At 72.1% G+C, this 40,590-nt stretch carries 30 protein-coding genes, 2 pseudogenes and 3 riboswitches; of the genes and pseudogenes, 15 read left to right on the forward strand and 17 right to left on the reverse strand.

Annotation, left to right across the window (positions count from 1 at the left end; genetic code table 11):
- Window positions 1–158: 158 nt before the first annotated feature.
- The 10 genes and pseudogenes from CCN72_RS18580 to CCN72_RS18625 all read left to right on the forward strand — a co-directional run bounded on the left by CCN72_RS18580 (window position 159) and on the right by CCN72_RS18625 (window position 11,057).
- Entirely contained in the window at window positions 159–1,319 is a 1,161-nt protein-coding gene (locus CCN72_RS18580) for a CbiQ family ECF transporter T component (protein ID WP_086808490.1), read from the forward strand.
- Window positions 1,316–2,956 (forward strand): ABC transporter ATP-binding protein, encoded by a 1,641-nt coding sequence (locus tag CCN72_RS18585; RefSeq protein WP_086808491.1) that lies wholly within the window; start codon window positions 1,316–1,318, stop codon window positions 2,954–2,956. Before CCN72_RS18580 ends, CCN72_RS18585 begins: the two co-directional genes overlap by 4 nt.
- Window positions 2,953–3,798, forward strand: coding sequence for an ECF transporter S component (locus CCN72_RS18590; protein ID WP_086808492.1), 846 nt, complete (start codon window positions 2,953–2,955; stop codon window positions 3,796–3,798). Before CCN72_RS18585 ends, CCN72_RS18590 begins: the two co-directional genes overlap by 4 nt.
- Window positions 3,799–3,852: 54 nt before the next feature.
- A riboswitch (cobalamin riboswitch) is annotated at window positions 3,853–4,026 on the forward strand.
- 232 nt (window positions 4,027–4,258) lie between these two features.
- Window positions 4,259–5,782 (forward strand): CoA-acylating methylmalonate-semialdehyde dehydrogenase, encoded by a 1,524-nt coding sequence (locus CCN72_RS18595; protein ID WP_086808493.1) that lies wholly within the window; start codon window positions 4,259–4,261, stop codon window positions 5,780–5,782.
- A gap of 7 nt (window positions 5,783–5,789) precedes the next feature.
- Window positions 5,790–6,938, forward strand: a complete 1,149-nt coding sequence (locus tag CCN72_RS18600; protein ID WP_086808494.1) for an acyl-CoA dehydrogenase family protein — start codon at window positions 5,790–5,792, stop codon at window positions 6,936–6,938.
- Window positions 6,935–8,002: pseudogene (locus CCN72_RS18605) on the forward strand (enoyl-CoA hydratase/isomerase family protein); the annotation flags it as partial. The gene CCN72_RS18600 and the pseudogene CCN72_RS18605, both read left to right, overlap by 4 nt.
- Window positions 7,894–8,925 (forward strand): 3-hydroxyisobutyrate dehydrogenase, encoded by a 1,032-nt coding sequence (mmsB, locus tag CCN72_RS18610; protein WP_086808515.1) that lies wholly within the window; start codon window positions 7,894–7,896, stop codon window positions 8,923–8,925. The pseudogene CCN72_RS18605 and the gene mmsB, both read left to right, overlap by 109 nt.
- On the forward strand, window positions 8,922–9,701 hold the full coding sequence (locus tag CCN72_RS18615) for an enoyl-CoA hydratase (RefSeq protein WP_086808516.1): 780 nt from the start codon (window positions 8,922–8,924) through the stop codon (window positions 9,699–9,701). Before mmsB ends, CCN72_RS18615 begins: the two co-directional genes overlap by 4 nt.
- Before the next feature lie 242 nt (window positions 9,702–9,943).
- Window positions 9,944–10,159: a CbtB domain-containing protein gene (locus CCN72_RS18620; RefSeq protein WP_085567776.1), complete on the forward strand. Its 216-nt coding sequence runs from the start codon at window positions 9,944–9,946 to the stop codon at window positions 10,157–10,159.
- A 25-nt stretch (window positions 10,160–10,184) separates the two neighbouring features.
- Entirely contained in the window at window positions 10,185–11,057 is an 873-nt protein-coding gene (locus CCN72_RS18625; protein ID WP_086808495.1) for a CbtA family protein, read from the forward strand.
- Window positions 11,058–11,173: 116 nt separating this feature from the next.
- Here the strand turns inward: CCN72_RS18625 and CCN72_RS18630 are convergent, their stop codons facing one another.
- Window positions 11,174–11,749, reverse strand: coding sequence for a histidine phosphatase family protein (locus tag CCN72_RS18630; RefSeq protein WP_086808496.1), 576 nt, complete (start codon window positions 11,747–11,749; stop codon window positions 11,174–11,176).
- 22 nt (window positions 11,750–11,771) lie between these two features.
- Window positions 11,772–13,217, reverse strand: coding sequence for a short-chain fatty acyl-CoA regulator family protein (locus CCN72_RS18635; RefSeq protein WP_086808497.1), 1,446 nt, complete (start codon window positions 13,215–13,217; stop codon window positions 11,772–11,774).
- 236 nt (window positions 13,218–13,453) lie between these two features.
- Here CCN72_RS18635 and CCN72_RS18640 point away from each other — a divergent pair, with 236 nt between their 5' ends.
- From CCN72_RS18640 to CCN72_RS18650, 3 genes are read left to right on the forward strand one after another with little or no spacing between them, the layout of a single operon-like run.
- Window positions 13,454–14,959 carry an MmgE/PrpD family protein gene (locus tag CCN72_RS18640; RefSeq protein WP_086808498.1) on the forward strand — a complete coding sequence of 502 codons (1,506 nt, stop codon included), beginning with the start codon at window positions 13,454–13,456 and terminating at the stop codon, window positions 14,957–14,959.
- The gene (gene prpB, locus CCN72_RS18645) at window positions 14,959–15,864 is read left to right on the forward strand and encodes a methylisocitrate lyase (RefSeq protein ID WP_086808499.1); all 906 of its coding nucleotides are present in this window, start codon (window positions 14,959–14,961) and stop codon (window positions 15,862–15,864) included. Before CCN72_RS18640 ends, prpB begins: the two co-directional genes overlap by 1 nt.
- Window positions 15,865–15,883: 19 nt before the next feature.
- Entirely contained in the window at window positions 15,884–17,023 is a 1,140-nt protein-coding gene (locus CCN72_RS18650; protein ID WP_086808500.1) for a bifunctional 2-methylcitrate synthase/citrate synthase, read from the forward strand.
- On the opposite strand, the gene CCN72_RS18655 is transcribed toward CCN72_RS18650, so the two are convergent.
- The 10 genes and pseudogenes from CCN72_RS18655 to aceA form a co-directional block, all read right to left on the reverse strand.
- Entirely contained in the window at window positions 16,963–17,913 is a 951-nt protein-coding gene (locus tag CCN72_RS18655) for an SDR family NAD(P)-dependent oxidoreductase (protein WP_086808501.1), read from the reverse strand. The genes CCN72_RS18650 and CCN72_RS18655 overlap by 61 nt on opposite strands.
- Window positions 17,914–18,031: 118 nt before the next feature.
- A complete protein-coding gene (thiI, locus tag CCN72_RS18660) occupies window positions 18,032–19,312 on the reverse strand; it encodes a tRNA uracil 4-sulfurtransferase ThiI (protein WP_086808502.1) in 1,281 nt (426 codons plus the stop codon).
- A gap of 3 nt (window positions 19,313–19,315) precedes the next feature.
- A complete protein-coding gene (gene nrdF / locus CCN72_RS18665; protein WP_086808503.1) occupies window positions 19,316–20,338 on the reverse strand; it encodes a class 1b ribonucleoside-diphosphate reductase subunit beta in 1,023 nt (340 codons plus the stop codon).
- Between the two features lie 56 nt (window positions 20,339–20,394).
- A complete protein-coding gene (gene nrdE, locus CCN72_RS18670; protein WP_086808517.1) occupies window positions 20,395–22,530 on the reverse strand; it encodes a class 1b ribonucleoside-diphosphate reductase subunit alpha in 2,136 nt (711 codons plus the stop codon).
- Window positions 22,527–22,958 (reverse strand): class Ib ribonucleoside-diphosphate reductase assembly flavoprotein NrdI, encoded by a 432-nt coding sequence (gene nrdI / locus CCN72_RS18675; protein ID WP_086808504.1) that lies wholly within the window; start codon window positions 22,956–22,958, stop codon window positions 22,527–22,529. The genes nrdE and nrdI overlap by 4 nt, the downstream gene beginning before the upstream one ends.
- Window positions 22,959–23,130: 172 nt before the next feature.
- A riboswitch (cobalamin riboswitch) is annotated at window positions 23,131–23,353 on the reverse strand.
- A 123-nt stretch (window positions 23,354–23,476) separates the two neighbouring features.
- The gene (metE, locus tag CCN72_RS18680; protein WP_086808505.1) at window positions 23,477–25,795 is read right to left on the reverse strand and encodes a 5-methyltetrahydropteroyltriglutamate--homocysteine S-methyltransferase; all 2,319 of its coding nucleotides are present in this window, start codon (window positions 25,793–25,795) and stop codon (window positions 23,477–23,479) included.
- A gap of 155 nt (window positions 25,796–25,950) precedes the next feature.
- A riboswitch (cobalamin riboswitch) is annotated at window positions 25,951–26,173 on the reverse strand.
- A 72-nt stretch (window positions 26,174–26,245) separates the two neighbouring features.
- Window positions 26,246–26,749: pseudogene (locus CCN72_RS18685) on the reverse strand (GNAT family N-acetyltransferase); the annotation flags it as partial.
- Window positions 26,750–26,901: 152 nt separating this feature from the next.
- Window positions 26,902–27,771 (reverse strand): 3-hydroxybutyryl-CoA dehydrogenase, encoded by an 870-nt coding sequence (locus CCN72_RS18690; protein ID WP_086808506.1) that lies wholly within the window; start codon window positions 27,769–27,771, stop codon window positions 26,902–26,904.
- Window positions 27,768–29,351, reverse strand: a complete 1,584-nt coding sequence (gene aceB, locus CCN72_RS18695; protein ID WP_086808507.1) for a malate synthase A — start codon at window positions 29,349–29,351, stop codon at window positions 27,768–27,770. The genes CCN72_RS18690 and aceB overlap by 4 nt, the downstream gene beginning before the upstream one ends.
- Window positions 29,352–29,390: 39 nt before the next feature.
- Complete coding sequence (gene aceA, locus CCN72_RS18700; RefSeq protein ID WP_086808508.1) at window positions 29,391–30,677, reverse strand: isocitrate lyase; 1,287 nt, start codon at window positions 30,675–30,677, stop codon at window positions 29,391–29,393.
- A 375-nt stretch (window positions 30,678–31,052) separates the two neighbouring features.
- On the opposite strand from aceA, the gene CCN72_RS18705 reads away from it, so the two are divergent.
- On the forward strand, window positions 31,053–32,459 hold the full coding sequence (locus tag CCN72_RS18705) for a short-chain fatty acyl-CoA regulator family protein (protein ID WP_086808509.1): 1,407 nt from the start codon (window positions 31,053–31,055) through the stop codon (window positions 32,457–32,459).
- 151 nt (window positions 32,460–32,610) lie between these two features.
- Window positions 32,611–33,651, forward strand: coding sequence for an alpha/beta fold hydrolase (locus CCN72_RS18710; protein WP_086808510.1), 1,041 nt, complete (start codon window positions 32,611–32,613; stop codon window positions 33,649–33,651).
- Window positions 33,652–33,731: 80 nt separating this feature from the next.
- On the opposite strand, the gene CCN72_RS18715 is transcribed toward CCN72_RS18710, so the two are convergent.
- From CCN72_RS18715 to CCN72_RS18735, 5 genes are all read right to left on the reverse strand, one after another.
- The gene (locus CCN72_RS18715) at window positions 33,732–34,427 is read right to left on the reverse strand and encodes a formyltransferase family protein (protein ID WP_086808511.1); all 696 of its coding nucleotides are present in this window, start codon (window positions 34,425–34,427) and stop codon (window positions 33,732–33,734) included.
- Window positions 34,424–35,671 carry a cytochrome P450 gene (locus tag CCN72_RS18720; RefSeq protein WP_086808512.1) on the reverse strand — a complete coding sequence of 416 codons (1,248 nt, stop codon included), beginning with the start codon at window positions 35,669–35,671 and terminating at the stop codon, window positions 34,424–34,426. The genes CCN72_RS18715 and CCN72_RS18720 overlap by 4 nt, the downstream gene beginning before the upstream one ends.
- Window positions 35,665–37,452: a beta-ketoacyl synthase N-terminal-like domain-containing protein gene (locus CCN72_RS18725; RefSeq protein ID WP_086808513.1), complete on the reverse strand. Its 1,788-nt coding sequence runs from the start codon at window positions 37,450–37,452 to the stop codon at window positions 35,665–35,667. Before CCN72_RS18725 ends, CCN72_RS18720 begins: the two co-directional genes overlap by 7 nt.
- A gap of 34 nt (window positions 37,453–37,486) precedes the next feature.
- On the reverse strand, window positions 37,487–39,301 hold the full coding sequence (locus CCN72_RS18730; protein WP_086808514.1) for a non-ribosomal peptide synthetase: 1,815 nt from the start codon (window positions 39,299–39,301) through the stop codon (window positions 37,487–37,489).
- Window positions 39,298–40,590 (reverse strand): condensation domain-containing protein (locus CCN72_RS18735; protein WP_244174313.1); only part of this gene is annotated, 1,293 nt, incomplete at its 5' end. The genes CCN72_RS18735 and CCN72_RS18730, both read right to left, overlap by 4 nt.

Genomic DNA, 40,590 nt, shown 5'->3' on the forward strand with positions numbered 1-40,590 from the left:
CCCCCGTCCCCGAGCAGCGGCACCCGGGTGGTCGACGCCGCCCCCGCCGCCGAGGCCCGGCACGACGCCGGCTCGATCGTCCCCGTGGCCGCGGGCGCCGGTCTGGTCGTCCTGATCGGCGGCGCGGCCTACGCGGCACACCGGCGCCGCCGCTCCGAGTGACCGCCGTGTCCCGTACGGCCGTCGAGGCACCCGCCGCCGAGGCGGCACCGGACCGGGGCGGCCGGCGCCTGCCCCGCACCCTGCACCCCATGGCCTGGTGGGTGTGGGCGCTCGCGCTTGCCACCGCGGTGAGCCGTACCGACAACCCGCTGCTGCTGCTCCTGGTGCTCGCCGTCCTCGGCTACGTCGTCACTGCCCGGCGCACCGAGGCGCCCTGGGCCCGCGGCTTCGTCTACTACCTGTACCTCGCTTTGTCGGTGGTCGCGATCCGCGTCGTCTTCCGGGCCGTGTTCGCCACCGGCATCACCCCGCACGACCACTTCCTCTTCTCCCTGCCGCACCTCCCCACCCCCGACTGGTACGCGGGCATCCAGATCGGCGGCCCGGTCTCCCTGGAGGCCCTGCTGTCCTCCGCCACCGACGGGCTCCGCCTCGCCTGCATGCTGGCCTGCGTCGGCGCCGCCAACACCCTCGCCAACCCCAAGCGCGCCCTGCGCGTGCTGCCGGGCGCCCTGTACGAGCTGGGCGTGGCCGTCACCGTCGCGATCAGCGTGGCGCCCCAGCTGGTGCAGAGCGTCCAACGCGTCGCCCGGGCACGGCGGTTGCGGGCCGGCCGGGCCAAGGGCGTCAAGGCGCTGCGCGCCATCGCGGTCCCGGTCCTTGAGGACGCCCTGGAACGCTCCCTGCGGCTGGCCGCTGCCATGGACTCACGCGGCTACGGCCGCGCGGGCAGCGCTACCCGCCGCTCCCGCCGGATCACCGGCGCGCTGATGCTGCTGGGCATGTGCGGTCTGTGCGCCGGGGCGTACGGACTCCTCGACGCCACCGCGCCCACCCTCCTCGGGCTGCCCGCGATGACCTGCGGAGCCGCCCTGTGCGTGGCGGGCCTGCGCCTCGGCGGCCGGCGTGTCACCCGCACCGCCTACCGGCCCGACCCCTGGCGCCTGCCGGAGTGGTGCGTCGCGGGCAGCGGAGTGCTCTCGGCCGTGCTGCTGTTCAGCGATCTCGGCTACGACCCCGCCCAGCTCAACCCCACCTACTATCCCCTCACCTGGCCCGGTCTGCCGCTGGTGCCGACCGCCGCCGTCCTGCTCGCCGGCACCGCCGGCTTCCTCGCCCCGCCGCCCGGCCCCGTCCCGAGAGCCACCGCACCGTGATCACCTTCGACCAGGTCACCGTCCACTACGACGACATGCCCGAGCCCGCCCTGCGGGATGTCGCCCTCACGGTGGACGAGGGCGAACTCTGCCTCGTCACCGGCCACACGGGCGTCGGCAAGTCGACGCTGCTCGGCGCCGTCAACGGGCTGGTCCCGCACTTCACCGGCGGCACCCTCTACGGCCGGGTCACCGTCGACGGCCGTGACACCGCCCACCATCCGCCCCGCGAACTCGCCGATGTCGTCGGCGTGGTGGGCCAGGACCCCATCGACGGCTTCGTGACCGACACCGTCGAGGAGGAACTCGCCTACGCCATGGAGCAGTTGGCGATCCCGCCCGCGACCATGCGCAAGCGGGTCGAGGAGACCCTCGATCTGCTCGGCCTCGCCGAGCTGCGGCACCGCGCGCTGCACACGCTCTCCGGCGGCCAGCAGCAGCGCGTCGCGATCGGCTCCGTGCTCACCGCCCACCCGCGCGTCCTGGTCCTGGACGAACCCACCTCGGCCCTGGACCCGACGGCGGCCGAGGAGGTCCTCGCCGCCGTCACCCGGCTGGTCCACGACCTCGGTGTCACCGTCCTCATGGCCGAGCACCGCCTGGAGCGGGTCGTGCAGTACGCGGACCGCGTCATCCACCTGCCCGGCGACGGCCGCGCCCGCATCGGCCCGCCCGCCGAGATCCTGCGTACGGCCACCATCGCGCCGCCGATCGTGGAGCTGGGCCGGGCCGCCGGCTGGACCCCGCTGCCGCTGTCCATCCGCGACGCCCGCCGCGCCGCCGCCCCGCTGCGCGCCCGGCTGGCCGAGCGGGCCCCGGCCCCTGTACGGCCGCCGGTCCCGAAGGGCGGCGGGAACCGGCTGCTGGCCGCGCGCGGGGTCACGGTCGCCTACCGGGACCTCGCCGCCGTGCGCGCCGTGGACCTCGAACTGCACGCGGGCGAGGTCGTCGCGCTGATGGGCCGCAACGGCTCCGGCAAGTCCTCCCTGCTGTGGGCCCTCCAGGGCTCCGGACCGCGCCGGGCCGGAAGCGTCCGGGTGCACGGCGAACTCGGCGCGCAGGACCCGCACACGGTGTCCGCAGCCGAGGCCCGCCGACTCGTCGGACTGGTCCCGCAGACGCCCGCCGACCTGCTCTATCTGGAGAGCGTCGGACAGGAACTCGCCCAGGCGGACGCCGAGTCGGCGGCCGGGGTGACGGCGCGCGAACTGCTCGACCGGCTCGCGCCCGGCATCGAGGACGCCACGCACCCCCGCGATCTGTCGGAGGGGCAGAAGCTCGCCCTCGTCCTCGCCGTCCAACTGGCCGCCGCGCCCAGGGTCGTGCTGCTGGACGAGCCGACCCGGGGCCTGGACTACCGGGCCAAGGCGGCGCTGACCGGCATCGTGGACGCGCTGGCGGCCGAGGGCCGTGCGGTCGTCATCTCCACCCATGACGTCGAGTTCGCGGCCCGCGCCGCCGACCGCGTCGTCGTGATGGCCGAGGGGGACATCGTCGCCGACGGCCCCACCGCCGAAGTCATCGTCTCCTCCCCGACGTTCGCCCCGCAGACGGCCAAGATACTCGCCCCGTTGCCTTTCCTGACGGTGGATCAGGTCGCACGCGAGCTGGCGGACACGGACGAGGTGCGGTCATGAGCGGACGCGCGGGGGCCGGGGGACCCGCCATCCGGCTGACCGGCCGGGCCGGACTGGTCATGGCGCTCGCCGCCCTTCTCGGACTCGTCGCGTTCTTCTGGCCGTTCGTGGTCGCACCCGGCACGTTCGGCTCCTCCTACGCGCCCCCGCTGATCTTCGGCGTGCTGCTGGTGCTGGTGCTGTGCGTGGTGCTCTCGGAGATCGCCGAGGGCGGCATCGACTCCAAGGCGCTCGCCATGCTCGGGGTGCTCTCCGCCGTCGACGCCGCCCTGCGCCCCCTCGGGGCCGGTACGGCGGGCATCGAGACGGTCTTCTTCGTCCTGGTCCTGGCCGGCCGGGTGTACGGCCCGGGCTTCGGCTTCGTCCTCGGCTGCACCTCGCTGTTCGCCTCGGCGCTGATCACCGGGGGAGTGGGGCCCTGGATGCCGTACCAGATGTTCGGCTGCGCGTTCGTCGGCATGCTCGCCGGCTTCCTGCCCCGGGCGAGCGGCCGCCGCGAGGTGCTGATGCTCGCCGTCTACGGCTCGCTGTCCGGCTACCTCTTCGGTTTCCTGCTCAACCTCTCCTTCTGGCCGTTCTCCCTGGACCCGAACAGCTCGATCGCCTATCTGCCGGGCCTGCCCTTCACCGAGCAGTGGCACCGCTACGTCGCCTTCGACCTCGCCACCTCGCTGGGCTGGGACACCGGCCGGGCCGTCACCAACTTCGTGTGCGTGCTGCTGGCCGGTCCCGCGGTGCTGACCACCTTCCGGCGCGCCGCCCGCCGCGCCCGCTTCCGGGCACCGGTGCGTTTCGCCGGCCCCCGGGAGCGGCCCGCGCGGGGCGCGGACGGCGTGGCGTGAAGACGCACCGAATCCCCGGGGACACTGGATTTACTAGGACGTCCAACTATATATTCGGGGGAGAAGGCCCGCGGTGCAGGGAAGCCGGTGTGAATCCGGCGCGGTCCCGCCACTGTGACCGGGGAGTACGCCGTCGAGCAGGACGCCACTGACGAGCTGGATGTCGGGAAGGCGGACGGCGCGCGCTGATCCGGGAGTCAGGATACCGGCCGCGGGATGTTCCGTGTTGTCCACGAGGATGGAGCCGACACGCATGGCACCCCTGCGCACCCATGATCCCGGCGCGAGCCGACGCGGGCCGTCCCCGCGCGGCAATCCGGCCGTACCGGTCTGAGGGCTCGTCCCGCCACCGCGTCTTTCGCGCCGCCCCGGCACACCCGCCTGCGCCCTCGCGCATCCGGCCGTGTGCCGCTGCCGCGCGCCATCCCGGATCACCCCCACCTGACGAGAGCAGGCAGCCATGATCCGTCCCCAAGCACCCTCCGCCGTACGCGAGTTGACCCACTTCGTCGACGGCAAGCACTCCCTGGGCACCTCCGGGGCCCACGGCGAGGTGTACGACCCCAACACCGGCGAGGTCCAGGCCCTGGTGCCGCTCGCCGACCGGGGCGAGACCACGGCGGCGATCACCTCCGCCGCCGAGGCACAGCGCGCCTGGGCCGAGTGGAACCCGCAGCGCCGCGCCCGCGTCCTGCTGCGCTTCCTCCAGCTCGCCGAGCAGGAGAAGGACGCGCTGGCCCGGCTGCTGTCGGCCGAGCACGGCAAGACCGTCGCCGACGCCCATGGCGACCTCCAGCGCGGCCTGGACGTCGTGGAGTTCGCCGCCGGCATCCCGCACCTGCTCAAGGGCGAGTTCAGCGACAACGCAGGCACCGGCATCGATGTGCATTCCCTGCGCGTACCCCTCGGCGTCATCGCGGGCATCACCCCGTTCAACTTCCCCGCCATGATCCCGCTCTGGCAGGCCGCACCCGCCCTGGCCTGCGGCAACGCCTTCGTCCTCAAGCCTTCCGAGCGCAACCCGTCGGTGCCGCTGCGGCTCGCCGAACTCTTCCTTGAGGCGGGCCTGCCGCCGGGCGTGCTCAATGTCGTCAACGGCGCCCGGGACGCCGTCGACACCCTCCTGGAGGACCCGCGCGTCGCCGCCCTCGGCTTCGTCGGCTCCACCCCGATCGCCGCGCACGTCTACGCCACCGCCGCCGCCCACGGCAAGCGCGCCCAGTGCTTCGGCGGCGCCAAGAACCACCTCATCGTGATGCCGGACGCCGATCTGGACCAGGCGGTGGACGCGCTGATCGGCGCCGGGTACGGCTCGGCCGGTGAACGCTGCATGGCCATCTCCGTCGCCGTGCCGGTCGGCGAGGCCACCGCGGACGCCCTCGTCGCCCGGCTCACCGAACGCATCGCCGCCCTGCGCATCGGCCGCAGCGACGACCCCGAGGCCGACTTCGGCCCGCTGGTCGCCCCCGAGGCCCTGCGCAGGGTCCGCGAGTACGTCGACCTCGGGGTCCAGGAGGGCGCCGAACTCGTCGTGGACGGACGGGACTTCGTGCTCCCCGGCCATGAGAAGGGCTTCTTCGCCGGAGCCTCCCTCTTCGACCGGGTCACCCCGGACATGCGGATCTACCAGGAGGAGATCTTCGGCCCGGTCCTCTCGGTCGTGCGCGCCGCCGACTACGAGGAGGCCCTGCGCCTGCCCAGCGAGCACCGCTACGGCAACGGCGTCGCGATCTTCACCCGCGACGGGGACACCGCCCGCGACTTCACCCGCCGGGTGAACACCGGCATGGTCGGCGTGAACGTGCCCATCCCGGTGCCCGTCGCCCACCACACCTTCGGCGGCTGGAAGCGCTCCGGCTTCGGCGACCTCGGCCAGCACGGCCCGGACGCGATCCGCTTCTGCACCCGCACCAAGACCGTCACCTCCCGCTGGCCCGCCGGCCGCCGCGAGGGCGCCTCCTTCACGATCCCCACGATGGGCTGAGCGCCGTATGACCACCACCCTGCTCACCGAGGACCAGCAAGCCCTCGTCGAGACCACCCTCGACTTCGCCCAGGACCACCTCGCCCCGCACGCCCTGGACTGGGACCGCGACCGGCACTTCCCCGTCGACGTCCTGCGCAAGGCCGCGGGGCTCGGCCTCGGCGGCGTCTACGTCCGCGAACAGCACGGCGGATCCGCCCTCGGCCGGGCCGACGGCGTGCTCGTCTTCGAGACCCTGGCCTCCGGCTGCCCCGCCATCGCCGGCTATCTGTCCATCCACAACATGGTCGCCTGGATGATCGACCACTACGGCGACGACGCCCAGCGCGAGCGGTGGCTGCCCCGGCTGTGCGCGATGGACGACCTCGCGAGCTACTGCCTGACCGAACCCGGCGCCGGCTCCGACGCGGCCGCCCTCACCACCCGTGCCGTACCCGACGGCGACCACTACGTGCTCACCGGCGTCAAACAGTTCATCTCCGGCGCGGGCGCCGCCCAGGTGTACGTGGTGATGGCCCGCACCGGCGAACCCGGCCCCCGCGGCATCTCCGCCTTCCTGGTCGACAAGGACGACCCGGGCATCTCCTTCGGCCCGAACGAACGCAAGATGGGCTGGCACGCCCAGCCCACCCGCCAGGTCGTCCTGGACGGCGTCCGGATCCCCGCCGACCGGCTCCTCGGCCGTGCGGGCGAGGGTTTCCGGATCGCGATGAACGGCCTGAACGGCGGCCGCCTCGGCATCGCCGCCTGCTCCCTCGGCGGCGCCCGCAGCGCCCTGGACCGCAGCCTCGCCCACCTCGCCGACCGGGAGGCGTTCGGCGCCCGCCTCCTGGACGCCCAGGCGCTGCGCTTCCGCCTCGCCGACATGGCGACCGAGCTGACCGCCGCCCGCGCCCTGGTCCAGCAGGCGGCCCGCGCCCTGGACGCCGGGGACCCCCAGGCGCCGTATCTGTGCGCCATGGCGAAGCGGTTCGCCACCGACACCGGGTACTCGGTCGCCGACCGCGCCCTGCAACTGCACGGCGGATACGGCTACCTCGCCGAGTACGGCATTGAGAAGATCGTCCGCGACCTTCGCGTCCACCAGATCCTGGAAGGAACCAACGAGATCATGCGTGTCATCGTGGCCCGCGGCCTGACGGAGGCCCTCGGATGAGCAACGACACCGAGGAACCCGTCCTCCTGCGCACCGAGGGCCGGGCCGCCCGGATCATCCTCAACCGGCCCAGGGCCCTCAACGCCCTCACCCATGAGATGGTCACCCGCATCGACGCGGCGCTGACCGACTGGGAGCACGACCCGGCCGTGCGGACCGTCGTCATCAGCGGCGCCGGTACGCGCGGACTGTGCGCGGGCGGCGACATCCGCGCCATCCACGACGACGCCCGGGCGGGCGACGGCACCGCCTCGGCCGCGTTCTGGCGGGACGAGTACCACCTCAACGCCCGCACCGCCAGCTACCCCAAGCCGTACGTCGCCCTCATGGACGGCATCGTGATGGGCGGCGGGGTCGGCGTCTCCGCGCACGGCGGCGTCCGCGTCGTCACCGAGCGCTCGCGGATCGCGATGCCGGAGACCGGGATCGGCTTCATCCCGGACGTCGGCGGCACCTACCTCCTCTCCCGGGCGCCCGGTGAGCTGGGCACCCACCTCGCCCTGACGGGAAATCAGATCGGCGCCGGTGACGCCCTGCTGTGCGGGCTCGCCGACCACTACGTGCCCTCCGACGCCCTGGACGCCCTGCTGGCCGACCTCGCCGCGATGCCCGTGGCCGAGGCCCTGGCACGGCACGAACAGCCCGCACCGCGAGGCGTGTTGACCGAGCAGCGGAGCTGGATCGACGCCTGCTACTGCGCCGACTCCGTCGAGGAGATCGTCGAGCGGCTGTGCGCGCACGGCGGCACGGAGGCCAAGGAGGCGGCCGAGACCCTGCTCGCCAAGTCGCCCACCGCGCTCAAGGTCACCCTCGCCGCCCTCAGCCGCGCCCGCCGGCTCGGGACCCTGGAGGAGGTCCTCGACCAGGAGTACCGCGTCTCGTGCGTCGGGCTGATGGGCCCCGACCTGGTGGAGGGCGTCCGCGCCCAGATCATCGACAAGGACCGCGACCCGCACTGGTCACCGGCGACCCTGGCCGAGGTCACCGACGCCGACGTGGAGCGCTTCTTCGCCCCGCTCGGCGACCGCGAACTCGGGCTCGCCGGGCCCGGCGGCACGACGGAGGCGACGCGGTGAGCGGAAACGGCGGGGCGCGCCGCACCGTCGCCTTCATCGGGCTCGGGCACATGGGCGGTCCGATGGCCGCCAACCTGGCCGGGGCCGGGCACCGGGTACGCGGACACGACCTGGTGCCCGAGGCCCTGGCGGCCGCCGCGCGGGCGGGGGTGGAGCCCGCCGGATCCGCGGCCGAGGCGGTGGCCGACGCGGACACGGTGATCACCATGCTCCCCGCAGGGCGCCATGTCCTGGACCTGTACGACACCTTGCTACCGGCGGCCCGGCCCGGCACCCTCTTCGTCGACTGCTCCACCATCGACGTCGCCGACGCCCGCACCGCCCATGAACGCGCCGTCACCGCCGGGATGCGGGCACTGGACGCACCCGTCTCCGGCGGAGTGGTCGGCGCCGAGGCCGGCACGCTGACCTTCATGGCCGGCGGCGGGGAGGCCGAATTCGCGGGCACCCGCCCCCTGTTGGACGTCATGGGCGGCAAGGCCGTGCACTGCGGCGGCCCCGGTGCCGGGCAGGCGGCGAAGATCTGCAACAACATGATCCTCGGCGTCTCCATGATCGCCGTGAGCGAGGCGTTCGTCCTCGGCGAGCGTCTGGGACTGTCCCACCAGGCCCTGTTCGACGTCGCGTCCACGGCGTCCGGGCAGTGCTGGGCGCTCAGCGTCAACTGCCCGGTCCCGGGCCCGGTCCCGACAAGCCCCGCCAACCGGGACTACCGGCCCGGCTTCGCCGCCGCGCTCATGGCCAAGGATCTGGGCCTCGCCGCCAACGCGGTCAAGGCGGGCGGTGTACAGGCCGAACTCGGGCTCAGGGCGGCCGAGTTGTACGCCGAATACGCCGAACGGGTCGGCGCCGTCGAGGACTTCTCGGGCATCGTACGCACCATCAGGGAACAGGGCGGAGAGTGCGCATGAGCACCGAGTACGAGACGATCCGGGTCGAGCGCAAGGGCCGTACCGCCCTGCTCACCCTCGACCGCCCCAAGGCCCTCAACGCGCTGAACCTCCAGGTCATGAACGAGGTCGTGGCCGCGACCGAGGCCCTGGACCGGGATCCGGAATGCGGCTGCGTCGTGATCACCGGCTCCGCGAAGGCGTTCGCCGCGGGCGCCGACATCAAGGAGATGAGCCCCAAGGGGTACATGGACATGTACCTCGCCGACTGGTTCACCGCCTGGGACCGGCTCGGACAGGTGCGCACCCCGACCGTCGCCGCGGTCTCCGGGTACGCCCTCGGCGGCGGCTGCGAGCTGGCCATGCTCTGCGACATCCTGCTCGCCGCCGACACCGCCGTCTTCGGGCAGCCCGAGATCAAACTCGGGGTACTCCCCGGGATCGGCGGCTCCCAGCGGCTGACCCGGGCCGTCGGCAAGGCCAAGGCCATGGAGCTGGTGCTGACCGGCCGCACCATGGACGCCGTCGAGGCCGAGCGCGCCGGGCTCGTCTCCCGGGTCGTCCCCGCCGCCGAGCTGCTCCCCGAGGCCCTCGCCGTCGCCGAGGTCGTCGCCGGGATGTCGCTGCCGGTGGCGATGATGGCCAAGGAGGCGGTGGCCCGGGCCTTCGAGACCACCCTCGCGGAGGGCGTCCGCTTCGAACGGCGGCTGTTCCACGCGGTGTTCGCGACCGCCGACCAGAAGGAGGGGATGGCCGCCTTCGTGGACAAGCGGCCGCCGGAGTTCCGGCACCGCTGACCCGGGGGGCGTCTCTCCGACCCCCGGGGGGTGCATCCCTCGGCCACTTGTCTGATTGACGGACGATGCTCGTTTCCGTACGCTCCGCTTGTAGTGATGGCCTGAGGAAGCTGGTGGGAATCCAGCACGGTCGCGCCACTGTGTACGTGCCCCTCCGTGAGGGCGGGCACGAAGTCAGACACCGGGCCATCGCGACGCTCCACTGGCTGAGGGACGCACGATCCCCTGAAGGAGGCTCACTCATGAGCAGTCTGTCCGCGCCCGCCGCACTCCCCACCCCCGTCGTCCTCCCGGCGACGAAGGCCGTGTTCTGGCTGGTCGGCACCGCGCTCTTCGCGCTGGCGATCTACTACTTCATCGGGGTCGACCAGGGCGCCTACTCCGTCTTCGGCAAGGACATGCACGTCCACGAGTTCGTGCACGACGCCCGCCACTTCCTGGGCTTCCCCTGCCACTGACGAGAGTGAGCACGGACATCTGAACATGGAAAAGAGACTCATTCTGCGCGGCGTCATCGCCGGCGCAGTCGCCGGGCTGCTCGCTTTCGTCTTCGCACGGATCTTCGCCGAGCCCCAGATCGCCAAGGCGATCGACTACGAGAGCGGCCGTGACGCCGCGCAGGCCGTCCTCGACAAGGCCGCCGGGATCACGGCCGAGGCCGAGGGCCCCGACATCTTCAGCCGGACGATCCAGGCCAACGTCGGCATCGGCGTGGGCATGGTCCTCTTCGGCGTCGCCATGGGCGCGCTCTTCGCCGTCGCCTACGCGATCTGCCTCGGCCGCGTCGGGGGGCTGCGCCCGCGCAACCTCGCCATGCTGGTGGCGCTGGGCGGTTTCGTCGGCATGTACCTGGTGCCGTTCATCAAGTACCCGGCCAACCCGCCGGCCATCGGCCACCCCGAGACGATCAAGGACCGGGGCAATCTCTACCTGGCCATGGTGGTCTGCTCGGTGGTCTTCCTCGTCGCCGCCGTCTGGCTCGGCAAGCGCCTCCAGCCGCGCTTCGGCAACTGGAACGCCACGCTGCTCGCCGCCGGCGCCTATGTGGTGGCCATCGGCATCGTGATGGCGCTGCTCCCCGCGCTCGGCGAACTCTCCGCCAACGTCAAGGAGTACGGCCACCACGCCACCGAGACCCCGCTGCCCCTGACCAACTCCAAGGGCACCATCGTCTACCCGGGCTTCCCGGCGGACGTCCTGGCCTTCTTCCGCTTCTACTCCGTCGCCGCCCAGGCCCTGCTCTGGGCGACCCTGGGCCTCGTCTTCGCCCCCATGGCCGAGCGGCTGCTCGACCCGGCGGCGCGGGCGGCCGCGAAACCGGCTCCCCGGCAGCCGGAAGAGGTCGGCGCCGCCTGACCCACGCCGACCGGCGTGAACACACCCACGCCGACCGGCGCGCAGGACGTACCGAGGGCCGCACCGAGGGCCGTACCCCCAACAGGGTGCGGCCCTCGGCCCGTTGGCGGCCGTGTTCACGCCTCCGGCGCGACCAAGGGCCCCCCGAGCCGCAGATTCCACCGCCCGGCCCGACCGCTGAGCTCCGTCGCCGTCAACGGCACCACGTCCAGCCGCCAGAACGCGCTCATGGGCAGCCCCAGCGCCCCGACGACCGCGGCCCTTACGATCTCCGGCTCGACCACGGCCACCGTACGGCCGTCCGCCACGCCGTCCAGCCAGGCCCCGACCCGTGCGCACACCTCCCGCACCGACTCCCCGCCGTGGCCCGCCCATGCGGGGTCGGTGAGCCAGTGGCCCAGGGCCTCCGGCTCGGCCCCCGTCACCTCGTCGAGGGCCCGACCGCGCCAGCGGCCCACGTCCACGCCCCGCAGCGCGGGCGCCTCCACACCGCCGTCGAGGCCGAGGGCATGCGCCGTCTCCCGGCAGCGCGTACTCGCGGACACCACCACCCGGGCGGGCGCGGGCAGCGACCCGGCCGCCGAGCGGGCCCGCGCCGCGCCGAGGTCCTCGATGGAGTCGCCGTCGTAGAAGCGGGCCTGGCGCAGTGCGGGGGTCATGGCGGGGGAGACGAGAAGGACACGGCTGGTCACGCGGGACACTCCTGCGAGGTCGTCAAGGGGTACGGGTCTCCACCGGGTACGGCACATATGTGCGCCGGTCCGGATCGATGGCGAGGTGCCCGCCGGCCGGGGGACGGGCCCGCTGGGCGCAGTCGCGGCGCTCGCAGATCCGGCAGCCCAGGCCGATCGGGGTGGCGGCCCGCGGGTCGTCCAGCGCGATGCCCTCGGCGTACACCAGCCGGTGCGCGTGGCGCAGTTCGCAGCCGAGCGCGACGGCGAACTCGGCGCGCGGCGCGTGATGCCCGAAGCCGCCCCGGGTGATGGTGCGCGCCACCCAGAAGTACCGCTTGCCGTCCGGCATTTCGGCGACCTGGGTGAGTATCCGGCCGGGCGCCGAGAACGCCTCGTACACCGTCCACAGCGGGCAGGTGCCGCCGAGCCGGGAGAAGTGGAAGTCGGTCGCCGACTGCCGCTTGGAGATGTTGCCGGCCCGGTCGACCCGCAGGAAGGAGAACGGCACACCCCGGCGTCCGGTGCGCTGGAGGGTGCTCAGCCGGTGGCAGACCGTCTCGAAGCCGACGCCGAAGCGGGCGGACAGCAACTCGATGTCGTAGCGCACTTCTTCGGCCGCCGCGTGGAAGGTGGTGTACGGCATCAGGAGCGCGCCCGCGAAGTAGTTCGCGAGGCCGATGCGGGCCAGTGCGGTGGACTCGGGTGAGGTCAACTCGGTGGCGTGGTCGGCGAGTTGGTCGAGCAGTGCGCCGTGTTCCAGCAGGGCGAGCTGGGTGGCGAGCTGGAAGGCGCGGCGGCCGTCGCTGAGCCAGGGGGAGAGGAACAGCAGCCCGGACTCGGGGTCGTAGCGGCGGGCGTCGGCGAGTCGGCCCGGGCCCGCCTGCACCACCCGTACCCCGTGCCGCTCGGCGAGCCGGGCCACCAGCGGTTCGGCGGCCCGGCCCGGGCGCAGCGCCAGCGCCTCGGCGATCCGCTCGGCCTCGGTGTCCAGCGGCTCGAAGTGGTTGTGGTGGGCGTAGAAGAAGTCCCGTACCTCGTCGTGCGGTTCGCCGGGCAGCAGCCGGGCGCCACCGCCCGCGCCCGGGGTGGCCAGCGCGGCGGCCTGCTCGGCGGTGTCCCGGTAGCGGCGGTGCAGGGCCACCAGGGCGCGCGCCACCTCCGGATGGGCGCGGGCGGCCTCGGCGATCTCCTCCTCGGGCGGCGGTGGCACCCCGCACGCCTCGTCGGCGAGCGCGGAGCGCAGCTCGGTCGCGAGGCGGTCGCCCTCGGCCTCCGAGAAGAACTCGGTGTCGACGCCGAAGACCTCGGCGATCCGCAGCAGCACGGGCGCCGTCAGCGGACGCTGGCTCTGTTCGAGCTGGTTGGCGTAGCTGGTGGAGATGCCGAGCGCACGGGCCATGTCGACCTGGTTCATCCCGTGCTCGCGGCGCAGCCGGCGCAGCTTGGCGTGGGCGTAGATCTTCCGTTCGGCCGTTCGCCCGGCCATGCGCACACCTCCTGATTCTGGGTGCCTGTCCTGCGAACATAGCATTCGCAGGATTCGCAGATTTCACAGATTCGCAGGTCCGCGCTGTACGGAATCCGCACTTTGGGGTGGTGGCCGCCGGGTCCGCGGCGGGGCAGGCTCGATCACATCCGCCCAGGTCCTTCCGCCCAGGTCCTTCCGCCCAGGTCCTTCCGCCCAGGTCCTTCCGTCCAGGCCCCGACATCGCGAGGAGTCCCGTGATCGAGCATCACGTCCGTGTCCACCCCAGCGCCGACCGCCTGCCCCGCGAGGAGCAGCTCGCCTGGAAGCTCGCCGCCGTGGCCACCGGCACCGAGGAGCCGGCCCCGGACAGCGCGGCCATGGCCGTCAACCGGGTGATCGACAACGCCTCGGTCGCGGTCGCCTCCCTGCTGCGCCGCCCGGTCGCCGTCGCCCGCGCCCAGGCCGCCGCCCACCGCGCGCCCCGGCGCGGTGCCTCCGTCTTCGGCGCCCCGCACCGGGTCTCCCCCGAGTGGGCCGCCTGGGCGAACGGCACCGCGGTGCGTGAACTCGACTACCACGACACCTACTTGGCGGCCGACTACTCTCACCCCGGCGACAACATCCCGCCGCTGCTCGCCGTCGCCCAGCACACCGGCCGCACCGGCGCCGATCTGCTGCGGGCCGTCGTCGCCGCCTACGAGATCCATGTCGCCCTGGTGAAGGGCATCTGCCTGCACGAGCACCGCATCGACCATGTCGCCCACCTCGGCGCGGCGACCGCCTGCGGCCTGGGCGCCCTGCTGCGGCTGCCCACCGAGACGGTCTACCAGGCCGTCCAGCAGACCGTGCACACCACCACCTCGACCCGCCAGTCCCGCAAGGGCGAGATCTCCAGCTGGAAGGCGTACGCCCCGGCCTTCGCGGGCAAGGTCGCCATCGAGGCCGTCGACCGGTCGATGCGCGGCGAGACCTCCCCCTCCCCGATCTACGAGGGCGAGGACGGCTTCCTGGCCCGGATGCTTGACGGCCCAGGGTCCGACTACACGGTGTGGCTGTCCGAGCCGGGCGAGCCGCGCCGCGCGATCCTCGACACCTACACCAAGGAGCACTCCGCCGAGTACCAGGCGCAGGCGATCATCGACCTGGCCCGGCGGCTGCGCGAGAAGACCCCGCTGGACAAGGTGCGCTCGGTGGTTCTGCACACCAGCCACCACACCCACCACGTCATCGGCTCCGGCGCGAACGACCCGCAGAAGTACGACCCCATGGCCAGCCGCGAGACCCTCGACCACTCGGTGCCGTACATCCTCGCGGTCGCCCTGGAGGACGGCACCTGGCACCACGAGCGCTCCTACGCCCCCGAGCGGGCGCGGCGCCCGGAGACCGTGGCGCTGTGGCGGAGGATCAGCACCGTCGAGGACCCGGAGTGGACCCGCCGCTACCACGACCCCGACCCCGCGCGCCGGGCGTTCGGCGGGCGGGCCGTGATCACCCTGGCGGACGGCACGGTGATCGAGGACGAGCTGGCCGTCGCCGACGCCCACCCGGCCGGTGCCCGCCCCTTCGACCGGGCCGCCTACACGGGCAAGTTCCGCACCCTCGCCGAGAACACCGTCGCCCCCGCGGCCCAGGACCGCTTCCTCGCCGCCGCCGAGCACCTGGCCGAGCTGTCCGCCCCCGACCTGGACGGCCTGTTCCCCGCCGTGGACACCGGGGCCGTCGCGGAGTACGACGCGCGTCTGCCGAAGGGCCTGTTCTGATGCTGCACACCCGCACCACCTCCGCCGAACGCCGCCGCGCCCTGCGCAGGCGGCTCGAAGAGGACCGGTTGTTGATGATGCCGGGCGCCCTCAACCCGCTGTCCGCGCGGCTGATCCAGGACACCGGCTTCGAGGCCGCCTACCTCTCCGGTGCGGTGCTCGCCGCCGATCTGGGCCTGCCCGACATCGGTCTGACCACGTCCACCGAGATCGCCGCCCGCGCCCAGCAGACCACCAGGGCCACCGACCTGCCCGTCCTGATCGACGCCGACACCGGCTTCGGCGAACCGATGAACGCCGCCCGCACGGTCCAGCTGATGGAGGACGCGGGCCTGGCCGGGCTGCATCTGGAGGACCAGGTCAACCCCAAGCGCTGCGGCCACCTCGACGGCAAGTCGGTCGTGGCCCGCGAGGAGATGACCCGCCGGATCCGGGCCGCCGTGGACGCCCGCCGCGACCCCGGCTTCCTCCTGATGGCCCGCACCGACGCCCGCGCGATCGAGGGGCTGGACGCGGCGATCGACCGGGCGAAGGCGTACGTGGACGCGGGCGCCGACGCGATCTTCCCCGAAGCCCTCGCCGACGAGCGGGAGTTCGAGGCGTTCCGCGCGGCGGTCGACGTGCCGCTGCTCGCCAACATGACCGAGTTCGGCAAGTCCCGGCTGCTGGACGCGCGCACCCTTCAGAACCTCGGCTACGACATCGCGCTCTACCCCGTCACCCTGCTCCGCCTCGCCATGGGCGCCGTCGAGGACGGGCTGCGCACCCTGGCCGCCGAGGGCACCCAGGAGAGCCTGCTGCCCCGTATGCAGACCCGCTCCCGGCTGTACGAACTCCTCGGCTACGCCGACTACTCGGCCTTCGACTCGGCCGTCCACGACTTCACGCTGCCGCCCGGCGCCTGACCCACCGGAGACGATCCCCATGACCATCCATCGCGGACTCGCCGGTGTCGTCGTCGACACCACCGAGATCTCCACCGTCATCCAGGACACCAACTCCCTGACCTACCGTGGCTATCCGGTCCAGGACCTGGCCGCCCGCCGCTCCTTCGAGGGGGTCGCGTATCTGCTCTGGTACGGCGAACTGCCCGACGCCGGCCAACTGCGGGCGTTCCAGGCCCGTGAGCGCGCCCTGCGCCCGCTCGACCGCACCACCGCCGAACTGCTGGCCCGGCTGCCCGAGACCTGTCACCCGATGGACGTACTGCGCACCGCCGTCAGCTTCTTCGGCGCCGAGGACCCCACCGAGGACGACGGCAGTCCCGCCGCCAACCGCGCCAAGTCCCTGACCCTGCTGGCGAAACTGCCCACCGTGGTCGCCGCCGACCAGCGCCGCCGAAAGGGCCTCGACCCGATCCCGCCCGACCCGGACCTCGGCTACGCGGAGAACTTCTTCCACATGTGCTTCGGCACGGTGCCCGACCCCGAGACGGTCCGCTGCTTCGAGATCTCCCTCGTCCTGTACGCCGAACACAGCTTCAACGCCTCGACGTTCACCGCCCGCGTGGTCACCTCCACCCTCTCCGACCTCTACAGCGCGGTCACCGCCGCCATCGGCGCCCTCAAGGGCCCCCTGCACGGCGGTGCCAACGAGGCCGTGATGCACATGCTGGAGGAGATCGGCGATCCGCGCCGCGCCGAGGAATGGCTGGCCCGGGCCCTCGCCGAGAAGCGGAAGATCATGGGCTTCGGTCATCGTGTCTACAAAGAGGGCGACTCCCGGGTCCCCATCATGCAGGGCGCGTTGGACCGTCTGGTGGCCCGCGCCGCCGATCCGGACACCACCCGCCTGGCCACGCTGCACGCCGCCCTGCGGCACGCCATGCTCCAGCGCAAGGGCATCCACCCCAACCTGGACTACCCGGCCGGTCTCGCCTATCACCTGATGGGCTTCGACATCCCGGCCTTCACCCCGATCTTCGTGATGAGCCGGATCACCGGCTGGACCGCCCACATCACCGAACAACTCGCCCACAACGCGCTGATCCGCCCGCTCGCCTCCTACGCGGGACCCGGCCAGCGGGCGGTGCCGGTCAGCTCCTCGCCGGCGGTCCACAGCTGAGCGGCCACGGCCGGGTCGGCCATGTGGGAGGGGACGGGCTCCCTGCGCGGTGTGCCCCGCAGCCCGAAGACCCGCGGCCCCCACAGCTCCCCTCCCGCCACCTCCGGGTCGAGGACGGCGCGGACGACGGGCCACGCTCCGGCCTCCTTGCCCTGCACCAGCAGCGCGCAGGGCAGCGCGCGCAGCCGCGCGCCGGGGGTCGTCCGGTGGACCGGCGGCCGGGACGGGGTGAGGGAGTCCAGCGCGCCGCCGGGGTGGGCCACCACACTGAGCACCGTGCTGCCGGCGGCACGCAGCCGGCGGTCGAGTTCGAAGCCGAAAGACATCTGCGCCAGCTTCGACCGGCCGTACGCGCGCTTGGGCCGGTAGTCCCGGGCCGACTGGAGATCGCCGAGGTCCAGCCGCTCGGACCGCGCCGCGAAGCTGCCCACCGTCACCACGCGGGCCGCCCGCGCCGCGGACAGCAGCGGAGCCAGCCACCGGGTCAGCGCGAAGTGGCCGAGATGGTTGGTGCCGAACATCAGCTCATGGCCGTCCGCGGTCTCCCGGCGCGGCGGATCGTCGAGCGCGACTCCCGCGTTGTGGACCACCGCGTCGAGCCGATCGAGGTCCAGCCCGTCCACGGCGCTCTTCAGGGACGACAGGTCGGCGAGGTCAAGGCGCAGATGCCGCACCCGCGCGCCGGGAACGCGTGAACGGATCGACGCCATGGCGGCCTCGGCCTTCGCGCGGTCCCGGCAGCCCAGTACGACGACGGCGCCGGTGGCCGCGAGCTGCTCCGCGGTGAAGTAGCCGATCCCGGCGTTGCCCCCGGTGACCAGGAAGTTCCTGCCCTCGGCGGACGGCAGCCGATGAACGTCCCACGACCGGCTCTGCGTTGCGGAAGACACGATGACAGGCTCCTTGCGCTCGGGGCGGCCCGCTCATGGGGAGCGGCGCCGACCGGCCCAAGGTCGCAACCCGCACCGACACACCGCCGACAGATCTCGCCCGCCGCCCACAGAACGCCTACGCAGGCGCAGACGCGCGTGCAGACGCGGGCGCCGACTCCGACTTCGGTGCCGGGCAGCCGGTGGACTGCGCGGGCACCTCAGCAGTGTCCTCACCGGGCAGCAGCACCTGGGCGCCCTCCAGGAGGGCCGCCGTCACCTCGTCGAGGTCGAGCCGTCTCTCCACGGCGTGCAGCTGCGGCAGCCCGGCCCGGGTACTGGCGCGGGGCGGGGCGAGCAGGGAGCAGCAGTCCTCGTCCGGCAGCATGGAGATGTCCGCGGTGCCGATGGCCCTGGCCTCGTCGATGATCTCCTGCTTCTCCCGGCCGATCAGCGGCCGCAGCACCGGCAGTTCGGCCACCTCGTCCACCGCGACCAGATTGGCCAGCGTCTGGCTGGCCACCTGCCCGAGGCTGTCGCCGGTGACCAGCGCCTGCGCCCCGGTCCTGGCGGCCAGCGCACCGGCCGTGCGCACCATCAGCCGCCGCTGCGCGACCACCTGGAGCCGGCCCGCACCGGCCACCGCCAGCTGCTTCTGGGCCTTGCCCAGCGCGATGACGTGCAGTTTGCCGGGCGGTTGGTACCGGTTCAGCTCCCGGGCCAGCGCGTACGCCTTGTACACGGAGGCGGCGTTCGTGTAGGGCGCCCCGCTGAAGTGCACGAAGTCGCAGGCCAGGCCCCGGCGCATGATCCGGTGGGCGGCCACGGGGGAGTCGTAGCCGCCCGAGAGCAGCACCAGCGCCCGGCCGCTGGAACCGACGGGCAGACCGGTCAGCCCGGGGTGGCGGGCCCAGGACAGATAGGTCTCCTTGCGGTCGATCTCCACGGTCAGCACGACGTCGGGGCGGGTCAGATCGACACGCGGCCCCTCGACCTCCGCGAGGATCCGCGCCCCGAGGTGCCCGGCCAGCTGGGACGAGGTCAGCGGGAACTGCTTGTCCCGCCGCTTGGCCCGTACGGCGAAACCGAGCCCCGGCCGTTCGGTGTTCAGGGCGCGCAGCGAGGCCACAGCCGTCGCGGTGATGTCCGCCATCGTGCTGGGGACCCGTACGGCCGGCTCCACCGAGGCGAAGCCGATCACCCGGCGGGCCCGCTCCACCAGTGCCTCCTGCGGGACCTGACCACCCAGCACGGTGACGTTCTGGGCGACCTTGATCCAGGTCGAGCCCCCGATGCCGCGCAGGGCGAGCCGCAGATTGTCGTGCAGCCGCTCGACGAAGCGGTGCCGGTTGTGCCCCTTGAGAAACACCTCGCCGTGCTTGAGCAGCACACAGGTGTCGCCGAAGTCGTCCATGCGCATCTCTCAGAAGTCCCAGTCGTCGTCGGCGGTGTCCTCGGCCTTGCCCATGACGTAGGAGGAACCGGAGCCGGAGAAGAAGTCGTGGTTCTCGTCCGCGCCCGGCGAGAGCGCCGCCAGGATCTCCGGGTTGACCTCGGTCTCCGCAGCGCCGAACCGCGCCGGATAACCCAGGTTCATCAGCGCCTTGTTGGCGTTGTAGCGGACGAAGACGGCCACGTCGTCCATCAGGCCCAGCGGCTCGTACAGCTCGCCCGAGTACCGCATCTCCAGCGCGTACAGCTCCTCCAGCAGGGCGTACGTGAACTCCCGCATCTCCTCCTGCCCGGCCGGCGTCAGCTTCTCCAGGCCGCGCCGGTACTTGTAGCCGGAGTAGTAGCCGTGCACCGCCTTGTCCCGCAGGATCAGCCGGATCATGTCGGCCGTGTTGGTGAGCAGCGCGTGGGTCGAGAAGTGCAGCGGCAGATAGAAGCCCGCGTACAGCAGCAGGGACGACAGCAGGGTGGAGGCCACCTTGCGCTTGAGCGGGTCGTCGCCGTAGTAGTGCGCGAGGACCGTCTTGCAGCGCCGCTGGAGGATGTCGTTGCCGACCGCCCAGCGGTAGGCGTCGTCGATCTCCGGGGTGGTGGCGAGGGTGGAGAACACCGAGGAGTAGCTGCGGGCGTGCACCGCCTGCATGAAGGCGATGTTGGTGTACACCGCCTCCTCGTGCTCGGTGCGCGCGTCCTGGATCTGCACGATCTCGCCGACGGTCGCCTGCACCGTGTCCAGCATGGTCAGACCGGTGAACACCCGCATGGTCAGGGTGCGTTCCTCGGCGCTGAGCCGCTGTCGCCAGGCGCCGAGGTCGTTGGAGAGCGGGACCTTCTCGGGCAGCCAGAAGTTGGCGGTGAGCCGGTTCCACACCTCCAGGTCCTTCTCGTCGGTGACCCGGTTCCAGTTGACCGGGCGTAGCCGGGCGGCGGGGTCGTGCCGGTAGGACGGCGGTGTGACCGACAGTTCGGTCAGGGGCGCGGGGGTGGTGGTCATCGTCGGTTTCCTCGGAGCGTACGGGATCGGAGCGCGCGGGATCGGAGCGTGCGGGATCAGAGCGTGCAGGCGAGGCAGTTCTCGATCTCGGTCCCGGCCAGGGCCTCTTGGCGCAGCCGGATGTAGTAGAGGGTCTTGACGCCCTTGCGCCAGGCGTGGATCTGCGCCCTGTTCAGATCGCGGGTGGTGGCGGTGTCCCGGAAGAACAGCGTGCAGCTCAGACCCTGGTCGACGTGCTGGGTGGCCGCGGCGTACGTGTCGATGATCTTCTCGGGGCCGATCTCGTACGCGTCCTGGAAGTACTCCAGGTTGTCGTTGTCCATGTGCGGCGCCGGGTAGTAGACCCGGCCGAGCCTGCCCTCCTTGCGGATCTCCACCTTGGCGGCGATCGGATGGATGGAGGCCGTGGAGTCGTTGATGTAACTGATGGATCCGGTGGGCGGTACGGCCTGCACGTACTGGTTGTAGATGCCGTGTTCGCGCACCGACCGGCTCAGCTCGCGCCAGTCCTCCCGGGTCGGGAGGCGCATCCCGGCCGCCGTGAACAGGGCACGCACCCGCTCGGTGGCCGGTTCCCACGTCCGCTCGGTGTACTTGGTGAAGTACGAGCCGTCCGCGTACGCCGACTGCTCGAACCCGTCGAAGGCCGTGCCGCGTTCGATGGCGATCCGGTTCGAGGCGCGCAGGGCGTGGTAGGCGACGGTGTAGAAGTACATGTTCGTGAAGTCGACGCCCTCCTCGCTGCCGTAGTGGATCCGCTGGGAGGCGAGATAGCCGTGCAGGTTCATCTGGCCGAGGCCGATGGCGTGCCCGAGCCGGTTGCCGTGTGCGACGGACGGCACCGCGTCGATGTCCGACTGGTCGGAGACGGAGGTCAGGCCGCGTACCGCGGTCTCCACCGTGGCGCCGAGGTCGGGGGAGGCCATCGCGGCGGCGATGTTGAGCGAGCCCAGATTGCAGGAGATGTCCCGGCCGACCGTCTCGTAGCCGAGCGCCGCGTCGTACGTACTGGGCGTGTTGACCTGGAGGATCTCCGAGCACAGGTTGGACATGTTGATCCAGCCGGGGATCGGGTTGGCCCGGTTCACCGTGTCCTCGAACAGCAGATACGGATAGCCGGACTCGAACTGGAGCTCCGCGACGGTCTTGAAGAACTCCCGTGCGCTGATCGTGGTCTTGCGCACGCGCGGGTTGGCGACCAGGTCGTCGTAGTGCTCGGTGACGGACAGATCGGCCAGCGGCCTGCCGTACTCGCGCTCGACGTCGTACGGCGAGAACAGGTGCATGTCCGCGTCGCGCTTGGCGAGTTCGAAGGTGATGTCGGGGACGACCACACCGAGCGAGAGGGTCTTGATGCGGATCTTCTCGTCCGCGTTCTCCCGCTTGGTGTCCAGGAACCGCATGATGTCCGGGTGATGGGCGTGCAGATACACCGCGCCCGCGCCCTGGCGGGCGCCCAGCTGGTTGGCGTACGAGAAGGAGTCCTCCAGCAGCTTCATCACCGGGACGACACCGGACGCCTGGTTCTCGATCCGCTTGATCGGCGCGCCCTGTTCGCGCAGGTTCGTCAGCAGCAGCGCCACACCGCCGCCCCGCTTCGACAGCTGGAGCGCGGAGTTGACCCCGCGTCCGATGGACTCCAGGTTGTCCTCCACGCGCAGCAGGAAGCAGGAGACCAGCTCGCCGCGCTGCGCCTTGCCCGCGTTGAGAAAGGTCGGGGTGGCCGGCTGGAAGCGGCCCGTCATCATCTCGTCCACCAGCCGGGACGCCAACTCCTCGTCCCCGGCGCCGAGATACAGCGCGGTGGCGACCACCCGGTCCTCGTACCGCTCCAGGTAGCGGGAGCCGTCGAAGGTCTTCAGGGCGTACGAGGTGTAGTACTTGAACGCGCCGAGGAAGGTGCGGAACCGGTGCTCATGGGCGTACGCCTGCCGGTACAGGCGCTCGGTGAACTCCCAGTCGTAGCCCCGGAACACCGCCTCCTCGTAGTACTCGTTCTCGATCAGATGGCCGATCTTCTCCTTCAGCGTCCCGAACACCACCGTGTTCGGGTTGACGTGCTGGAGGAAGTACTGGCGTACGGCCTCGCGGTCCTTGTCGAACTGGATGCGGCCCTCGCAGTCGTACATGTTCAGCATGGCGTTCAGCGCGTGGTGGTCCTTGCGCGTCCCGACCGGTTCCCGCTCGCTCATGCCGCCGGCCGCCCCGCCACCGATGCCTGTCGTGTCCAAAATATCCGCAGTCCTTCCCGCACGGCACGGACATCGCGGTCCGTACCCAGCAATTCGAATCGGTACAGCTCCGGGACCCGGCACTTCGCCGCGATCACCCGGCCGGCCAGGCAGTAGTCGGCGCCGAAGTTGGTGTTGCCCGAGGAGATCACCCCGCGCAGCAGCGCCCGGTTGGCCTCGATGTTCAGGAAGCCGATCACCTGCCTGGGCACCGCGCCGGCCCGCTCGCCGCCGCCGTACGTCGGTGTGATCAGCACGTACGGCTCGGTGACCAGCGGCATGCCGGTGCGGCGCGGGTGCAGGGGGATGCGCGTCGCGGGCAGACCCAGCTTCGCCACGAAGCGCCGGGTGTTCTCCGAGACGCTGGAGAAATACACGAGACCGCTCATCGGTCCGCCGCCTCCTCTCGCTCGTTCCCGTCCGGCTCCGAGAACCGGGAGGAGGGCACGGCGGCACGCGAGGCGGGCATCGGGGCGGGCGGAGAAACACACGCCCGAACCCGGGGTCCGTACGACGGCCACGCGGCCCTCCCTCGGGGCCTCGAAGCGCGTACGCCGTTTGTCGGCGTACGCGCCGGTGGCAGGTCTTCGGACTTGCGGGCCCGTCCTCATCGCCTGAGGACTCCTACTGGCCGTCGCTTCCCAGGCCCGTTTCACCGGGTCCAGTGCGTATGACGGCGGTCGTTCCCGCTCACCGCTGCGGGGCAGTCCCGGATTCCCACCGGGTTCCCTCTTGCCTCACCGGACACCACAGTGCCCGGCGAACCACCAGCGCGTTCAACACTACATCTAGAACTCGCCTGGGGTGCACAGCCCCAGATGTTGTGTCGCGAGTGAAACTTAGGTATACCTAAGTGCACCGGGCGGGGTCAGGACGCGTGCGCCCCGGCCCCGCCCCCGTGTCCGGATCAGGCCCCGGCCAGCTCCTCGCGGACCGTGCGGGCGGCCGTGACCAGGTTCTCCAGGGACGCGCGGGTCTCCGGCCAGCCGCGGGTCTTCAGCCCGCAGTCGGGGTTGACCCACAGCCGCTCCACCGGGATCGCCCCGAGCCCGGTGCGCAGCAGCCCGGCCGCCTCCTCGGCGCTCGGCACGCGCGGGGAGTGGATGTCGTAGACACCGGGACCGGCCTCGCGTGGATATCCGTGGTCGGCCAGTTCACGGGCGACCTGCATATGGGAGCGGGCCGCCTCCAGGCTGATCACATCGGCGTCGAGATCGTCGATGGCCCGCACGATGTCACCGAACTCGGCGTAGCACATGTGCGTGTGGATCTGGGTGTCCGGGCGCACCCCGCAGGTGCTCAGCCGGAACGCCTCGGTCGCCCAGTCCAGATACCCGGGCCGGTCGGCGGCGCGTAGCGGCAGCGTCTCGCGCAGCGCGGGCTCGTCCACCTGGATCACCGAAGTCCCCGCCAGCTCAAGGTCGTTGACCTCGTCCCGCAGGGCGAGGGCCACCTGCCGCGCGGTGTCCCTGAGCGGCTGGTCGTCGCGGACGAAGGACCAGGCGAGCATGGTGACCGGACCGGTGAGCATGCCCTTGACCGGTCGGTCCGTGAGCGACTGGGCGTACGACGTCCAGCGCACCGTCATCGGCCCGGGGCGGGAGATGTCACCGGCCAGGATCGGCGGCCGCACGTACCGGGTGCCGTACGACTGGACCCAGCCGTGCTGGGTGGCGAGGTAGCCGGTGAGCTGCTCGGCGAAGTACTGCACCATGTCGTTGCGCTCGGCCTCGCCGTGCACCAGGACATCGAGACCGGCCTTCTCCTGGAAGCCGATCACCTCCCGGATCTCGGCCTTGATGCGCTCCTCGTACCCGGCGGTGTCGATCTGTCCCGCCCGCAAGTCGGCGCGCGCGGTGCGCAGTTCACCGGTCTGCGGGAACGATCCGATCGTCGTCGTGGGCAGCAGGGGCAGCCCGAGCCGGGCGCGCTGCGCCGCGGTGCGCTCGGCGTACGGCTGGGAGCGGCGGGCGTCGGCCTCGGTGACGGCGGCGGCGCGGGCGCGCACGGCCGGGTCGTGGGTGAGGGGGGAGCCGGCCCGGGAGGCGAGGTCGGCCCGGTTCGCGGACAGCTCCGCGGCGATGGCGTCCGTGCCGAGGGTGAGGCCCTTGGCGAGCGTGGAGATCTCCGCCGTCTTCTGCTCGGCGAAGGCGAGCCAGCGCAGGATCCCCGGGTCGATGTCGCGCTCGGCGGACGCGTCGAGGGGCACGTGCAGCAGGGAGCAGGAGGCCGCGACGTCCACCCGGTCGGCCAGGCCCAGCAGGGTGCCGAGGGTGGCCAGGGACTTCTCCAGGTCGTTGACCCAGATGTTGCGGCCGTTGACGACGCCCGCGACCAGCCGCTTGCCGGGCAGCCCGCCGACGGCGGCCAGCGCGTCCAGGTTCTGGGCGGCGGCCTCGGTGAAGTCCAGGGCCAGGCCCTCCACCGGCGCCTTCGCGAGCACCGGCAGGGCCTCGCCGAGCCGGTCGAAGTAGGACGCGACCAGCAGCTTCGGGCGGTCGGTGAGGGCGCCGAGGTCCCGGTAGGCGCGCTCGGCGGCGTTCAGCTCGGCCGGGGTGCGGTCCTGGACGAGGGCGGGCTCGTCGAGCTGCACCCAGTCGGCGCCGGCCGCCCGCAGATCGGCGAGGATCTCGGCGTACACCGGCAGCAGCCGGTCCAGCAGGGTCAGCGGCTCGAAGTCCGCGGGCACGCCGGGCGCGGGCTTGGCCAGCAGCAGATACGTCACCGGGCCCACCAGCACCGGGCGGGCGCTCAGCCCGAGGGCGAGGGCTTCGGTCAGCTCCGCGACCTGCTTGGCCGAGTCGGCCGCGAACACCGTGTCCGGGCCCAGCTCGGGCACCAGGTAGTGGTAGTTGGTGTCGAACCACTTGGTCATCTCCAGCGGCGCCACCTCCTGGGTGCCGCGGGCCATCGCGAAGTAGCCGTCCAGCTGATCGGCGGCGACGGCCGCCCGGTGCCGGTCGGGGATCGCGCCGACCATGACGGTGGTGTCCAGGACATGGTCGTAGTACGAGAAGTCGCCGGTCGGCACCTCGTGCAGGCCGGCCGCGGCGAGCCGGCGCCAGGTGGTGCTTCGCAACTCGGCTGCGGTGGCGCGCAGTTCGGTGGCGGTGACGCGGCCCTTCCAGTAGCCCTCGATGGCCTTCTTCAGTTCCCGGTTCGCCCCCTGGCGGGGGTAGCCGTACACGGTGGCCCGTGCCGCCGCGGCTGCGGACTTCGTGGTCACGGAGATCTCCTTCGCGAGATGAATCCCTGAGATCCCGGGGACGGGACGAGAGCGCGAAGGGTGACGGACCGTACGGCAGCGGCCCACGGCCGTCCGTTCGGTTCTGTGTCGCCGACCCGCCCTCGAGGTCACCGGGATGTCCGCGCACGGGACGTCCCGCGCACGGGCAGTTGGCAGGTCTTCGGACTCGCGGGCCCGTCCTCATCGCCTGAGGACACCTACTGGCCGTCGCTTCCCAGACCCGTTTCACCGGGTCCAGTGCGTATGACGGCGGTCGTTCCCACTCACCGCTGCGGGGCAGTCCCGGATTCCCACCGGGTTCCCTCTTACGACGCTCCCGCCTGGCGGACGGGGCGAACCAGCTGCACGGGTCAGCCTACGGGCCGAAGGGTTCGCATGGTGGATCAAGTCCAGCATTCGGATGGCGCGCCGAGACGGACGGCCTCGGACCAGATCGCGCCCCGGCTCGATGACCCAGTGATTGCTGCGCAGCGCCCGCCCGGCGAAGTCCATGTCGATCTCCGCGAGCAACCGGAAGCCGAGGGTGCGGCAGATCCCGTTCGACGCCGCGTTCCCGGTCGCCGGGAAGGCATGCACCGGGCCCCAGCGGTCCTGGTCGCGGGCCTGTTCCAGGAGGGCCCGGACGGCCCGCTTGCCGAGTCCGCGACCCTGGAACCCGGGCAGCACCATCCAGCCGATCTCGGAGACCGGGCCATCGGCGCTCTCATGGCTCCACAGGGTCACCGTGCCGGCCACCACGTCGGGCAGCGCCGGATCGGGCACGATCATCTTCAGCCAGGCGCGGTCCGCCGCGGCCTCCTCGGCGTCCCGGCGCACCTTGTCCGCCATCCCCTCCCGGGGCAGCGGCCCACCCAGGTCCGCCATCATGCGGGGATCGCACCGCATCCGTACATAGGCGTCCACGTCGTCCGGTGTGACATCGCGCAACTGCACCTATTCGTCCAGGGGTTCGCCCGCGATGCTGCCACACGCAGAGGGCGGGAAGCGCCGCACACGCGCTTCCCGCCCTTCCCTCCGTGCGGTCGGTCCGGACCCTCGGCCGGGGACCGCGGGCCGGGCCCCTCAGCCCGGCCGGACCAGGTTCCTCAGCCCTGGCCGTACACGTGGAACCCCCGGCCGCTCTTGCGGCCCAGCAGCCCCGCCTCGACCATCCGCCTCAGCAGCGGGGGCGGGGCGTACAGGGGTTCACGGAACTCGTCGTGCAGCGACTCGGCGATCGCGGCGACCGTGTCGAGGCCGATCAGGTCCGCGAGCCGCAGCGGCCCCATCGGATGGGCGCAGCCCAGCTCCATGCCGTTGTCGATGTCCGCGGCCGAGGCGAAGCCGGACTCCGCCATCCGGATCGCGGCCAGCAGATACGGCACCAGCAGCGCGTTGACCACGAAACCGGCCCGGTCCTTCGCGTGCACGACCGTCTTGCCGAGCACCTCGGTGGCGAAGGTCTCCACCTCGGCCACGGTCCGGGCCGAGGTGTGCAGCGAGGCGACGACCTCCACCAGCGGCAGCACCGGTACCGGGTTGAAGAAGTGCAGTCCGACGACCCGGTCCGCCCGCGAGGTGGCCATGCCGAGCCGCATCACGGGCAGCGAGGAGGTGTTGGTGGCCAGCACCGCCGCCGGATCCGCCACGATCTTGTCGAGCGCGGCGAACACCTCGGTCTTGGCGTCCGCGTTCTCGGTCACGGCCTCGATCACGAGCTGCCGGTCGGCCAACGCGTCGAGATCGCCGGTGAAGACGAGGCACGCGAGGGCGTCCCGCGCCGCGGAATCGGCCAACTTGCCTCGCCTTACCGCCTGTTCGGGGGAGGCGGCCACCCGGTTCCGGGCCGCGCGGGCGGCCACCGCGTCCGCCTCGCAGACCACGGTGTCAAGGCCGGCCCGCGCGCACACCTCGGCGATGCCCGCGCCCATCCGGCCGCCGCCGACCACTCCGACACGTGCGAAGCGCCCGCTCATGACGCCCGCCGCACGAGATGCCGGGTGTAGGCCTCCGGTGTGAAGAACAGCGGCAACTCGCCCTGGAGAGCGGTGCGTTCGAACAACTCGTGGACCTCATCCACCGGCGCCCACGGATACTCCGCGCCGAGCGCCGCCGTCTCCTCCTCAAGCAGCTCCGCCACCGTCTCCCGCTCGATCACCCGGTGCCGCAGCCACTGCCAGATCTGCACCCGGGCGATCTCCGCCGTGGCCGCGTCCTCCATGAGGCCGTCCAGCGCGACGGCACCCCGGCCGTCCAGCCAGGCGGCGAAGTAGCGCAGCGCGACCCGGAGGTTGGTGCGCACCCCCTCCGCCGTGGGCGGTCCCGCGATCCGCCGCACCGACAGCAGCTCGGCCGCCGTGACCGCCACGTCCTCACGCAGCCGGTCCAGTTGGTGCGGCCGCTCGCCCAGGACGCCGTCGAACACCTCCCGGCACACCGGGACCAGACCCGGATGCGCCACCCAGGAACCGTCGAAGCCGTCCTCGGCCTCCCGCTCCTTGTGCAGCCGGACCGTCGCCAACGCGGCCTCACGAGCGGCCGGTTCGGCGCCCGGCACCTGCGCCGCCATGCCGCCGATGGCATGCGCGCCCCGCTTGTGGCAGGTGCGCACGAGGAGTTCGGTGTACGCCCGCATGAACGGGGCCGTCATGGTGACCTTCGCCCGGTCCGGGAGCAGGAAGTCGGTGCGGTGACCGAAGGTCTTGATGACGCTGAACAGATAGTCCCAGCGGCCCGCGTTGAGTCCCGAGCTGTGCTCGCGCAGCTCGTAGAGGATCTCCTCCATCTCGAACGCGGCCGTGATCGTCTCGATGAGCACGGTGGCGCGGACGGTGCCCCGGGGGATGCCGAGCAGTTCCTGGGCGAGCAGGAAGACATCGTTCCACAGCCGCGCCTCGTACCGGTTCTCCAGCTTGGGGAGATAGAAGTACGGGCCGTACCCGGCGTCGATCTGCCGCTGGGCGCAGTGGAAGAAGTAGAGACCGAAGTCCACCAGCGCCGCGGGCACCGGCCGGCCGTCGTACTCCAGGTGCTCCTCCTCCAGGTGCCAGCCGCGCGGCCGTACGACGATCGTGGCGAGGTGCTCGCCGAGCCGGTACTCCCGGCCGTCCGCGGCGGTGAAGTCGATCCGCCGCTCGATCGCGTCCAGCAGGCTCAGCTGGCCGCCGATGACATTGCCCCAGGTGGGCGCGGTGGCGTCCTCGAGGTCGGCCATCCACACCTGGGCCCCGGAGTTGAGCGCGTTCACCGCCATACGGCGCTCCGGCGGCCCGGTGATCTCCACGCGGCGGTCGGTGAGACCGGGCGCGGGCGGCGCGACCCGCCAGCCGGGGTCGGCGCGCACGGCGGAGGTGACCATCGGGAAGTCGAGCGGGGTACCGGCGGCCAGCCGCAGGGCCTGCCGGCGCCGCTCCTTCATCAGCTCCTGGCGGCGCTCGCCGAACGCGGCCGCGAGGGCGCCGACGAAGTCCAGGGCGGCGGGCGTGAGGATCTCGTCGTGCCGCTCGCCCTCGGGGGCGAGCACGCGGACCCGGTGGGTCAGTGCACTGGTGGTCATCGGTGTCTCCTGGAGGAGGTGCGAGGAGGTGTGCGCGGCCTAGTGGAACTGCTCGGCCTCCGTCGAACCGGCCAGCGCGGTGGTGGAGGAGGCGGGGTTGACCGCGGTGGAGACCAGGTCGAAGTAGCCGGTGCCGACCTCGCGCTGGTGCTTGACGGCGGTGAAGCCCTGCGCCTGGGCGGCGAACTCCCGCTCCTGGAGGTCGACATAGGCGGTCATGCCGTGCTCGGCGTAACCGCGGGCCAGGTCGAACATGCCGTGGTTGAGGGAGTGGAACCCGGCCAGGGTGATGAACTGGAACCGGTAACCCATCGCGCCCAGCTCCCGCTGGAACTTGGCGATCTGGTCGTCGTCCAGCGCGGCCTTCCAGTTGAAGGACGGCGAGCAGTTGTAGGCCAGCATCTGGTCCGGGTAGCGGGCGTGGATCGCCTCGGCGAACTCACGGGCCTGCGCGAGGTCGGGGGTGCCGGTCTCCACCCAGAGCAGATCGGCGTACGGCGCGTACGCCAGACCGCGGGCGATCACCGGCGCCATCCCGGGCCGCACCCGGTAGAAGCCCTCCGGCGTGCGCTCGCCGGTGACGAACTCGGCGTCCCGCTCGTCCACATCGGTGGTGAGCAGATTGGCGGCGAGCGCGTCGGTGCGGGCGACGATGATGCTCGGCACGTCGGCGATGTCGGCGGCCAGACGCGCCGCGTTCAGGGTGCGGATGTGCTGCGAGGTCGGCACCAGGACCTTGCCGCCGAGGTGACCGCACTTCTTCTCCGAGGCGAGCTGGTCCTCGTAGTGGATACCGGCCGCGCCCGCCGCGATCATGGCCTTGGTCAGCTCGAAGGCGTTGAGCGGCCCGCCGAAGCCGGCCTCGGCGTCGGCGACGATCGGCGCGAGCCAGTCCGTGGTGTCCCCGGCGTCCTCGGCGGTGGCGATCTGGTCGGCGCGCAGCAGCGCGTTGTTGATCCGACGCACCACCTGGGGAACGGAGTTGGCCGGGTACAGGCTCTGGTCCGGGTAGGTGTGCCCGGCCTGGTTGGCGTCGGCGGCGACCTGCCAGCCGGACAGGTAGATGGCCTGGAGACCGGCCTTGACCTGCTGGACCGCCTGCCCGCCGGTGAGCGCGCCGAGGGCGTGGATGTAGTCCTGCTCGTGCAGCTGCCGCCACAGCCGCTCGGCGCCGCGCCGGGCCAGGGTGTGCTCCTCGCGGACGCTGCCGGACAGCCGGATCACGTCCTCGGCACTGTAGGTGCGCTCGACGCCCTGCCAGCGGGGGTCGGTGGCCCAGCGCCGCGCGAGCTCCTCGGCCGCCTGCGTCCTCGTCGCCTCTGCCATGACTGTCTCCTCGGTCTGTACTGGCTGCCAACATCCCCGCTCGGGCGAACAGGTGTGGCACTACGTGTCGAAAAGTTGAGATACGGCCCGCCGGCACCTGGAGGACGGAGCTGAGCAGTGCTGCCGGTGACGACCCTCACCCGCGCCGGGAAACCCGATGTCAGGGCCTGATTCGGGCCCCCGCCGCAAGCGGTGGCCGCCGGTGTCCGGCGGGCCGTACTCACACTTTGGCAGTGGCACTGAGTGCCATCAATGGTGGACGTCTGCCAACTTCTGTGAATCTTCCGGCCGTCATTTGCCAACTTTGCGAAGGCCCCACCGGGGCGTTCATCACCTACGCTGACCGGAAGCCGGAAGGAAGAGGAAGGACCCGGGATGGGCAAGACGTACGCGGGCGCGCGGCTGCGGCGCCTGCGCGAGGAGCGGCGCCTCAGCCAGGCCGAGATGGCCCGCGTGCTCGCCATCTCGCCCAGCTATCTCAACCAGATGGAGCACGACTCCCGGCCGCTCACGGTCCCGGTGCTGCTCCGGCTGACCGAGACGTTCGGCGTCGATCCGGGCTTCTTCTCCGAGCGCGACACCACGCGCCTGATCGCCGACCTGCGCGAGGCCCTGGCCGGGGAACTCGCCGAGGCCGGCCTGTCCGCCGCCGACCTCGCGGAACTCGCCGCCCGGATGCCCGCCGTCGCACAGGTGCTGCTCGGCCTCGGCCGCCGCAACCAACTCCTCGCCGAACGCCTCGCGCAGGCCACGGACAGCCGTGGCACCGACCCCGAACTGCCCCGCTCACCCCACGAGGAGATCCGGGACTTCTTCTACCGGCGCCGCAACTACCTCCATGACACCGACCTCGCGGCCGAAGCCCTCGCCGAGGACATCGGCATCGGGCCCGGCGAGGTCCTGCCCGCCCTGACCGCCCGCCTCGCCGACCGGCACGGCGTCCGGCTGTCCGTCGGGGCGGCCGACCACCTCCACCACTACGACGCGCCGACCCGCACCCTCCACCTCTCCACCCGGCTGCGCCCCGGCCAGCGCGCGTTCCGCCTGGCCACCCAGCTCGCCCTGCTCGAACACGGCACCGAACTCGACCAGTTGGCCGCCGAGGACTTCACCCCGGGTTCACCCGCGCACGCCCTCGCCCGCATCGGCATCGCCAACTACTTCGCGGCGGCGCTCGTCCTGCCGTACCGCGCCTTCCACGCGACCGCCGAGGAGGTGCGCTACGACATCGAGCGCCTCACCGACCGCTACGGCCTCGGCTACGAGACCGTCTGCCACCGGCTGAGCACCCTCCAGCGCCCCCGGCTGCGCGGGGTGCCCTTCTCCTTCGTCCGGGTCGACCGGGCCGGCAACATGTCCAAGCGCCAGTCGGCGACCGGCTTCCACTTCTCCCGGGCGGGCGGCACCTGCCCCCTGTGGAATGTGTACGAGGCGTTCGCCGCGCCCGGCCGCATCCATGTCCAGGTCGCCGAAATGCCCGACGGGCAGCGCTACTTGTGGACCGCGCGGGCCGTCGCCCGGCACCGCGGCGGCTGGGGCGAACCGGGCAAGACCTTCGCCATCGGCCTCGGCTGCGAGATCCGCCACGCCCACCGGCTCGTCTACTCCGACGGCCTCGACCTCGCGGGCACCTCCGCCGCCACCCCCATCGGCATGGGCTGCCGGGTCTGCGAACGCCTCTCCTGCCCCCAGCGCGCCGCCCCGCCGCTCGGCCACCGGCTGCACATCGACCAGGACACCAGCACGTTCGTGCCGTACCGCGTCACGGAACCCGAAGGCTGAGGGCCCCGGCCCCGCCGCGCCCACCTCCGCGAAGAGTTCCTCCTGGATGAGGTGTCACCCCCTTCGCGCCGCCTTCGGGGGACGGGGACCGGCCTGTAGCGTCGCGGACGAGCTGACCGCACCGCACGCAGCGGACGACGGAGGGTTTCATATGATCGACAGGCGTACCTTCGGGAAGGCCGTCGGCCTGGGGACCGGCGCGGCCGCGCTCTCCCTGACCGGCGCGCAGTCGGCCGACGCCGCCCAGGCCGGGCCCGGCGGGGCGGACGAGGCCCCCGCACCCGGGACGCACACCACTTTCCCCGCGCTCAGGCAGATCGACGCGGGCGTGCTCGACATCGGGTACGCCGAGGCGGGCCCGGCCCACGGCCCCGTCGTCATCTGCCTGCACGGATGGCCGTACGACATCCACAGCTACGTCGATGTCGCCCCGCTCCTCGCCGGGCAGGGGTACCGGGTGATCGTGCCCTACCTCCGGGGCCACGGCAGCACCCGGTTCCGGTCCGGCCGTACGGTCCGCAACGCCCAGCAGTCCGCGATCGCCCTGGACATCGTCGCGCTCATGGACGCGCTGGAGATCCGCGAGGCCGTCCTCGCCGGCTTCGACTGGGGCTCGCGCACCGCCGACATCATCGCCGCGCTGTGGCCCGAGCGCGTCACCGCGCTCGTCTCCACCAGCGGGTACCTCATCACGAACGTCGAGGCGCAGAAGTCACCCATCGCGCCCGCCGACGAGCACAACTGGTGGTACCAGTACTACTTCGCCACCGAACGCGGCCGCCAGGCCATGGAAACCCCCGAACTGCGCGACGAGTTGTGCCATCTGGTGTGGCAACTCGTCTCACCCGGCTGGAAGTTCGACGAGGCCACCTTCCGACGCACCGCGGCGGCCTTCGAGAACCCCGACTACGCCGCCATCGTCATCCACAACTACCGCTGGCGCCTCGGCCTCGCGGACGGTGAACGCCGTTACGACCGCTACGAGAAGGAACTCGCCGCCCGGCCCATGATCCATGTCCCCACCATCACCCTGAGCCCCGAACTGGACCCCTTCACCGCGCCCGGCGACCCCACCCGCGACCGCTTCACCGGCCCCTACGAGCACCGGGTCGTGGCGGGCATCGGCCACAACCTCCCACAGGAGGCACCGGCCGTCTTCGCCCGGGCGGTGCTGGACGTCGGCCGCCTCTGAACGGGGAACAGGGGCTGGACGGCGCGAAGTCCAGCCCCTGCGGCGGGACCCCCCGTCCCGGACTTCGCCGGTTCGTCCGGTCACTCCATGTGCAACGCCCACCTGCTGCCGTCCACGACTTCCGAGCCCGGCAGGGCGATCAGTTCGGGTTTGAACAGTGGGGGTGCGCCCATGGCGGGCTCCCAGGTGGCCAGTTCGTCGTCCTGGGGGACCTCGACGCGGCGCCCCTTGGCGAGGTCGGTGACCACGCGGACCAGGAGGCGCACGCCGAGGGGGGCGAGGTGTTCGCGCCACAGGGTCTCCGGGGTCGAGCCGGGAGGCACGAACAGGTGTTCCTGGGCGGCGATGGGGCCGCCGTCGGTGCGTTCGGTGAGGTGGTAGACGCTGCCGCCGGTCACCTTGTCGCCGTCGCGGATCGTCCACCGGATCGCGTCCCGGCCGCGGTGCAGCGGCAGCAGGCTGGGGTGGTAGCCGATGGCCGCGACGGCGGCGCGGGCGCGGGTCGCGCGGCCGATGAAGGCGTGCGAGTGGGCGGCGACGATGAGGTCCACCCCGTCGGGGACATGCATCGCGCGCAGTTCGGCCGAGTCCGTCCAGGGGACGCTCCTCGGGTACGCCCACGCGCGCAGCCGGTCCCAGGACAGCGCGTTGCCCTCGTCGGAGTGCCCCTTGCGCAGCCGGGGGGCGGCCACGCCCGCGATCCGGTGGCCTTCCTCTCCCAGGGCGTCCGCGACCTGGACCGCGAACGCCCCCTGTCCCGAAAGGTAGATGTTCACTGGGTTGCCGCCTCTTTCATCGAGCGGGGGTCGGGCCGGAAGCGCACCGGCAGCGTGGAGAACCCGGTCAGGAAGTTCGACCGGATGCGCAGCGCCTCGCCGGTCTGCTCGAAACCGTCGGTGAAGTCCCGTAGCGCCAGAAGCAGTTCGGCGATCTCCACCTTGGCCAGATAGGAGCCGAGGCAGAAGTGCGGGCCGTAGCCGAAGGCCAGATGCTTGTTGGGGGCGCGGCCGAGGTCGAACTCACCGGGCCGCTCGAAGACCCGCTCGTCCCGGTTGCCGGAGGCGTGCCAGAGCGTGACGATCTCGCCGGGCCGCAGCCGTACGCCGTGCACCTCCGTCTCGCGGACCACGGTGCGCCCGAAGTGCAGGGTCGGGGAGGCCCAGCGCAGCACCTCGTCCACGGCGGTGTCGATCGCGACCTCGCCGTCCTTGAGCCGCCGCCACTGCTCGGGCCTCGCCGCGAGGGTGTGCACACCGTCGATCATCGTCAGCCGGCTGGTCTCGTCGCCGCCGATGATCAGGCTGTAGCAGTTGAGCACGATGTCCTCGTCGGACAGCGGCACCCCGTCGATGGAACTCGCGACCAGCATGCTGATCACATCGTCGCCCGGCGCCGCACGCCGCTCCTCGACCATGTCCATGAAGTACAGCAGGATCTCGTTGCGGGCCATCTCGGAGTCGGTCTCGTCGACGTCCTCGGTGTCGGCCGACAGCGCGGCCTTGGTCTGGGCGAGCAGATGGTCCCGGTCCTGCTCGGGCACGCCGAGCAGATTGGAGATCGTGGTCATCGGGATACGGCTCGCGATCTCCGCGGCGAAGTCGCAGCCGCCGGCCTCGACCGCCTCGCGGATCAGCCGCCGGGTGTTGGCCCGCACCGCCGCCGCGACATCGCTGAGCACCCTCGGCGAGAGCACCCGCTGGAGGATCTTGCGCAGCTCGTGGTGGCGGTGCCCGTCGGTGACGGCCAGCATCCGCCCGGCCCCGGCGTCACCCCCGCCCAGCAGCGTGACCAGCACATTGCCGCGCTCGGAGGTGAGATTCAGATCGTCCCGGTAGGCGGCCATGATGTCGTCGTACCGGGACAGCACCCAGAACCCGCGGCGGCCCCCGGCCGGCGGGTTCCAGTACACCGGCGCGGTGTCCCGCAGGGTGCGCCAGAACCCGTCGAGGTCATGGTCCGCGAAGGTGTCCGGGTCGCCCAGGTCCACGGTGGCCGGCGCCGGCGCGCCCGCCCTCACCATTCGGTGCGCCAGAACCGGCGCGGCCGGAACGGGTAGGTGGGCAGCGGCACGCGGTGGCTCGCCTCCCCCTTGTGCAGCGGACGGAAGTCCACCCGCCGCCCGTTCACCCAGGCGGCGGCGAGCGCGGACAGCGCCCGGTCGTCGTCCGGCGCGGCCGGCACGATCCCCTGGTCGCCCTGCGGGAGGCCGTCGGCGTCCACCCGCGGCGCGGCGGCGGTCGTGACCGCCGGACCGCCCGCGGAGTCCGCGGACAGCGCCTCGATCAGCTCCTCGCGGCTGCGGACCACGGCCGCCCACCGGCGGTCCATCGTCCGGCGGCCCAGGTTGAGGCTGAAGCACACATCGTCGAGCCGCAGACCGGGGTCGGCCAGCAGCCGGTCCCGCAGCCGGGCGCGCTGCCGGGCGAGCGCGTCGTCGTCCAGGGCGGACAGGGTGGCCAGGCGCGGCCTGCCGACGGCCTCGGGGGCGCGCTCGGCGAGCGCCGGCGCCTCTTCGAGCACCAGGTGCCCGTTGTAGCCGCCGCCACCGATCGCGGTGATCCCGGCGCGCCGGATGCCGGCCTCCGGCTCCCAGTCCGCGGACTCCAGTTGGGGCACGAACGGGGTGCTCGGAAAGTCGATCTCCGGGTCGGGCTCGGTCAGGTTGATCGTCGGCGCCAGCGTCCGGTGGTACAGCGCCATCGTGGCCTTCATGGCGCCGAAGCCGCCCGCCACCACCCCGCCGTGTCCGACGTTGCCCTTGACCCCGCCGATCGAGCAGGTGCCGGTCTGCTTGCCGAACGCCATGTTCACGGCGTGCACTTCGAGCTGGTCGGTGATCGGCAGCCCGAGCCCGTTGGCCTCGTACATGGACACCGTCTCCGGGGTGACACCGCCGACCTGCATGGCGGCCGCGATGCACGCGCTGAGCCGCTCGGGCTGCGCCAGCCCGTAGGCCATCGCGCTGACCCCGTTGTTGTTGATGGCCGAGCCCTTGACCACGGCGTAGACGTGGTCCCGGTCGGCGACGGCCTGGGCGAGCGGCTTGAGCAGCATGGTGACGACACCGCTGGACAGCGCGGCGCCGGTGCCGGCCGCGTCGAACGGGCGGCAGTGGCCGTCCCGGGACAGGATCCGGCCCTCCTCCCACAGATGCCCGCGCGGGTGCGGCAGCCGGACCATCGCACCGCCCGCGATCGCCATGTCGGTCTGCCCCAACAGCAGTGACTGGCAGGCCAGATGCACCGCGTAGTGGAATCCGGCGCACGCGGTGGTGACGGTGACGGCCTCGCCGGTCAGCCCGATGTAGTACAGCGCGTTGGACGTCATGGTGTCCGGCGACCACGCCAGACCGTGCTCGATGGCCTCGGGACCGACCGACACCCGGTCCGGCGGAGTGCCGTAAAGGGCCGCCGTCTGCGGGTTGTTGGCGCCGTAGATGCCCATCTCGCCGGGCACCCGGTCGGGGTCGTAGCCGCCGTCCTCCAGCGCCTCCCATGCGCTCTCCACGAACAGCCGGTTCTCCGGGGTCATCGCGGCCGCCATCCGGTCGCTGATGCCGAACACCGACGGATCGAACGCGTCGTACCCGTCGAGGGTGCCGCAGGCCCGCACGTAGTACGGGTTGTTGATCAGGGTCTCGTCGACCTTGATCTCGTCCTTCTCCAGGAACCGCACGGACTCCCTGCCGTGCACGAGGTTGTCCCAGAACTGTTCCTTGGTGCGGGCACCGGGCGCCTTGCACGAGATGCCGATGACGGCCACGTCGCCCGGGTCGTAGTCCTGCTCGGGACTTTCGGACATGAAGGGCTCCTGCTCAAGTGGGTTGGGGGAACGCTCAGTTACCGGTGGAGGAGGCACGGCCGCGCAGCGCGGCACGGCGTACGGCGGCGCGCCGGCGGGCCGACTCGACCACCTCGGGGGTGGCGTCGCCGTCCTCGTCGAGCCAGCGGCCCAGCGAGTGGATGTCACGGAAGCGGAAGAGATCGGGCACCCGGACGCGGCGGTCGAAGCGCCGGGTCATCAGCCGGGCCAGCCGCACCAGCAGGAGCGAGTCGCCGCCGAGGTCGTAGAACGCGGCCCGCACGTCGATGCCCGCCGGTTCCAGGCCGAGCAACTGGCCCCAGATCTCGGAGAGCGCCACCTCGGTCGGCGTGCCGGCGGCCGTCACGGGCCCGCCCTCGGCGGCCGGTGGCTCGGGCAGCGCGGCGCGGTCGAGCTTCCCGCCCGGCGTCAGCGGCAGTTCGTCCAGGACCACGATCGCCCCCGGCACCATGTACTCGGGCAGTTCGGTGGCCAGCTTGCCGGTGATGGTGGCCTGGAGCTCCGCGTCCAGCCGGGCGCCGCCCCGGGGCCCGCCCTCGGTCACGACATAGCCGACGAGCCTGCGCCCGTGTACGACGGCCGCGGCCTCGCGGACCTCGGGGCAGCCGGTCAGCCGGGACTCGACCTCCTCCAGCTCGATGCGATGGCCGCGCACCTTGACCTGGTTGTCGGTACGGCCGACGAACTCCAGTTCACCGCTGTCGGCGCGGACGACGACGTCGCCGGTGCGGTACAGGCGCCCGCCGTCCAGGAACGGGTCCGGCACGAACCGTTCGGCGGTGGTCTCCGGCCGGTTGAGATAGCCGTGGGCGACGCCCGGCCCGCCGAGGTACAGCTCACCGGGGACACCGTCCGGCACCGGCCTGCGGTCCGCGTCCAGCACATGGAGCCGGGCACCGGCCGCCGCCGCGCCGATCGTGGGCTCGCCGGTCCCGTCCCTCGGCACCGGACCCAGCGTGCAGAAGACGGTGCCCTCGGTGGGGCCGTAGGCGTTGAAGACCTCCGCGCCGGTCTCCGCGTACACCCGGTCCACCAGCTTGCGCCGCAGCGGCTCGCCGCCGAACACGACCGTGCGCAGGTTCGGCGGCAGCCCGCCGGCGTCCAGGAGGGCGTTCGTCACCGACGGGATGGCGTGCAGCAGGGTGACCTTGCCGGCGTGCGGGCTCTCGGGCAGATGGACGGTGCTCTCCACGAGCACGAGGGCGCCGCCCCGGCCCAGCGCGGGGAAGATCTCCATCACGGACATGTCGAAGCAGATCGAGCTGGCCGCGCAGACCCCGCCGAGGTCGCGGTCGCCGAGGACCTGGTCCCAGGCGGACAGCATGGCCGCGCAGCCGCTGTGCCGGATCGGCACGCCCTTGGGCGTTCCCGTGGAGCCCGAGGTGTAGATCACATAGGCGGTGTCGGCGGGTACGACCGGTACGGGCCGCTCCCCGGGCTCGGTCGTCACGGCCCCGTCCAGCACCATCAGGGTCGGGCCCGCCGGGCAGTTCTCCCGGGACGCGGGCGTGGTCAGCAGCAGGTGCGTGCCGCTGTCCCGGACCATGAACTCCAGCCGCTCGGCCGGGTACCTCGGGTCCAGCGGCACATAGCAGGAGCCGGCGCGCAGGACGGCCAGGATCGCGACGAGCAGGCCGGGCGCGCGCTCGACGCAGACGCCGACCGGGACCCCGGGTCCGGCGCCCTCGGCAATGAGCCGCCGGGCCAACTCCCGGGATCGCTCGTCCAGTTCGCGGTAGGTCAGCGCCCCGGCGTCGGAGTGGACCGCGATGGCGTCCGGGGTCTTCCCGGCCTGTTCGATGAATCTGGCGTGCAGGGTCTGGGTCACTGGTCCGTCTCCTTGGCCCGGCCGGCCGGCGCGACGGTGTCGAGTGCCAGGTCGGGGTGGGCGATCGAGTCGAAGAGCACGGTGCGGTAGAGCGCGAGCAGTGCCGTCACGGTCCGCTTCTCCAGATAGCTCGGTTTGTACTGGACATGGCCGACGACCTCGCCGCCGATCTCCGCCATCGAGATCTCCAGATCGAACTTGGCGAGGTGCCTGCGTACGGGCAGCGGTTCCAGGGGCAGCGCGCCCTCGGGCGCGATGGTGTCGCCGATGCCGTGGAAGAGCTTCACGGAGCGCGGAAAGGCGTCCGAGGAAAGCCAGTTGAGGACGACGTCGAACCAGGGCGAGCGGCCCTCGGCCCGCGGGGGCTTCAGTTCGGCCGCCAGCAGGTCGAGCGGATAGTTCATGTGCTCCAGCAGGCCGAGCGAGAACGCGTGCACCTCGCGCAGCAGCTCCCGGAAGCCACGGTCACCGGCCGGTTTCGCCCGCACCAGGACCGTGTTCAGGTAGTAGCCGATGGCGGACTCCCAGCCGGGTTCGGCGCGTTGGGCGATGGCGGTGGCAAGGACGGAGTCCTCGACGCCGGCCGCGCGGTTGAGCGTCGCGAAGAAACCGGCCAGCACCACGGTGCTGATCGACACCCCCTCGCGCACCGCGAACTCCCGCAGCGCCCGCGTCTCTTCGGCGCTCCAGCGGAAGGTGAGGTCGCGGCCCTCGTAGGTGACGCCGGGCGGGCGCTCGACGGGGGACAGATCGAGATGGGCGGGCGGGTCGGCGAGCCGCCGTGACCACCAGTCCAGTGCCGCCTCGGCCGCAGGACCGGCCAGCCACTGCCGCTCCCACTCCACGAACTCCGTGTAGGGAGCGACCGGTTCAGCGGTCGCCGGATCAACGCCCTCGTAGAACGCCTGGAGTTCGCGGATCATCACATCGGCCGACGCGGCGTCCGAGGCGATGTGGTGCACGAGGACCAGCAGATAGTGGTCGGCCGGCCCGCGCGTCATCAGGACGACCCGCACCAGCGGCCCGTTGTCCAGGTCCAGCGGCATATGGCCGTACACGGCGAGTTCCTCGCGGGCCTGCTCGTCGTCCAGATGGGTGCTGTCCGTGACCAGGAACTCGTACTCCGGCTCGTCGAGGATGACCTGGTACGGGCTGCCGCCCGCCTCCACGAAGATCGTGCGCAGCGCGGGATGCCGCCGCAGCACGGCCGCCACGGCACGCTCCAGGGCCGGTGCGTCGACCTCGGCCCGGACCCGGGCGGCCACCATGAAGTTGTACGGCACGGCGTC

Origin of the sequence: Streptomyces murinus (assembly GCF_002154555.1) — a bacterium.
In the GTDB taxonomy this organism is placed as follows: Bacteria; Actinomycetota; Actinomycetes; order Streptomycetales; family Streptomycetaceae; genus Streptomyces; species Streptomyces murinus.

Coding starts and splice junctions, on each gene's coding strand:
- nrdE (WP_086808517.1), bottom strand. CDS start 22,530: ATGAGCGAGCGGGAACCGGTCGGGACGCGCAAGGACCACCACGCGCTG.
- CCN72_RS18590 (WP_086808492.1), top strand. CDS start 2,953: ATGAGCGGACGCGCGGGGGCCGGGGGACCCGCCATCCGGCTGACCGGC.
- CCN72_RS18595 (WP_086808493.1), top strand. CDS start 4,259: ATGATCCGTCCCCAAGCACCCTCCGCCGTACGCGAGTTGACCCACTTC.
- CCN72_RS18615 (WP_086808516.1), top strand. CDS start 8,922: ATGAGCACCGAGTACGAGACGATCCGGGTCGAGCGCAAGGGCCGTACC.
- nrdF (WP_086808503.1), bottom strand. CDS start 20,338: ATGACCACCACCCCCGCGCCCCTGACCGAACTGTCGGTCACACCGCCG.
- aceA (WP_086808508.1), bottom strand. CDS start 30,677: ATGGCAGAGGCGACGAGGACGCAGGCGGCCGAGGAGCTCGCGCGGCGC.
- nrdI (WP_086808504.1), bottom strand. CDS start 22,958: ATGAGCGGTCTCGTGTATTTCTCCAGCGTCTCGGAGAACACCCGGCGC.
- thiI (WP_086808502.1), bottom strand. CDS start 19,312: ATGCGCATGGACGACTTCGGCGACACCTGTGTGCTGCTCAAGCACGGC.
- CCN72_RS18725 (WP_086808513.1), bottom strand. CDS start 37,452: ATGTCCGAAAGTCCCGAGCAGGACTACGACCCGGGCGACGTGGCCGTC.
- CCN72_RS18720 (WP_086808512.1), bottom strand. CDS start 35,671: ATGGTGAGGGCGGGCGCGCCGGCGCCGGCCACCGTGGACCTGGGCGAC.
- CCN72_RS18625 (WP_086808495.1), top strand. CDS start 10,185: ATGGAAAAGAGACTCATTCTGCGCGGCGTCATCGCCGGCGCAGTCGCC.
- aceB (WP_086808507.1), bottom strand. CDS start 29,351: ATGACCACCAGTGCACTGACCCACCGGGTCCGCGTGCTCGCCCCCGAG.
- CCN72_RS18650 (WP_086808500.1), top strand. CDS start 15,884: ATGACCATCCATCGCGGACTCGCCGGTGTCGTCGTCGACACCACCGAG.
- prpB (WP_086808499.1), top strand. CDS start 14,959: ATGCTGCACACCCGCACCACCTCCGCCGAACGCCGCCGCGCCCTGCGC.
- CCN72_RS18600 (WP_086808494.1), top strand. CDS start 5,790: ATGACCACCACCCTGCTCACCGAGGACCAGCAAGCCCTCGTCGAGACC.
- CCN72_RS18690 (WP_086808506.1), bottom strand. CDS start 27,771: ATGAGCGGGCGCTTCGCACGTGTCGGAGTGGTCGGCGGCGGCCGGATG.
- CCN72_RS18635 (WP_086808497.1), bottom strand. CDS start 13,217: ATGGCCGGGCGAACGGCCGAACGGAAGATCTACGCCCACGCCAAGCTG.
- CCN72_RS18705 (WP_086808509.1), top strand. CDS start 31,053: ATGGGCAAGACGTACGCGGGCGCGCGGCTGCGGCGCCTGCGCGAGGAG.
- CCN72_RS18620 (WP_085567776.1), top strand. CDS start 9,944: ATGAGCAGTCTGTCCGCGCCCGCCGCACTCCCCACCCCCGTCGTCCTC.
- CCN72_RS18710 (WP_086808510.1), top strand. CDS start 32,611: ATGATCGACAGGCGTACCTTCGGGAAGGCCGTCGGCCTGGGGACCGGC.